This is a genomic window from Rickettsiales endosymbiont of Trichoplax sp. H2 (assembly GCF_009690945.1).
In the GTDB taxonomy this organism is placed as follows: domain Bacteria; phylum Pseudomonadota; class Alphaproteobacteria; order Rickettsiales; family Midichloriaceae; genus Aquirickettsia; species Aquirickettsia rohweri.
This window is the reverse complement of the sequence record NZ_NPHZ01000002.1, coordinates 133,713-186,957: the sequence shown is the minus strand read 5'-3', so window position 1 is coordinate 186,957 and position 53,245 is coordinate 133,713. Positions and strand designations below refer to the sequence as shown.

Sequence of the window (53,245 nt, the reverse complement as noted above, 5' to 3'; positions counted from 1 at the left end):
AAAAAAGAAAGTTTAAGATTACTTTATGTTGCAATGACACGTGCTGAGAGTGAGTTATATATTTTTGGGGAAGGTAAAAATAAAAAAGATAGTTGGTTTAACATTGCAAAAAATGCTCTAGGAGAGAATTTTATAAAATATTCAGATCTAAAAATTAAAGAACCAAAGTATATTTTTGATAAACTAGAATGCGAGGATAATAATACCCCTAATTATTTTAATGAAAATTACGTTTCAAATGCTGTTGAGCAAAATGACATTGCATCCACTAAAGAGCAAATTTTCTCTGATATAGCTGTGATTAGAGGAAATTTTATACACAAAATTTTATGTGATATTGCCAAAATATGTAAAACAGATATAGAAGAGTATATCACATCATTGGCATATGATGATAATTTTGATCTATTGCCTAAAAATGATGTAAGTGAGATTACACAAATTACGGCAGATATTTTAAAGAAATTTCCCAATATTTTTTCTAAAAATGTATTTTCTGAGGTAAGTGTTGCAAATTTGGTAGAAAATAGTAAATCAATTTTAAAGATAGATAAGCTTATAATTCAAGATAACCAAATTGAGATTATTGAAATTAAAACTGATAAGTCTAAAGCTATTTCGAAAAATAATATTTCTTCAGAATATTCAAAGCAGCTTAATATTTATAAAAGATGTGTGTCTAATATTTATTCAAATAAAAAAGTGATTTGTAAGATACTTAGTTTTTATCAAAAAGAGATTATTATTTTATAATTAAGATTGTATTTCTTTATATAATTAATTATCATATTTTTAGTTTGTTCCCGTAGCTCAGCAGGATAGAGCGTTGGATTCCTAATCCAAAGGTCACAGGTTCGAATCCTGTCGGGAACACCATTTGTGAATTTTAATTATCTGTTACGTAATTCTACATAGACTATTTTAACACTTATTAAGTTACAAAAAATATATAAATAAAATATATTATGTTATGCTCTGGTGTAATGTAATCAGTGTGGAGGCTTCTTTATGGCTAGTTTTAGCCATTTCAATAAGTGTGTAATCAATAATACTAACGATACAATTAATGAAAAAATTCTATTATTGCGACCTATATTTGAACAGTCTGGTGTTCTAGGATATCATTTAGCAAATCAATCAATATATGAAATTAAGAATATACTTGGTACTGAGTTAGATTATTTTCATAGGCTTATTGTAATATGCTCATCTGTAAAGTCTAAGACGCAATATAATCAATTAGAACGTTTCGGAATAGTAGATAAAAAAAATTCAAGTATATTGGCTTTAGCAGAAAGTACTGTAATTAAATACGGAGACTTGATTATAAAGAGTGTACATGAAACAAACCAGACTGCCCAGAAAATATATGAAAAATCAAAAGCATGTAACGAGATTTTAGGAGATAAGCATTGCTTAGAGGTTCAAGATATGAATGGCATAGGATTGCAACACTTGTTAATCTCTAGTTTTAAAACAGATTTCAAAACTATGGAGGAATATTATATTAAAAGTAGTAAAAATATTAATACTTTATTATATGAACATTGTAGGGATAAATATTTTGATTTTTTATTCAAAAATGTTCTGGCAAATGAAGAGGATTTGAACTTTAGTAATTATGGAGTTTTAGGAAATATTCATGAATGTCATTTTTATAAAACTGATCATGATGGATTCAACTATAATAAAAACATAAATAATTATGCAGAGGCTTTTTCATGTTTTCTACTTAATGGTTTTTCTCAAGAAGAAATATTAAATAAAACGGCAAATCTATTAACTAATTATAAGGGAAAAGAAAGTTTAGCAGTAGATATATTTCAATCTAATATAAAAAAACTAATAAGTTTAATTTCTAATTTAACTTTTAATCCTTCAAAGCTTTTTTGTCCACATGCATTTAGTGATCTTGATGGAAGTGAACATATAAAGGAGTTTTATAATTGTATAAGCTATCAATTTAATGAAAGTGATAGAGTTGACAGTGTATTTTCTTGTAATGACTTACTATTATCTATGTGATGACTATTGCTATATCTAGTTTTTATTTTTTATAAGTTAGCAGGATAGAGCGTTGGATTCCTAATCCAAAGGTCACAGGTTCGAATCCTGTCGGGAACACCATTTGTGAATTTTATTATCCTCCTCTTCCGTTATCTAAAGAGTGAGAAGTGCTGCGTTCTTTTAATATTTGGTCTGTATGAGGTCCAAGAGATTGTTTTTGATTTTGGGATAAGCTTTTATCAGGTGATTCAATTAATGGTTGTTTTAGAGTAGATACATCTTTCATTTTATCTAAATCATCTTGGTTAGGGCTGTATTTACTCATATTTTTTACTCCAAAGTATGCTGAATAGCTTGCTGTAGCTGCTATAATTAAAGGTGAAGCTATAATTGCAGCTACCACAATAGCTGCAATTTTAAAGAAATTTTTTACTTTATCTCCTATACTTTTTTTAGTTTTAATTTTATTAAAGCCTGCAGGTTCCTCAACTAAAGTACCAAGAGGGTTTTTTTCAGATAAAGCGGTTTTTGAATCTGATTTTACTCCATGACATCCAGGAGTCCCGCCATTTAATGATGCTAATTCTTGAGTATGCCCTCCTTTAATTTGTGTTTTTAAATTTTCTCTTGCTTGTTCTTCGCTAAGCCCAAGTTTTTCACTAACAGCTTTGTTTGTTGCATCTGTAAGGCTAATTCCAGTCCTATCTTTACCACTAGCGCAGTGTATGTTGACTTTACCAATATTAACTTCAGGGAATATTTTTTTAACAGCACCATTTGCATTGTTACAGGCAAAATCAACTAGAATCATTGCAGTTACAAGATCTAAATTTTGATTTTCACTCTCAAACATACTATGTGGATTGATAATCATATCCTTTGCTTTTATTGCATTTTTTAAAGCATTTTGTAAATCAAGGTTACCATTCAAGCCGTCTAATTGCTCAAGTGCTTGATCTTTATTTGTTCCATTGATTAAGTAGTTAGCAATATTTTCAAGTCCTTGTTGATTTTTAAGAGTAGTACCAAGCTTTAATAAATTTATATCAAAGCCGTGATTATCATTACTTGCTAATCTCCTCATTCCATTAAAAGGTGTGATAGCGCATGTTCCACTTCCTCTTTGTTTTTGCGCTTTCATGATTAAATCTGGTGCGTATCTATCTATTTCATTACTATAATTTGGTATACCATCAGCAAGATTAGGAGAATTTAAAGCATTATCTGTAATCTCTACTCCGTCAGGAGTGAAAGAATCAAGTTGTTCTAAATTTTGCGCTGTTTGTTGCAGGTTTATTTTATCATCTTCACCATGAAACGATGGTGTGCCGGTATGTAGTACTTCGAGCACTTGTTCCATACCTCCTCCATTCATGTCACAAACAAAGACAGATTTTTCGTAGGCATTTCTTAATCCAGCTAATTGCTCTCTAGTCTGGGTTGGCAACATTACATTGCCTTGTGCAATTTGAGCAGCGTAACTTTTAACAAAAGCTTTATCAAAATCACTTAGTTGATCAAACCAACCAATATTTAGTCTTTGTCCTTGTTGCCAATCTTTGATTCTATTATATTCTGTTTTCTGAGTATCAGTAAGTCCAAGTAGCATCATATCTGACTCGACAACTAGCCCTTCTTTGCCTTGTGCATCTTTTTGTTTAGTTAAAGTGGATACATGAAATTGCCTGTTGTCCATAAAAACAAAATTTCTTGCAGTAGTTAGCTTTGCTTTTGCTTCTGATACTCCTTGATCCTTTAATAAATTTATGACTTTTGCATTAAATGCTTTAATATCTATTTTCTCTTTACTATCAAGTTTACTTAGTTGTTCTTGTAATAATTCATTAATTTTATCAGTATTTTTACCTTCTAATTCTAAAGCTTTTTTAGCACCTAATAGTAAGTTAGTTGATTGAATTATATAAGATATTTGCTCAGCTTTTTCTGGATTTGTAGGAGTCGTTTCTTGATTTATACAATCTCTAATTAAATCATAGCTTCCATCTGCTTTTGGACCAAATTGTGCCCAGCTTATTCCTAATTCTAAATCACGTAACTCTTCTAGTTGTAGAATTAGATCTGGAGCTAATTGTGCGTCATTAAGGTCAGATTGAAGCTCTTGCTTTCGTTGATCATGATCAACCTCTTGTTGACTTTCTAAGTATGATTTTATATTAACTTGAGTATCTTGTTTATTTACTAATAAACGATCATAGTTTTCTGTGGGCATAATAACTTTCAAAAGTATTTAAAGTAATTATTTTTATAAAATCATATGAAACATTTATTGACAATAAGAAAAATATAATTTAGATTCTAATCAAGAATGATTATCAATTGCAAATATGAAGGACAAATCAATAAACAAGATAAGTAAAGGGGCAATTTTTAAAATAGAAAAATTTTTATTAAATAAAATTCAAAAAATTAAATTAATGGAATTGGGTATATTACCTGAGATGAAAATGAAGTTAATTCAGAAAAATTTTTTTGGTTCAGTTATAATAAAATGTGAAGGTAATAAATTTGCATTAGATAAGTCAATAGCTGAGAAATTAGTGATTAATAAAATTACAAATTAGTTTTAAAAATGAGTTATTAAATGGAAGAAATTTCAATAGGTATTATTGGTAACCCTAATTCAGGAAAATCAACAATATTTAATGAATTAACAGGTCTTAAACAAAAAGCAGCTAATTGGTCAGGTGTAACGGTAGAAAAAAAAGTTGGGAGATTTTATAATAAAAATCATAAAGTGCAATTAGTAGATTTGCCTGGCTTATATTCTTTAGGTGTTGGAGGAAAAACATCCTTGGACCAAAAGATAGCGATTAATTACATTAAAGAGGGTAATTTTGATTGTATTATAAATGTGATTGATAGTGTAAATTTTAAAAAAAGTTTATACCTAACACTGCAATTGCTTGAAAGGGAGATACCGGTAATTTTAGTTTTTAATATGGAAGATATATCTAAAAATAAAGGTATATTTATAGATCATGAAAAAATATCTGAATTGCTAAAATGTCCAGTTATATCGATATCTGCTAAAAATAGAGGTGATATTATTAGGTTAAAAGATTTTTTAATAGAAAGTAAAAAAATAAAAAACTCTTTAGATATATTTGATTTTTATTCTAAAAAAATTTCCAAATATTATTTTGATGTAGAAAATTTTTTGAGGAAAAAATTTCCAAATATTTCTAATGAAGAAAAAATTGAATTACTTGAGGGAAATTATCAAAATTTTGATAATGAATTAAAAAAATTTATAAAAAAAATATATAAAGATTTGGAAAAAGAATTTGGCCAAACATCTGATTTAGTATTAGTAAATAGTAGATATAATTTTATAGAAAATATTTCAAAGCAGATTTGTAAAAGTGGAATTTCTAATTCTCAGTCATTTTCGGATAAGATAGATAATATAGTATTGAATAAATTTTTAAGTGTTCCAATATTTTTATTATCATTATATTTAATGTTTGTATTTAGTATAAATATAGGTGGAGTTTTTCAGGAATTTTTTAGTCTTATAGCAGAAGCAACATTTATTGATATTCCACTATACATTATATCAAAAATTTATATGTCTGGGTGGATTAATATACTGATACATGGATTAGGTGGGGCAGTTCAAACTATTGCATCATTTATCCCGATTATAATGGCTATGTATATATTTTTATCTTTTTTAGAGGATAGTGGTTATATTGCAAGGTCAGCTGTTATTGCAAATAAAATGATGAAAATAGTTGGGTTATCAGGGCAATCATTTTTACCATTAATGGTTGGTTTTGGGTGCAATGTACCAGCTATAACTGGAGCTAGAATGTTAAGTAATCATAGTGAGAGAATTTCAACAATCATGATGATGCCATTTATTTCTTGTACAGCAAGATTAGCTGTTTATACGTTATTTTGTTACATTTTTTTTCCGAATAATACGCAAAATATTATTTTTGTTTTGTATATTTTAGGAATTTGTATGGCGTTAATTACAGGGTTATTATTAAAAGGTAAATCCCAAAACTTAGCTAATTCCAATATGTTAATAGAATTACCTGAGTATAAGTTACCAAAATTTAAAACTATTATTAACACAAGCCTTATAAAGACAAAGTCTTTTATTTTTGGTGCTGGTAAAACAATAATAGTTGTATTCTTTATTATTCATTTAATTAATTCTATCGAAATACCAATTAAAAATGGTGAGAGAAAATATCATAAAGAAAATATTATTAATATTTTTGGAAAAAATATTGTTCATATTTTTAAACCAATGGGGCTGAAAAATGAAAATTGGCCTGCAGCTGTAGGAATTATTACTGGGATATTTGCTAAAGAAATTGTTGTAGGCACTCTAGTCTCATTATATTCAGATAAAATTGATAAACCAGATAATCAAAAACAAATAAGTATTGTGTCTAAATACAAAAGAGCATTTTTCAGTATATTTGAGAAAATTAAAGGCGTTTTAACTGATAATTTTGACAAATTGTATAATTTAACTAATACAGGGGCAATAAATAATTATTATGAAGATAATCAAATCAATAATTCTATTATAAGAAACATTTCAAAAAATTTTGAAGATAAAATTGCTGTTTTATCATATTTAATATTTATTTTAATATACTTTCCTTGTGTCTCAGTATTTGGTGTGATTTCTAATGAGATAGGCAAAAGATGGGCGGCAATATCTGCTGTTTGGTCAACTATTTCTGCATATTCAATTTCAGTGATATTTTATCAAGTTAGTAATCTAATAATTAACAGTAATATTAATTATGTCTATTTGTTACTTGGAAGTTTTATATTGATAACTAGTTCATTTTTATTGAGATATATTTGTATAACCAATAGATCAATAATTGTATAAATAAAAATATATATATTAATGAATTATTGTAATGAAATATTCTATCCTATAACTTTAATATATGACCCTTTTCTTAACGTATTTAAGAAATTTTTTAAATTTATACTGAGTTTTTGATTGTAAATTATATTCTTTACCTCTTGTTCATTAAGTGCTGTATCTTTATTGATTTTCTTTATAGAGGCAATTTTTAGTATTATTATACTATCATCTTTTTCAATAGGTGTACTTATTGAGCCAATTTTTATTTTAGATCCAAATGCTTCAATAATATCATGGGATAGATCTTTGACTTTTAGCCAACCTAGGAAACCATGATTTTTTGAAGTTTTACTTTGTGAAAATTGTTTTACTAAGTTTTGAAAAGATTCTCCTTTTTGTAATAAAGAATAAATTCTCAATATAGATTTTTCTATTTCTTTAGGTGTATCACTATCTTTATAAATCAATATTTCATATAGTTTTAATTCACTGTTTTCAGATAAATTATTGTATTTTTTTGAAATAATTTTTAAATTATCAATAACTTCTTGTTTAGAAACATCAGTTTCTGGTTCTATTTTGTATTCAATTAGTTTTTTTAATAATAATTTTGCATTTATATAATTTTTAAATTCATCTATGTTCACATTAAATTTTTTTAAGAATTGTTGTAAATTTTTAAAGCCGTTTTCTTTTAATAAGTCATTAATGTGAGAATTTTCTTGATTTTCAGAAATGGAAATGCCATTTCTTTTTGCTATTTGAGATAATAATTTTTCATCAATTAACAATTCAATAATTTCATTTTTTTGGTTATTGTGAATTTTTACTCTATTTAAAGATTCTAGTAAATTAATTCTGGAGTTTAACTCAAATGACGTAATAATTTCATTATTAACATATGCTACAATTTTATCCTGATATGCATAACAAAATTCATTATAGAGAAGTATAAATAAGATCAGAGAGAATTTTGAGATTAAATTTATAGTATTTTTTTTTGTTAGCATAACTAATTAAAAATAGGCTCAATTGTTAAATAAGTTGTAACTGAAGAATTGTAATTGACATTCTTAAGTTTTGAATAATCTCTTAATACACCAAAATTAACTTTTAAACAATCTCCTTTATAAAATAAGCCTATCTGATTGCTTATCCAGTTATTATTATTACCTAGGTTCGATTTTTGCATTTTTGAACCAATCTTTCTTTTTGCTTGTGTTTCTATGCCCCAATTATTATTAAAATTATATTTGAGTTTAACTGCAATCTCTTGATTATGATTATTATGGTCTTGGTTTATATATTTTTTGTTAATAAATATATGATTTAAATCTATCTCGGCTTTTTGATGTTGAAAATTAAAATTTAACTCATTTTTAATTAATTCTAAGTGATTGGGAGTCAGGCTTATATTATCAACTATTGAAATTTCATCACCTAATTGTGCATAGAATTTACTAACAATTTCGGTTTTTAAGGCATCAAATTTTTTATTCCAGGTATAGGAAGTGGTTTTACAATCTTTTGGTTGAGTTAATTTACAATCTTTTGGTTGAGTTAATTTATAACTTTGTCCCAAAATTATTCCATAAGTATTTTTTCCTGTATAATAATTAGATCTAAGTCCAAAATTTAGTCTTGAACCAACGTCAACATTATTCTTTCCAGTAACAAAATTAGATGAAAATATGTTTGATGTACTCATAATTTGTGAGGATGAACCCTCGTCTGTAATAGTTGGAGTTGTTTTGGAGTTATAAGTAAAATTTACAATTGGTTCTAATATTATGTTTTTTTTGCCAAGATATTTAATAAATGGCCATTTCCAATCAAAAAATAGTTTACCTATTAATCTGTTTTTTGTTCCTATATCACTTTTTATATCATAATAATCATATCTAATGGATGGATAAATGTTCAAAATTTGACCATATGGTAAGTTAATATTATTAAATGAATCAAACTGAAAAGTGCTTCTAATATAACTTTCTCCTTTAGTTCTACGTAGATTAAGTATATCAGTTGAAAATGCTAAATTAGAAATAAAAGGGAGATTTGGAGATAATTTATTATATGTTCTAATCCATGGTATAACATAGGGGGTACTATTTTTGCTATCTTGGGTGGCAATATTTTTGCTACCTTGATGCCTTAGATTTTGGAATGAAATCCCTTCAAAAGTTAAAAATCTTTCCTTAGTTTCATTTCTTAATAAAAATTTACTTGTGAGCACGTCATCATCTGTTATTTTATATTTTTTTGTAATAGTTTTATCTTCATCGAATAATCTCTGGAGTTGATATTCTAGAAAATAATTGTTTTTAAAATTAAAATTACCTATAGAGTTTAAAAATCCTTTTAATTTATTTTGTTTATTAGCGTCAACTTGGCCAATTTTATTATCGTTTATTAAATTTCCATTAATTTCATATGGGCCATATTGTGTCAGATATCTAATGTTGAAACTATTTAAGGTATTGCTTTTATTGCTTACTGTAGGTGTATATGTTATGTCCATTTGTGGTGAAATGTTAAAATAATATGGAATTGATAGTTGAAGTCCCAATATATTAGAATTTTTTAATTTTGGTGTTAAAAATCCACTTTTTCTTGGGGAATTTGGTGTAGGGATAGAGAGATAAGGCAAGTAAAAAATAGGTGTTCCAAATAATTCTATTTTACTATTTTTAAATTTAACATTTTTTTCCTTGGTATTTACAATAGCTTTTTTAGCAGATATTTGCCATAAAGGTTTGTTTGGAATTAAATTATTATTACATATTTTACATGTTGAAAAAATTATATCTTGAACTATGAAAGTATTATTGTTAATCATCTGAGCAAAGTTAGATGACAACAAGCCTTTTTTATCAATTCTAGCTTTAAAATTAATTATTAAGCCTTCATTTTTATTTCTGTTAAAAAATGCCTTGCTGCCAAAGAAGTAATTTTTATTATCATTTTTAAATGCTAAATTGCCAAGTACATATAAGTAATTATTTTTTTTATCATATACAATTTTATCTACAACAAGGTGAAGCTGATTTTGCCTTATATCAACGTTACCTTGAGCGCTAATTAAGTCTTGATTTTTATTATAAATTAATTCATCTGCTTCAATAATAATCTCATTATTATTTGTATAGGATTCTATGCTATAAGCAGTATAATTTACAAAGTAGAAAATAATTAATAATTTAGGGAAGATTTTTAAAAGGTTAGTCATTAAATTCTTTAAGTAACAAAAAATAACTTATATAAAAGTTAAAATAGTATATTTAACCAAAAACAATGCCTTTGTAAATCAATAGTATACATAATGATAATGAATGAGATAAGTGAATTAAAGAGAAATTTAAAAGAGTTTAATATTACTCCAACTAAAAAATTTGGTCAGAATTTTTTAATTAATCAAAATATTATTCATCAGATTGTTCGGTCAATTGGTAATACATGTGATAAAGAGATACTTGAAATTGGTCCTGGTATAGGTGTGCTTACTAATCAATTGTTAAAAACTAATATTAAATCGTTAACTGTAGTTGAGATTGATAAAAAGATGCAGCTAATTCTTGATAAAATAAAAGCTCCCAGTAATGTGAATTTTAATATTATTTATGATGATGCATTGCAAATTAATGAAAGAAATTTTGTTGGCAATTTCTATTCAATTGTAGCTAATTTACCATATAATATCAGTACAGTGCTTTTAGTTAAATGGTTTAAAAATTTGCATTTTGTTGATAGCATTATAGTTATGGTGCAGAAAGAAGTGGCAAATAGGTTGATTGCAAAAGTAGGAACACATGATTATGGTAGATTAAGTGTTTTAGCGCAGTTTACTTGTGATTGTGAGTTACTTTTTGATGTTGGGCCAGAAAATTTTTTTCCAATACCAAAAGTTACTTCTTCTGTTATTAAATTAACCCCAAAGAAGTTGCTTCCTACTTTAGAAGAAATTAATAAAATAGAAAAAGCTTGTAAAGTAACTTTTAACTATCGAAGAAAACAAATTAGGAAAACTTTAAAGCAAGTAATTGCAAATCCTGAATATGAGCTAAAAAAACTTAAAATAGATTCTAGTAAAAGACCTGAGCAATTATCTATTGATGAATTTTTAAAAATATCTAATATACTTAAGTAACGTAATTAAAAATTTTAGTAATATGCAGTATTATTTAAATAATCAAGTTGAGCTTTGGTATATATTAGGTGCAGTATTAATGATTATAGAGATGTATTTAGGTGGTACTATTGCATTTTTCTTTGCGGGATTAGCTGCATTTTGCTTGGCACTATGTATGAATTTTAATTTATTAACATTAAATACTTTAATTGATCAAGTTGGTTTCTTTTTTGGTTTTTTTTGTCTGTGGTCAATTATATTATGGAAGCCGACAAAGTATTTGTTAAACTTGGGAAGTAATGATAGATATGAAAACATTAAAGGCAGTGTTGCTGTTGTTTACAGCAATACTATTAGTGATAAAAATTTAGGTGAAATAAAGTGGTCTGGTGCTGTATGTAAAGCTAAGCTTGCTAATTCTAATAAGAAAAATATATTAAAGAAGGGAGACAATGTTAAAATTTGTTCTGTAAAGAATAATGTATTTATTGTAGAAAAATATTCCTAAATGTATTAAGTTTGTTTAAGTGATTTAAATAGACTATTTTTATGGATTTATTTGATTTAAATTCTGGCATAGGGATCTTTCTTATAGCCTTAGGTGTTTTTTGTTGGTTGGCAATAAAAATAGTGCCACAGCAACAGGCATGGATTGTTGAGAGATTGGGTAAATATAATAAGACATTACAGCCTGGATTAAGTTTTATTTTGCCTTTTATTGATAAGGTAGCATATAAGCATACTCTTAAGGAAAAGGCCATTGATGTAACACAACAATCGGCAATTACAAAAGACAATGTAACACTTGCGCTTGATGGTATTATTTATGTTAGAATTATAAATCCTATGGATGCATCTTATGGTGTTGAAAATCCATATTATGCTGTTACTCAATTAGCACAAACCTCAATGCGATCTGCTATAGGTAAGCTGGTTATGGACAAAACTTTTGAAGAAAGAGAGCAGCTAAATAATCAGATTGTTGCTGCAATTAATGAAGCAGCTAGCACGTGGGGAATTCAATGTATGAGGTATGAGATTAGAGATATAAATCCACCATCTTCAATTTTAAAAGCGATGGAAGCTCAAGTTTCTTCTGAAAGACAGAAAAGGGCTGAAATACTTGAATCAGAAGGCAAAATGCAATCAATGATAAATATTGCAGAAGGTAAAAAGAAGGGAGTGGTTCTTAATTCTGAAGCAGAAATGATGGATAAGATAAATAAAGCAAAAGGTGAGGCAGAAGCTATTCAATCTGTGGCTAAGGCAACGGCAATAAGCATTGAGAAAATTGCAGAAGCAATATTGAAAAATGGGGGCTCTGATGCAGTTTCAATGAGTATTGCTCAAAAATATATCGAAGCTTTTCAAAAAATTGCAAAAGATAGTAATACTGTTATTATACCAAGTGAAATAGGTAATATTGGTTCTATGACAGCTCAAGCTATATCAATATTTGACCAAATCAAATCAAATAATAAAGTTTCAAAATAAAAGGTGTTTATATGATTAACTTAGAAAAAATAAGAAATTTTTTTAAATCATTAAAGCTTTGGAAAATAAGTGATTTTAAAAAGTTCATCTCTGAGTTAAAAAGTAAAATTAATGAATTTAAAATTAAGTCAAAAAATTTAAAAAAAACAAACTATGAATTAGGGATATATCATTTTAATTTAGGTAACATTAATGATGCTATATTTAGATTTAAGATATTAAAAAAATTTGGTTATCAAAGTGAGGATTTAGAATATTTATTAGGTAGATGTTATTTTGAAAAAAACAAATTTGAAAAAGCTAGGGAGTGCTTTGAAAAGTGTTATAATAAAAAATCTAAATTTTTTGAAGAAATAGACTATTGTTTAAAAATAATTAATGATGAGGTTGATAAGATTAAGTATGTGCCGTTAAGAATAATTGAACATAAAAAAACTCAGCAATTTAAATATTATCTATCTGAATTTAATAAGTATATTAATACAGATGAAAATGTCATTTTAGAAGAATTAAAAAAAATTTTAGGAGATATTACAAAAGTATTTAATTTTAATTTATTAGATTTAGGTTGTAGTAATGGATTATTAGCATATTTATTAAGAAAAAATCAAATGTTAAATTTTGTATTAGGTATTGATTCTTATAGTGAAGCTATTAAACATTGTAAAAATTTATCTATTGGTAAGCAAAAAGTTTACAATACACTAATTAATCAAGATCCAGGAAATTTTGTGGTGTCGAAATCTAAAATTGATGCTAAATTTGATATAATCATAGGTTTAAATTTAATTTCTTATACGACTGAAATTGAAGCAATACTATCTTCTGTACATTCATATATAGAGAATAGAGGGATTTTTTTATTAAGTTTTTATTTCGATGCTAATCAAAGAAAGAATTATTATTTCAATAATCGTGATGAAGAGTTTATTTTTAATAAAACATATGTACAAAAGGTAGTGAGAAAGTGTGGTTGGCATATAGAAAAAGAAGATAGAGTTGATATTAATAAACAAAATTATTCTCAAATGACATTAATATTAAAACCTAATCATGAGCTTATTAAAGAATAAGTGGGTTATTAGATTTTTTATAAGTATCAGTATACTTTGCATTTTTACCTTAGTTGAAGCTAAGAAAGAAGATGAATTAGTTAATGATAATGATCTGGATATAGAAGATGATTATTATAAACAGTACTATAATTTTAAGATATACGATCCTTATGAAAAATTTAATCGCAAAATATATAAATTTAACAAGGTTGTTGATAAATATATAATTAAACCTCCTGCTGAGATATATGGTGTTATATTGCCTAAACCTGCTAAAAGAGGAGTTAACTCGTTTATTAATAATTTAAAGGAGCCGCTGAATTTATTATACGGAATAATAGAGTTCAAGCCGGATAAAGCCTTTAATTCATTTTTTAGATTTTTTATTAATAGTACTTTTGGTATATTGGGGATATTTGATGTTGCCGAACTGGCAGGGTTAAAGAAAGAAAATGCTTCTTTTGGAGGTGTATTGAAACATTATGGAGCTAAAAAAGGTCCTTATATGATTTTACCAATTCTTGGACCATCTAATATTAGAGATGGATTTGGTAGTATAGTAGATATTGGAGTAAATCCACTAAACTTTGTAAAATTTAGAAATGATAAAAAGTTTCTAAAAATATATTATGGTACAAGTTTTATAGTAGAGAGAGAGAAATTTATAGGCCTTGATAAAACATTATATGAGGTTTCAATTGATGAATATGCTGCGTTAAGAAGTTTTTATTATCAAAAAAATAAATAGGTAAATAAATGGGTAATATTATTAAAAAATTAAAGCTAGTTATTTTGTTATTTGTTGTAAATATTACAGTCTTGTTATCTGTATTTGCTAATCAAAACCAAAAAGTTCAAAATTTTGTTAATAATACGGCGCAACAAGTGATTTTGGTTATTGATTCAAGTGATGCAGAGATGCAAAAAAAACAGAAGCTTCGTGATATTTTTTGTAATACTGTAGATATAAGTTGGATGGGTAAGTTTGCTTTAGGTAAATATTATAGAAATATTGAAAAAGAACAGTTGAAAGAGTATTTAATAGTTTACAAAGCTTTTTTAATTAATGCTTATGTCTCAAAATTCTCTGAATATAACGGAGTAAATTTTGATATTGATTCTATAAAGCTTATATCAAATTCTCAATATATTGTTAATACTAAGGTTCTTAACAAAAAATATAATTCAAAATATATTAATGTAGCTTATAGAATAAAAGTTGTTAAGGAACGATTTATAATTAGAGATATAATTGCTGAGGATGTAAGTTTAATTTTAGGGCAGAGATCTGATTTTAGTTCTATTATATCTAAAGAGGGTGTAATAGGGTTAATTAAAAAATTAAAGAATAAAGTAACGTAATAAAATTTTAGTTAATAGCTTTGAATTATTAAATAAATATATACATAATTATAGGTGTTATTAAATATTTTATAATGATTAGATGCTGATTTTTTTATAACGCTAGGGGTCTTTTTAAATTTATTGGAAACTGTTATTATAAAATAATTTTTGTTGTAGACTTTTTAATGATATCAATATATAGTGCTTTTCACAAATATATTGTAACCACACTACTATATATAGTAAGGTTGTTATATGGTATAAATTAATTTCTTGTGATTATGTTAAATAGCGTATTAGAAAAAAATAGTCAAAATTCAACATTTAAGTATGAAGTGAACGTTGATTATTCTAGAGATCAAAATTTAAGTGAATCTGGAAAAGCAATGTTGTTAGATAGGTATTTATTGGAGAATGAATCTTATCAAGATTTATTTGTCAGAGTTGCAACTCATTATGCCGATAATAAAAATCATGCACAAAGACTTTATGATTATATGAGCAAATTCTGGTTCATGCCTGCTACTCCAGTTTTAAGTAATGGAGGTGCTAAGAGAGGATTGCCTATCTCTTGTTTTCTTAATGAAGTTGGTGATGGTTTAAAGGAAATAGTTGAGATTTGGAATGAAAATGTTTGGTTAGCTTCAAGAGGAGGTGGAATTGGTACATTTTGGGGTAATGTACGTTCTATTGGTGAAAAAGTTGCAAATAGTGGTAGAACATCAGGTATAGTACCTTTTTTAAGTGTACAGGATAGGCTTACTTTAGCTATATCACAAGGTAGCTTAAGAAGAGGAAGTGCTGCTGTATATTTGCCTGTTTCTCATCCTGAAATTGAAGAATTTATAGAATTAAGAAGGCCTACAGGGGGTGATCCAAATCGTAGAACGTTAAATTTACATCATGGTGTAGTTATAACAGATAAATTTATGTATGCTGTAGAAAATGATTTGCCATGGGAATTGGTAAGTCCTAAGGATAACTCAATAATATCTATTGTAAAAGCTAGAGATATATGGATAAGGATTCTACTTGCACGTATTGAGACAGGTGAACCTTATTTATTATTTATTGATAATGTTAATAAGAATGCTCCTGATGCTTATAAAAAGCATAATATGGAGGTTAAAACTTCTAATCTATGTAGTGAAATTACTCTTGCGACAGGCAAAGATTATAAAGGCAAAGATAGAACTGCAGTATGTTGCTTATCTTCGCTAAATTTAGAAAAATATGATGATTGGCATGATAATAAGATGTTTATTACAGATGTTATGAGATTTTTAGATAATGTATTGCAAGATTTTATTGATAATGCTCCAGATAGTATGAGTAAAGCTAGATATTCAGCATATAGAGAAAGAAGTGTAGGACTAGGAGTAATGGGCTTTCATTCTTTTTTGCAATCAAAGATGGTACCTATGGAATCAGCCCTGGCAAAATCATGGAATTTTAGAATTTTTAAACATATTGATAATGAAGTTAATAAAGCATCAAAATTAATTGCAGAAGAAAAAGGAGCATGCCCTGATGCTGAAGAACTTGGCCTTAAAGAAAGATTTACTAATAAAACTGCGATTGCACCAACAGCGTCAATTTCAGTTATAGCAGGTTCTACATCTCCAGGGATTGAGCCATTTAATTCAAATGCATATACACAGAAAAGTTTGACGGGTTCATTCAATATAAGAAATAAGTATTTGAAAAAATTATTACAAATGAAAGATAAAGATACAGAGGAAATTTGGTCATCTATAATGAACCATGAGGGTTCTGTGAGTCATTTAGATTTTTTAAGCAAAGATGAAAAAGATGTATTTAAAACTGCTTTTGAAATAAATCAACAGTGGCTAATTGAGCATGCTGCAGATAGAACTCCTTATATAAGTCAGGCTCAATCTCTAAATATTTTTATTCCAGCTGATATTGATAAATCTGAATTAAATAAATTACATTATTTAGCTTGGAAGAAAGGTGTAAAGAGCTTATATTATTGTAGATCAAAATCATTACAAAGAGCAGATAAAGTTTCAATTTCAGAGAATGTAGATAAGCATCAGCTTAAAATGAAGTTATCTCCCGTTATTACAAAAGGTGAAGATAAATATGATGAATGCTTAGCTTGTCAATAATAAAGTTGATTTCAAATTAATGTGATGAAATTTAAAACTTTATAGGTGCATCAAGTTAGATTTGCTAGAGATGACCTATCTTTAGTTGAATCCTTTAAATTGCTATACTTTAACGGTAGTATATTGACTAAATGAATTTCATTAATTATAGATATACTTTCAATTTTATTATCATCAATCATTTTTATCACAATATTAAAGTTTCTTCTATTTTTCAACATATGCAATAGAACCCATTATATAACTAATTTTTACTTTACGTGATATTAAACTTACTATAAGCTTAACAGCTAAGTAAATATGTAATTTAATATGGGCATTGTTCTAAGTGTATCTAAAGAAAAGATAAATGAAATTTGGGATATGATGAATAGTGATGAAAGAGATATAAATGAAAAAGTGCCTATAAATAAGCAGTTAGCTGAGGAGAATTTACCCAAAGTAAAATCAGAAATTGTAAATAAAAACCCTATATCTGATAAAAGTGCTGATATATTAAACTGTTCTCAGAACAACTTGGCAGGATTTGATGATGGGGAATTATAGAGAGAAAAGTTTTGAGTTTGAAATGGAAGGAACACTGTAATTTTTTTGTATAAATGCGTAGTTATATTTTAGTTAGACCTGGTATTTGCAGAGTTAACAATTACATGATTTATTTGAAGGATTAGTTAGCATGAGCCATAAAAGCACTGCTAGAATGCAAGTATTTGTTTTAATTATAACTCACGTGGTAATTATTGTAAATGTTATAAAAAAGATGGCTTAATTTAAACATAGTTCTGGAACAAAATCTTCTGCTAGATATTCATTGCTCTTCAATTCTTCAGATGGGTTAAGCATAAAATCTTTAATAGCATAATCAGTATTATTAAAATTAAACATGCTTAGTTCTTCTTTCAATATATATAAAGCTAGTTCTGGGTGAGGACCAGCTACAACATTTGATATAGTAGTTAATATGGATATATTAAATTCTTCTTTTAAGGAAAATAATTCGGATATAGGCACTACATCTTTTGAATGGATAAAGTCCTTTATAGATTGCTCAAATTTTATAGGTTCACGCAATTTAACAGAAAAATACATATAACTACATAATAAATCTACTTTTTCTGGAACATTATAGAATTTTGGAGCTATAAAATTAGAAATAATTTGATCTAAAATTTCATCATAGAAATATATTGTATACCCATTTGAGTCAATGAATTTACATTGATATTGAGGGTTAAAGTTTAAATTTTTACAAGTATTTGATAAACTATAAGCATCAGGTAAATTAGAAGACAATAAAAATTCAGATTTGTTTGAAAGTAAAATTTTTAATTTAAATGTTAAATATAAAAATTTAATTGCTACTGGATTAAATAACCAAAATTCATCATTATCAATCGTATTAAAATTAATTTTATTTTGAATTAATTTTATATATTCTTGTTCAGCTTTTTCATTGTCATTAAGTGTGAAGTCATACATTATAACTAATTCAGTATTGGTATATTCTGGCTGATACGAACGTATTTTCTCTATAATTTGTAATGCCTCTTCTAAAGGTCTTTTTACAAGAGATGGATGATGGTGTATCATTCGCCATTTATTATCTAAGGCTTGAATTAATATATCTAAATAGTTATAGGTGGAGCTACAATTTATTACTAAGTCATATAATTTCAATCCAGTATCTACATTTTTGGCCCTATGTATTAATAAATTTGCTGCAATAATAGAGGCGTAAATATTATTTTCTTCCTTAATTATTCTTCTTGAGTTTTCAATCGCTAAATAATCATTACCTTCGAACGATGTTTCATAAATTACATCATTTCTTGAAATATTAAAATGAGACATAATTTGTTATTGTTTGACTACACAAGCGGCAACTATAACTATAATTTTAATTTAGTCAACAAAGATCTCTAAAATTTGCTTCTCCGTTACTAAAGTGCAAATTATTAGTGAAAAATCCACCATCTATACATTCTTTCTCATTATGATATATCATTAAAATTGTAGATTCAGGGCAAAAACTCTTAATCTTATCTGTAACTATTGATTTGGAATCAGGGTCCAAAGGTCCTAAGATTTCATCTAATAATAGTATATCAGGGCATTTATCTTTTAAGAATATTTGTCTAATCAGCTCAACCTTGACTTTTTCACCCCCTGAAAGTTTTTCATACCAATTATCTTGCTTAGTGTCTAATATGTTTTCCAGATTGTTTTTTTTATCTTCATCCTCATATAATAATTTAAGCTTTTTAGCATATGTTAAAATTTTATGTTTAAGTTCACTGATTTTTGTTTCTGTTAGTTGAGAAAATTCAAATGTAGTAACTTTAGTAAGCCACTGAAAAGGGGTAATAAATAGTGGGCAATAAGGTTTTTGATTAACTAGGGCTAAGTTTTGAGAAGAAGTTTGTATTTCACCATTAACTTCACTGAAACCAGAAAGATGATGATTACTACCATCTGAAGTAAGTAATTCAAAAAAAGATGATTTGCCACTACCATTTCCACCTGTTACAGCATGCACATATCCTTTTTCAAACTTTAAATCTTTCATTGTAATAGCCATTTTATTATTTTCATCACCTCTAGTAAAAGAAAGGGACTTAACATGTAAGGGCATTCCTTCACTGTCTACAGTTTTGCTAATATTTAGAGGAATAATTGAACTTTGCTCAATTTTAGAAGTTAAATTAAAAAGAATTTGAGTATCACTTGATAATTTATCTAATTTAGATTTTTCAGAATATCTAAATGATCCAACTTCAAGCAATTGATTCATTCCATCCGTATAAAGAAGTGTTTTTTCAGGTTTAATCACACCTTTTGCAACTAAATATACCACCGCAATCTGAGCACATGATCTACTTAGTGAGTATACATAATTTTTATTAAAATATTGTAAGTTACTATTAATATCCTCAAATATATGCAACTGTGTTTGGATATCTCTTTGTTCTTCAAAGATATTAACCCATGTTTCATTCCTCATTTCGCTTATAGAAGAATCTTGTTTAATTTTTATTCCATTTGCAACATCATGTTGAGTAACTTTGTCTTTTTTTGCTTTAACTAAATCTAATTCTTTTGTAAGTCTTATAATATTATTACTTAGATAATCATTCACTGCTGCACTAGAATAATCCAAAATATATAATGCACCGAGAGCAGGAAAAAATATTTTAGGGTAATTTGCAACTGCAGTAAATCCTATGAATAAGTCTGGCAAGCTATTTGATATATCAAATAAAAAAGAATTAATAGTCTTAAAAGTTTCAACTATTTTTTCATCAAATTGAACAATGTTAAGTTCCGAATCACGAAGAGTTAATAAACCATGATTTGCAGTATAATTTAAAAATTTTAAGGAATAATCTTTTGCTACCTCATCAACTTCTTTGGATTTTAAAACTAGCAATGAAATAAATAAAATAGCCGTGGGAATTAATGAAAATGCTATATACTTTCCAGATAACTTAACAAACTCTTGGTAAGTAATGCCATTAACTTTTAAAATATTATGAGCTAGTCTTGCACCATCTACTGAATTCAAGTTATGTAATAAGCCTATAGCAAATCCTGATTGTATAGTATTATGTGCTAATTTACTAATATCTTTATGAATATCTGTTTCATTACTGAATTTTTTAAACATTTGGTATTCAGCAGCAGTTTCATTGATAGGAAAAACACTGTTTAAAACATAATAACTTTTATTTTCTAAATTTGCTACTTGATAAGCTATTGTAGCAGCTATAGGAACTGATATAGAAAATTTAGTTAAATGATTAGTAACACCAACTTGACATAACAACCTATATGTTATCAATCCTGAACCAGAGGTTACACCAACATCTAATGCATGATCTGCCAATTGAAAGTAATTAACTTCATTTTTGTGTAGGTATTCAAAACCTGTATATGATAATGCAAAAGTTGCAGTGCTTGCTATAAGTACGTGAGAATTAGCATAATGAGCAGGAGAGTAATAATAACTGAGTAAAGCAATATCTGAGGAATAAACTAAATTATCATTATCAATAACATCTTGATCTTTTAAAAAATAATTAAACCATTGCAGAGATGTAATAGATATCGCTCTTGCGAATTTTGCTAAATGATGTTCCCCCTCTCTTTTTACTGATAAAGTTGATAAAAAGGTTATTGCTGAAGATCTTAGAAGTTTATTATTAAAACAATAGTTAATTGTTGAAGCAACTGGTGTGTAAATATTATTAAAAACTTCCATAATATTTTGTAGCATATTATCCCCCATATATATATTAAAAATAAACTATGACATGTCTTGATCTTTTATCAAGTTTCAAATTATTCTTGATTATATAAATCTTCAGCCTCTTTTAAACTTTCATTGTCTTCATTTTGTAAAAGATCGAATATAGAATTATTGTTATTTGTTTCATCATCAGGATCTATATCATCGAACTTTTTAATATTTAGATGGCTAGAATCAACTGCTGACTCTGTATATGCATTTTTGAAATTTTCTAAAATATATTTTTTATCTTGGGTAAAGTCTTTTTCATCAACTACATCTCCAGTTTCTTGGTCAATAAAATTTTGTGCAATTGACTCAGGAATTTCAAAGTTTCTATTAGGAATAAATTTTAATTTTTGAAAAAAGTCAACAAAAATTGGTAATGGAATATTTGATCCAGCTGCATATTTACCCATATCTTTAGGTATGTCATAGCCAACAAAGACACCAACTGTTATATCTGGTGTCATACCTATAAACCATGTATCTAAACTGTTATTAGTAGTGCCAGTTTTGCCTGCAACAGTCCTATTGAGTGCATTTGCTCTTCTTGCAGATCCTCGCTTAACTACTCCTTCTAACAATGATAAAATTTGATAATTAGTGGCGTCATCAGTTACTTTTTTACCTAAAAATCCAAGAGTAGGTGATGATTTTTCATCTTTAAAATACAAATCTTGGTTAATTTTATAATATAAATCCTTAGGTGAGTATAATAACTTACCATGCCTATCATACACACTATCAATAAGTTTTGGTTGCTTCATATTACCATTATTAGCTATGCTTGCGTAAGCATTAGTGATTTTTAGAAGAGTAGTTTCATATGAACCAAGAGCCATTGAATAATTTGGTTTTATATTGGAATTATAAATTAAGTATCTTTTTGCTACTTCTGCTAATCGATCTAAACCAATTCCAAGTAATAATCTTAATGTAGATAGGTTGCGTGATTTTTCAAATGATGTTCTAAGTGTAATTAATCCGTAATATTTATTACCGTAATTTTTTGGTTTCCAAATTGGTAAGCCATGCCCTAAATCTATTTCAAGAGGTTCATCTAAAACTAATGTATTTGGTGATATACCTTGCTCGAATGCGGCTAAATAAACAAATGTTTTAAATGCAGATCCTGGTTGTCTTTTAGCTTGTATAACTCTATTAAATTTACTTTGTTTATAATCATACCCACCAACTAAAGCTAGTATTTTTCCTGAAATATTTTCAATTACTACAATTGCTCCGTTAATTTCAGGTATTTGTTCTAGTTTATATATATTATTATGTTTATTCAGTAATATAACATCTCCTAGTTTAAAATTTTGTTTAAGCTGCTTTGGTAAACTGTATCGGCTATTTAAAATCCAATCAAAAGAAGATTTTGTTAATGTTATTTCATTTTTATCTTGTAAAACAACGTTTATATTTTCATTATTTACTTTAACTACAACTCCTAAGATATAACTATCATGATAACTATTTTCATATATACTTTTTAAGTCATTAATATAATTGTTATTTAGATCAGTTGTAGCAAAAGCACCTCTATAGCCTTGCTTTTTATCAAATTTCTTTAATCCTGCTCTTAGAGCTTGTTGTGCAGCATTTTGTAAATTTAAATTTATATTTGTATTAACTATAAATGCATTTGAGTATAGCTCATTTTCTCCAAATAATTCTATTAGTTCTGATCTAACAGCGCTTGTATAAAAATTTTCAAATTGGTTGTTTCTTATTGGTGAATAACTTAATTTAATATCTGAATTGATTGCTGCAACTCTTTCATTGAAACTTATAAATCCCTCTTCTTCCATTCTCTGTATAGCCCAATTCCTTCTTTCTAGAGCTCTGTTATAATTTTTATACGGATTAAGGGTAGATGGTGCTTTTGGTAATGAAGCAAGTAGTGCTGCTTCTTGAATATTAATTTCAGTTAATTTTTTTCCAAAATAATTTTGAGCTGCCACATAAATTCCATAAGAGTGGTGTCCTAGGTATATTTGATTTAAATATATTTCTAATATTTTTTCTTTTGAAAAAGCCTTACTAACTCTATATGCTAAGACTGCTTCTTTTAATTTTCTTGTTAAACTTCTTTCGCTAGTTAAGAAAAATCCTTTTACAACTTGTTGAGTTATAGTTGATCCTCCTACTAATCTTTTATTTGTACCTATATTCAAAATATTTTGAAGTGAGGCGCGTATTATGCTTGTGATATCAATACCCTGATGTTCAAAAAAATTTTTATCTTCTACAGCAATAAAAGCATCCAATATTACTTTAGGAATATCTTTATATTTTACGTAAATTCTTTTTTCTAAAGAATATTCGTCTAAAATTTTACCATTTGGGGAGTATAATCTAGTAATTCCTGATGGTAAATAATTAGAAAGTTCTTCATAATTTGGTATGTCATAAAAAAAACTAGACAAAAATATTAAACATAAAAACACTAAGCCTATTGTAAATGCTGATATGATAGATAATAAAATAAAAAATTTTTTAGCTAGTTTTTTCATCTAGAATAATTAGTAATTAGATTTTGTTTTTAACATTTATAATTTTTTTATAAAGAAAAATTTTATACAAATCATAAAAAACAAGGATTGACTTTTTATTTTTATACTTTTAGCGCATCCTAATGAGTAGTGGGAAGGTTTGCTTGATGATAAGGATGCGCTAAATGTATAGTCACCCAATCAACTACTTTATAGTTTAACTGATATCATAACAAAATATAATATGCAACCATTAGTTTTTTTATTTCTACTTTAAGACGAGCCAGCATGATTTAATAAAAATATTTATATTTACTTCATTTTACCAAATCAGTATAATTTAGCAAAATTTAATTAAAGTTTATCTTATATGTTTTCTTCACTGGGAGAGAGTTTTACTAAAGTTCTTAACAATATTAAACGCAAAGGTTCTATATCAGCAAATGATTTAGAATCAGCTTTGCGTGAAATTAGAATATCTATGTTAGAGGCTGATGTTGCACTTAGCGTTACTAAGGAATTTATACAGAATGTGAAAGAAAAAGCTTTGGGAGAAGAAGTTGTAAATAGCATAACTCCTGGGCAGTTGATAGTTAAAATAGTTCATGACGAGCTAAAGAATATTCTTGGTGATAATGAACAAGAATTGAATTTAAATGCAACTCCTCCTGTAGTTATTATGCTTGTTGGTCTTCAAGGTGTAGGTAAAACTACTACGGCAGCTAAACTTGCTGTATTTTTAAGAAAAAAATATAAGAAAAAAACACTTTTAGCTTCATTAGACACTTATAGACCTGCTGCTCAAGAGCAATTAGAAACTTTAGGTAAACAAGTTTCAATTGAAACATTACCAATAATAACTGGACAAATGCCAATTGATATAGCAAAGAGGTCAATAGAGGTTGGTAAATCAAATTTATTTGAAGTAATTATCTTAGATACTGCGGGAAGATTGCATTCAGATGAAAAATTGATTGAAGAAATTAAATCTATAAAAAAACTTATTAAGCCAGTTGAAGTTTTATTGGTAGCTGATTCTATGTCAGGTCAAGATGCAGTTAATAGTGCCAAACATTTTCATGATGCAATAAATTTATCAGGGATAATTCTTACTAGAATTGATGGAGATTCAAGAGGTGGTGCTGCTTTAAGCATTAAGTATGTTACTGGTTGTCCGATAAAGTTTATAGGCCATGGTGAAAAAATATCAGATTTAGAAAGATTTTATCCTGATAGAATAGCTTCTAGAATATTGGATATGGGTGATGTTGTTACCTTAGTTGAAAAAGCTATTGATACTGTTAGTGAAGAGGAGGCTGAAAATTTAGCTAAAAAAATGCAGAAAGGCAATTTTGATATGGAAGATTTAAGAAAACAGCTGAAAAATTTAAAGAAGATGGGAGGATTTTCTTCAGTATTGGGTATGTTACCTGGTTTAAAGGGAATAAAACAAGCACTCAATTCTGAAAAATTTGATAAAAGTGCTATCACTAAACAAGAAGCGATTATTGATTCAATGACTAAAAAAGAAAAAAGTTTTCCAAAGATTATGAATGCTTCAAGAAAAAATCGAGTAGCTAAGGGTGCAGGTGTTACGGTTCAGGATATTAATAAGTTATTGAAACAATTTCTAGAGATGCAAAAAATGATGAAAAAGGTAGGTAATTTTGATGAAAAGAATTTAAGAAGGTTTGGAAATATGTTAGATAATAAGTATAAAAATAAATTTTTATGAAAAATATTAAAAATAATCTTAAATTAAAAGAATTGGCTGAAGCGTTAAGAAAAAACCTAAAAAGAAGAAAAATGAATAATAAGAAAACTATTAGTGAAAAAAATTTGGTTCCTAAATTTAAAAAATTTATTTTAATAATAATTTTATCAACTGGATTAATATCATGCGGTAAAAAAGTTGAAAGAGTTGGTTACTTTTTAAGTGATAATAAGCTTAATACAATAAAAGTAAATGAAACTTCAGAAGATAATCTTTTAACAGTTCTTGGAGAGCCAACTACAAAATCTAGCTTTGGGCCAAAAATTTATTACTATATGGAGCGACAATATGAGCAAATTGGGTTTTTTACTCCTAGGTTAACACAACAAAAAATAGTAGCGATAGAGTTTAATCAAGGAAATTATGTTAAAAAAATAACAACATATAATAAAGATGATGCAAATTTATTAAAATACGATTCAAATCAGGTTATGATACAAGGTAATAAAATAGGTGTTTTAGAGCAATTTGTTGGTAATATTGGTAAATTTAATTCTAAAGCAGAGATGGCAAAGAAGTAAATTTTCACTAGTAATGATTATAATTTTAAGTAAGAGTAAATATTTGGAAGATGCTCTAAAGAATTTGAAAATATATAGAGATATAAAAATTAATACAGTAAATGATTTTGAGAATTTAGATTGCTATAATGCAGTTTATATAATTGATGAAAGAAATCATTTAAAAGAAAAATATAAGATATGCATTACATTATCTAAAAAGCTAAATACAGATCTAAAAAAGCCATTCCATATTTCTAGCTTAAATGCTCTTTTAGTTAAAAAGCTAAGAGAACTTGATAATTTTTTATTTCATAATAAATTTGCATTTTTTTATAATAAAAGATTATTAATTAATTTTAATGATAAAAAAATTAATTTAACAGAAAAAGAAGCTAATTTATTAAGATTTATATTTAAAAGACCTGGCCATACTATTAATAAAAGTAATTTGTTACAAGAGTTATGGCAGTATAGCAGTGATTTAGAGACTTTAACTATTGAAACTCATATTTATCTTTTAAAGTCAAAATTTAAAAAGTTAGGATTTGAAAATGTCCTATCAATCAAAAATGATATTATAAAATTTACAATATAATGTCTGCATTTTAAAATTTGGTATGCAATTTGCTAACATATATATTGAATTTAAAAAAGGTTTTAATGAGTGAACTATCATCACAAATTAGTCAAGTAGATTTCAAAGTAAATAACGACCTTGTAGATTCTTGTAATACTAAGAAACAAGATGAGAGCAGTAATTTTGATGAAATTTTAAAAAGTATTTCTCAAGAAACAGATGATAAAGTTGATATAGTTGAATCAAAAAAATCATCAGATAATACTAAAGTTTGCCAAGATAAAGTTAGTGAATTGACAACAAATCAAGTTGATGAATGTATTGAATTAAGGCCTAAAGATATATCTTTAGATGTGAGATGTGAATTAGATGAAGGGCTTTTTTGTATAGCTGGTCAAAGTATTGATTCTACTAATGAAGAAACAAAAATTGTGAATGAATCTTGTAAATTAAAATTTTCTTTTGTTCCAGTTGAAATGCACTATGAGGTTAATGAACAAGATAAAACATGTAGTAAACATATAGGTATAGCTGATTTTGATTGTGAAGAATTTATAGAAGATATAGATCTCTTAAAAACTGATCAAAAAAATGCACCAAGTTTAACAAAAGTTAGTTTAACTTTTACGGAATCAGGTCTGTATAGTCAAAGTAAACAAATGACAGCAAGTCAGTTACCTTTTGTTTCTACAAAAGTTGATACTAAGGGCATTGTAAATAGTGATTTTGCAAATATTACGTTAAAATTTAATGAAAGTATTACAGATGCTGATTATCAATATGGTTATGAAAATTACTATAATAATACAAAATCAGTTACTGAGAGTAGGATGAATTTTTCATTAGATAGTATAGAAACAAAATTAGTGAATCAAGTGACGTTTTCTATTTCTAAGGCGGTATCTAGCAAAGAAAATAATACAATTGTGCAACTAGAGCCTGCAGAGCTTGGTAAGATAGAAATAATAGTCACAAATCAAGGTAAGGAGAGAAATATTGTTATTAATTCTGATAAAATATCAACATTTGAACTTTTAAGAAAGCATAATGATGAATTTTTAAATAATGTTAAATTTGGTGACACAGAGAATGATGTAACTACTAATCTTACTTTTAACTATAAGGACTTAAGTGGCGATAGTCAGAATCAAAGGGGGCATAAAGCCTTAGGCAAAGAAAGTAGTATGTTAAATAGTAAAAATGATACTAATGCTACTGGATGGGGAGAATCAAGAATGTCAGTTATATTTCTTCCGTATAGTGTTGACAAAAATGTAGATATGTGGGTATAGTTTTATTAAGTAATTTCATTAATTTAAACCAATATATATGGCGGGAACAACAAGTATATCAGGGGATTTATCCAAAACTAATTTACCTAATAAAGTTCAAAAAGAAAGAGAAGATTTAGAAAAAGAGAAGAAGAATTTCTTAACATTTTTTATTGAATCACTTAAAGGTCAGGATCCAACTTCTCCAATGGATCATTCTCAGTTAACAAATACTATATTGTCATTTCAAAATACTTCAAATTTAATGGATATTAAAGGTATTTTACATGCTAATTTAGATAAATCGGATGATACAGAGCTTTCAGAAGCGTCTAGTCATTTAGGTCAAGATGTAATAATTAAGGGTAATGATTTGGAACTTGCATCATTTAGTGAAAATGGTCAAGAAGGTGTAAGAGCTAAAATTATGTATAAATTAGAAGAAAAAGCAGATAGTGTTATGGTATTGATTAAAGATGAACATGGTAATATTATTTCTGAATTACAAAGTTCAAAAATGGATAAGGGAAAGAATATATTTGAATGGAATGGAGAAATAATTAAAAATGGGTTAGGACAAGGTAAGATAGCTAAGCCAGGGAAATATACTTATGAAGTACAAGCTGTAGACTCTAACAATGAGCCAATAAAGGTAACAACATTTAGTAGTACAGTTAACACAATAGATCAAATTTCTTTTGATGATTCGAATAATGTTTTATTCGGAATTGGCAATAAGTCTGTAACGCAAGGGCAGATTTATGGGTATAAGTCTAAAAAACAAGATCAGTTTTCTGGTTATGGTATAAATAAGGAAATATTTAAAGCAAAATTATTTGAAACAACTTTATAGTTTACTAATTTACAATATATTAAAAATATTGTTGCTTTTATGCAATGCATAAGGATAATTCATTTCAAGCAAATTAAAATTTTTTCTAAATGAGTAAGAAAAAAATTATAAGTTCAGCTATTATTGGTAATATAGTTGAGTATTATGATTTTGGTATCTATGCAGTTTTTGCAGAAATAATAGGGAGATTATATTTTCCAAATTTTGATGGATATATTCAATTAATATTTTCATTTGCAATTTTTGCTATTGGTTTTTTAATGAGGCCTCTTGGTGGTGTGTTCTTTGGACATATTGGAGATATTTTTGGTAGAAAAATTGCACTAACTATTTCAATAGTGGGGATGGGTATATCAACTATATGTATTGGGATTATGCCAGTATATTCTCAGATAGGAATTCTAGCTCCAATTTTATTAATTTTAATTAGAATGTTTCAAGGTTTGTGTATTGGAGGAGAGGGAGCTGGCTCTGCAATATTTATTATTGAGCATTTTGAAGAAAAAAAGGTTGGGTTTATTGGTAGCATTATCATGGCTTCTAATATAGCCGGGACACTTTTAGCTTTAATAGCTGGAATTATTATAGATAGTTTATTTACGATAGATGATTTTACATGGAGATATGGATTTTTGCTTGGAGGAGTTATGGGGTTGATAGGCCTCTATTTGCGAAAAAAAACCAAAGAAACTCCAGTATTTGAAGAGATGAAAAATAAAGGAAAATTTATAAAATTACCGATTTTAGTTGTTTTGCGTGAAAAATGGCAAAATATTTTAATTATTGGAGCTTTTGCAAGTGTTGCAACTTCTAACACTTACATGCTAAGAGGATTTTTTAATGTTTATTTTGCAGAAATAATAGGCTTTTCAAAAGAAGATGCTTTATATTTAGTTGCATTTGCTTTAATGGTAGTAATTTTTGCTTTACCATTGTTTGGTTGCTTAGCAGATAAAATTGGCTATAAAAAATATATATATACTGTTATAATAATTTTTATAGTTCTTATAATTCCAATTTTTAAATTTATTAATAGTCATTATAATAATATTGAAAATATATATATTAGCTTATTGTTTTTTGGAATACTAGTTGCATCATTGGTTGCTCCTTATTATCCATTTGCAATTAAATTTTTTAATCCTGAATTAAGATATTCTGGTATAGCATTGAGTTGGAATATTGGTAACGCATTATTTGGTGGAACTACGTCAATAATATCAACTTTTTTAGTAATGAGTGTTAGTAATTTAGCTCCTTCATATTATTTATTGTTTACTGCATGTTTATTTTTATTAACTAGTTTTTTAAATAGGAAGTTTTTAGCAGATCATTAAATTACTGTACCTTTAAATAAAAAATTGTTAGAACATAAATTATATGTTATTGCCTCTGTGGCGAAATGGTAGACGCGACAGACTCAAAATCTGTTATCCTTATGGATGTGCTGGTTCAAATCCTGCCAGAGGCACCACTAATAATAGAACTTTGTTTGTATGGTAATTTAATTTTACTACTAAAGTGTTGACTAAGCTGAAAATCTATTTATTATGCTATATATTCAATAACAAATAATAAATAACTTATTCAGGCTAGCACCTGACAGGTTTAATGTTCTTATTATAAAACTTTATCAATATTTATAAAAAATTAAAAATGCAAGACACAAACATAGATACTGTATCTAATGATACAGCTGATTTAAAAAAAACAAATGAAGAGAAGGTTAATGATAAGCAAAAAGCAATTGATCTAAATAATAAAGCTAAAAAATCAAGTATTAGGTTAAGAATTAATAATGAGAAAAATAATAATATAATAGATGACAATAAAAATACTACTAAAGAATCAAACAAAATTGCAGATGAACGAATTGCAAATGAAGTATTAAATTTAAAAGATTTTAAGAAAAAAAATCCTAAAGAGTTAATTTTACTTGCAGAGTCACTAACTCTTAAAAATCCTAGTAATTTTAATAGACATGATTTAGTTTTTGCAATATTAAAAAATTATGCAGAGAAAGGGCATAAAATTATAGGAGAAGGAGTTTTAGAAATATTATCTGATGGATATGGTTTTTTAAGGGCTGATGAGTCAAATTATGTGCCATGCTCAGATGATGTTTATATTTCTCCTAATCAAATTAGAAGGTTTGGTTTAAGGACAGGTGATACTATTTCAGGTTATATAAGAGCACCTAAAAAAGAAGAACGTTATTTTGCTATAATAAATGTTCTTACTATCAATTCTCAATCAACTGAAGGAAGCAAGCATAGAGTTCAGTTTGAAGATCTAACTCCATTATATCCTGAAGAAAAAATAAGTTTGGAATTTTTGGATGGTAGTAAAAGCACTTTAAGTGGGCGTGTTATTGATATGGTGTCGCCTTTAGGAAAAGGGCAGAGAGCTTTAGTTGTAGCGCCTCCAAGAACAGGTAAGACAGTTTTAATGCAAAATATAGCACATGCAATTGCAAAAAATTATCCAGATATTAATCTTATTGTTCTTTCTATTGGTGAGAGGCCAGAAGAAGTAACTGATATGTTAAGATCAGTGAAGGGTGAAGTTGTAAGTTCTACATTTGATGAGCCATCTCATAGGCATGTACAGTTAGCCGAAATTGTGATTGAAAAGGCTAGAAGATTAGTAGAATCAAAAAAAGATGTAGTTGTTTTATTGGATTCAATTACTCGTTTAGCAAGAGCATATAATGATATCGCACCTTCTTCAGGTAAAGTTTTAAGTGGGGGTGTTGACTCAAATGCATTACAAAGGCCAAAAAAGTTTTTTGGTGCTGCAAGAAATATTGAAGAAGGCGGTTCATTAACAATAATAGCAACTGCACTTGTAGAAACTGGTTCTAGGATGGATGAAGTAATTTTTGAAGAATTTAAAGGTACAGGGAATGCTGAAATTGTGTTAGATAGAAAAATTGCAGATAAAAGAGTTTTTCCTGCAATTGATATTGCAAAGTCTGGAACAAGAAAAGAAGAGTTATTAATTGATAAAGGTACTTTGGCAAAAGCATGGGTAATGAGAAAAATTCTTAACCCAATGGGTACAACAGAAGCTATTGAATTCTTAATAAATAAATTAAAATACTCAAAGAGTAATGAGGATTTCTTCAAACAAATGAATACTTATAGTCCAAGTAACAAAAAAGAATAAATTATTGTGATGTATAATTCTGCATCACATGCAAAAGTAAATTTGTTTCTTAATATAGTAGGTAGAGAACAAGATAATTATCATGGCTTGCAAAGTTTTTTCTGCTTATTAAATTTAACTGATCATATAACAATTAAACACGCGACTAATACAAGTTGTATAATTGATAGAGATGGAATAGTAGATAATGTTGTTTATAAAGCAGTTAATTATCTTAATAAATTAAATAATGTAAATAAAACTGTAAATATAAGGATAAAGAAAAATATACCAATATCTTCAGGACTTGGAGGTGGTTCTTCTAATGCTGCTACAGTATTAAAATTATTGGAAAAGCTATATAGTTTCCCTAAATTAGATGCTGAGAAATTGAAGGAAATAGCAAATAATATTGGTGCCGATGTTCCATTTTTTTATATTAATAAAAATGCATTTGTAGAAGGTATAGGCGAAAAAATAATGCCAATAAAGCTAGATAAGAATATTTTTATTTTGCTTATTAACCCAGTCATAAGAGTTATTACTAAAGATATTTTTTCTTGTGTAGGTAATAATTTTTCTTCAAGAATTATATGTAATAAAAAATCTGTTATTAATGAGATTTTTAATGGTAAAAATGATTTAGAAAAATATGTAAGGCGAAAATATACCATAGTGGATGATTTACTAAATTTTATAAAGATGCAGCAGAACTGCTTAGTAAGTAGAATGAGTGGATCTGGTTCTACATGTTATGGAATTTTCGAAAAAAAAGAAGATGCATTAAATGCTAGAAAAGAGGCTGAAAAAATATATGGTAATCAATTGATACATTGTGAAAAATTAGAAATTTAACTAATTTAAAATCAGTTTAATACTTAGGTTCATATCCATTTACAATATAAATCTAATAAAATTTTATAGTTTAGTACCAATTTTTAAATCTATTTACTTAAAGTTGTATTCGATGTACAATTAATTTATGTGATCAATTTAAACATTTATTTAGGGGGATTTATGATTAATATGATGATTGATAAAGGAGTTATTAATTCTCATTATATATACAATGTATTAAAGTATCCTATTATTGGATTAGGAATGGTAGGATTAAGTTGCTATGCTAGTGGAACTTTGAATAGCAACTCTTTGTTGGTTGATTTAGTTTCAAAATTCGATAGAAGTAGCGGATATGAAATTGCAACATTAAAGCACTATATATTAGCGAGAGAGTATTTAAAGCTATCATATGAATCTATAAGTTTAGATTATTTTGGTAAATTTTTGTCAAATGGAGGCTTAACTTTAGGCTATAGCATGGTATCTATTTATAGTGAATCTTTAGACTTTATTAGTGGATTAATGCCGGAAGATACGCCAGTGATTAATGATTATCTATAGCTTTGATATTAGGAATATAATATGTGCATAGAAAAATAGTGAAATATAGATTTGCCTAAAGAACAATTTTGCTTTTATGGGGATAAAAAAAGAGTTTATCCCCCACATTTACTCGTAATGATTTGTATGACAAACACCCGTAGTATTAATTAATAATTCATCTGCAAAATCAGCTAAAGGCTGAGCAATTTTTTGCAGAAGATCTTGATCTATTTCACTTTGATTATAGTAAAATAATCTTCTTATCTTTTTATAAAAAATCCTTTACATATTTTTAGGTTTATTACTAAGATTAAAAATAAATTTAATTTTAGGAAGGTTTATATGTCAGACTATTTTTTAGAAGAAGCGTAACAATTTTCTGAAAAAACAGATAATCAATTATCTATTGAAAATTTAGCAAATTACAATGCTATAGAAGAAAATATGTCTAGTGAAAATAGGAAAATAATTGAGGAAACAACAAACTTCTCTATTACCGACAGTTTAAAGAATGGAGTAGATTATGCGAGCTCTATTCTTAATTCAGGAAATAAATGGCTAAAAGAAAATGATCCTTTTAAGTTTCCTGCTGCAGAAGCTTATAGTGTTTTTGATGAGCCTAGCCCATGGGATAAGCATAGTTATACTGTTTCTCCCTCTCCAGATCCAGATAGGTGGAGATGGAGTGCGCCAAGTACAAGCTCCACATATTCGTCTTCAATAGGCCAAAATCCTTATTCATCTAGCACGTTATCTTCTTTATCTAGTGATAGCGTGGTAAATAGACCTTTTGCTGGTAATCCTAATCCATCTGGACAGGTTTTTACAAATCCAGGAACTGAGTATAAATATTGTAGATTAGAATCATATTGGGAAGATGAATGGGTTTGTACTAACAATATGTATGGTAATATTAAACCATCTACCCAATGTGTTAAGAAGCCTGTACCAAAAACTAGACATGTTTGTACATGAGTATAATAAAATAATGAAATATTTAAGTTATATATGTGCAGTTAGTATAATTTTTTATAATCTAATCTGTTACTCAGATGATAACAAGGTGCATGAAGCCAGTATCTTAATAGATAAATGCTACATGCACTCAGATGAAAAAAATTATAAAAAAGCATTTGAGTATTGCAAGAAGGCTGCTGATATGGATGATGCTAATGGATTATATGCACTAGGTATGATATATGCGCAAGGACTTTTAGGTGAGAAAGATTATGCAAGAGCAGAAAAATATTTTGATAAGGCTGCTAGTCTAGATAATGCAAATGTTATAAGAAGTGTAGGCTCTCTTTATTTTCAAGGTTATAAAAAAAAGATTATAAAAAGGCGTTTGAATGCTTTAAAAAGGCTGCTGATATGGGTGATGCTAATGCTCTTAATTCTTTGAATATCATAGGCGATAAAGAAGAATAAATATATAGGTTGTAGCGGCTTGATTTTATAAATCTTTAGATAAACTTTGCATAAGCATATTTATAGAGTTTCCTAGGGATTTAACACCTTTCTTTTGAGATTTATAAAGTTTTAAGTCAAGCTGATTGCTATTTTAGAATTTTTCTTTTATCGCTTCATGCTTTTGTAGTGCAAAATCAAAAATCTTAATTGATTTTTTAAGTATTATTTTTAAAAATTCATCAGGAGTTACTTCACTCAGATCTGGATTGAATATGATTAAGAGGATTGTATACTCTCAGACAACTACTTTTTCTAAAAAATTAATATAACCTATATGGTAAATCACACATTTATAATGATGTAATTAATGCCAATATGACTTAACATCAATAACATAGCTAATTCTAAGTAATTGACTTTATATATTCTATAAGCTCAACTTTATTAAGATTATTTTTATTTTTATGCCAATGTGACTTACCTTTTTCGATATACTTTCCTATGGCTTTATCTTTTATATTTAATTTCTGCAGGTCTCTTCCATTTATAGGAAAAATAAAGTCATTATCTCTTAATGCTTCATTGAAAAATCTATCATACTCAATAACCTTTCTAAAATTATTAACAACAAATAGAAATCTCAAGTACATATTCTTACCAAATTCATATAAGTATTTGTAATGATAATAATCATTAAACTCTTTTTGGCTATCAAATGAAGTAAGAGAATTAACTTCTTGAAATTCTTTATTTGAAAGTAATAATTCTTCTTTTAAAATCTTTACCTTATCTTTAGTTTGAATTTCACTTACATTAACTAATATTGCTAAATTTACTAACGGATCACCTATTTTAAAGTTTATATTTTTTAATATTTCTTGTTTTACAATGACTTGGGATAGTCCAATAAACTTTAAAACATTTTCTTTGTTTAACTGTATAAGGGTATCCTTAACAAATTTCGAACCTAACAATTTAATTAATTCTTTCTTAATTCTCTCTTTAGATACGTGTTTTAAATTTTTAATATTTTCTATAGACACTTTATAACTATCATGGTCAATATTTTTTAAACCAAAGTATCCTAAAAATCTTATATATCTTAATGTTCTTAAATAATCTTCTTTGATTCTTTGAATGGGATTACCAATAAATTTTACCTTTCTATGTGCTAAATCTTCTTGGCCGTTGAAATAATCATATAATTTACCATCTTGTGAAATAGACATAGCATTTATAGTAAAATCTCTCCTTGCAGCATCTATTTTCCAATCATTAGTAAATTCAACCTTTGCATGGCGACCATAGCATTTGACATCTTTTCTCAAAGTAGTAATTTCAAAATTCGAATTATTAATTACAACTAAAACAGTTCCATGCTCTATACCAATTGGAAAAACCTTAATGTTATTTTTATTAAATATCTTGGTAATATCTTCTGGAGTTAAAGTTGTTGCAATATCAAAATCTATAGGAGTCTTGCCAATTAGATAATCTCTGACGCATCCACCTATAATTCTGCATTCTCCATTATTGCTTAAAATAATATCAAATACTTTTTTTAACTCTTCTGTAAAATTTAAATGTATTTTATGAACATTCATATATAAGTAATACTTGTGTTAATACTGGCTAAAAAATAACAATAAAAAACCAAGCAATCAAGTAAGTTTCAATATGAAAAAATATATTTAATATATATAGCTATCTAGTTGTACTAATTTAAGGAAGTTTTCAGGTAGAAGTCCTTGATTATTTGTATTACAAAATTCTTCCAACATCATACTTGACTGAATATCCAATGTTTTATTGGGTTCTACACTTAAGCTCTCCTTGGCATTAAATTCATTCAAATGCTTTATATGCTCATAGCAGATTTTTTTACTATATAATATGCTTTTTTCTAGATCACTTGTCATAACTATACACCCTGAATAGTTGATTGTAGATTATAGAGGTATTTTTTGATAGATTCAATTAATTTAAATGTATTTCACTCTATCATCAAACACAAAACACTCTCCTTGCCATGCTGAATTTGGGTTCTCTTTATTGTCTTCTAGGTATTTAAGTATACCATCTTTTAGATGATATACTTTTTTAAATCCCAGTTGTTTTAAATATACTGTAGATTTTTCACATCTAATGCCACCAGTGCAAAACATAGCTATATTCTTTTTTTTATCTCCCTCTTTTAAACTGCCTTTTAACCAATCAGCTAATTCAGTAAAGTGATGAATGTGTGGATTTATTGCTCCTTTAAATGTTCCCATTGCATATTCATAATAATTTCTTGTATCTATTACTATAGTATCTTCTTTTGCAATCAATTGATCCCATTCTTTAGAGCTTAAATAAGTTCCTTTTTGAGACATATCTAATTCATTAGTATTAAATGTCACGATCTCTCTTTTTATTTTAACTTTCATCTTTTTAAATGGCCTAATGTCAGAAAAGCTGATTTTAAATTTAGTATCTTTAAAAAAGGTGTGTTTTTGCAAAAAAGTACAAAAATTATTTATTGAAATTTCATCCCCTGCAATAGTTGAGTTGATGCCTTCATTTGCAATGATAATTGTTCCCTTTATATTATGTTTATTGCAAAAATTTAATAACTCTGCCTTTAAAGATTGTAGATTTTCAATTTTTACAAATTTATAAAAAGATGTAATTTTATATTTTAGCATAACCTCAATTACTTAGTGGCATTAAACCTATCAATTGCTGCTTGAATTATTTTTTTAGCATAACTATCGTCTTTCCAACCATTTACTTTTACCCATTTACCATTCTCCAGATCTTTATATCTTTCAAAAAAATGCTCTATCTTTTTGATTAATATTTCTGGTAAATCTGTATGGTTATTAATATTTTGAAAATATGGATCAATTTTATTAGTAGGTACAGCCAACACCTTTTCATCTAAACCTTTTTCATCTTCGGTAAGCAAAACACCTATTGGCTTAGCCGCAATAACAGATTTAATCGCAAGTGGATAGTTTGTATAAACTAATACATCAATAGGGTCACCATCTCCTGATAAAGTATGAGGGACAAATCCATAATTGCATGGATAATGCATACTTGTTTGCATAAATCTATCAACTACCATTGCTTCAAGATCTTTATCGAATTCATACTTGATTGGGCCTGCATTCATAGATATCTCTATAATAACATTCACCTCTTCAGGAGGATTTTTACCAATTTGTATTTTTGAATATTGCATGCCTATAACTTTATTTTTTATTAAATAGCTAGCAATTAACATGCAAAAAGTAAAGAAAATACTTGTAATAATCGACAAAATAATTATCATCCATCAGTTAGGTAATAATATATAAATAAATTATGTCTTCTTTACTCGCTGCGTGGTCCACATGGTTGGTGCTTGCTTTTTTTTATGCGTATCAATTTGTTCAAAGGGTTTTCCCAAATATAGTAATGGATGATATTATGAGTAGGTATCAAGTGAATGCTAATGAGATTGGCCATTTTGCAGGAATTTATTACGTAGGCTATATTGCAATGCATATACCACTTGGAATAATGTTAGATCATTTTAATGCAAAAAAAGTTATACCATTATGTATACTATTAGCGGTAGCAGGATTTGCTCCCTTGGCATATATAGATAATTTTACTGTAGCAAGTTATGGCAGGTTACTGATTGGTATAGGTTCATCAGGAGCTGCTGTTGGTGCTTTTAAACTTTTACGCTTAGGTTTTGGTGAGGAGAAATTTCCAAGAATGCTAGGATGGATGGTGACAATAGGTTTGTTAGGAGCTGTATTTGGTAGTGGCCCACTTGCAAGATTTATTTTATATTTGGGGTGGGAGGAAACACTTAAGTACATTTTATTATCAGGAATTATACTTGCTGCTTTAAGTTATTTTATAATACCAAATACTAAATCTGATGAAAAATTTAATTTAGACGTAATTTTAAAAGACTTTAAATATTTATTTTCTAACAAAATGGTATTTTTAGTATGTATACTAGGTGGTTTTATGATAGGTCCACTAGAGGGGTTTGCTGATGCATGGAGTAACCCATATTTAAAAACAGTTTATAAATTGACTAATGCTGAAGCAGGAGATATAACGCAATTAGTATATATAGGAATGGCTGTGGGACTAGTTATTATGGGATTTATCTTTGAAAAAATTAAATCATATTATGGATTGCTTATAATTAGCGGTGCAGCTATGCTTGCATGCTTTATAGTGTTGCTTATGAATTTAGTACAAAATCCAATTACTTTAAAGCTTATGTTCTTTGTGATAGGGTTCTTTTGCTCTTACCAAATACTCATTATAGCAAAGTCAGTGGCACTTGTTCATGTTGAACATGCTACATTTATTTCAGCTGTTGCAAATATGATAATGATGGGATTTGGATATTTTTCACATAGAGCAATAGGTATGATATTACATCATTTTTGGGATGGTATGAAAAATAATTTAGGTGTCCCTATATATAGTGTAGAGAATTTTTATAATGCTCTAGTAATCTTAATTGTCAGCTTAGCAATTGCTATCGTTGGTTTTGTTTTGCTTGTATTAGTAGAAAAAAATAAGAAAAAAATATCTTAATAAGTCTTGTCTTAGAAAAATTTATTATTATATAAGTTACAAAAGTTAACAAATTATATTTTAGTAAAATGAGCAAGACAATCGGCATAGACTTAGGCACAACAAATTCTTGTGTAGCTATAATGGATGGTAAAAATCCGAAAGTTATTGAAAATGCTGAGGGTATAAGAACTACTCCATCAACAGTAGCATTTACTGAAAAAGGAGAAAAATTAGTAGGCCAACCTGCTAAAAGGCAAGCTGTTACTAATCCAAAAAACACTGTATCTGCTGTAAAAAGATTAATTGGCAGAACTTTTTCAGATCCTAAAACTAAAGAATTAGCAAAAAAAGTTTCTTATTCTATTATTAATGCAAAAAATAAAGATGCTTGGGTTAAAATTGGAGATAAAGATTATGCTCCAAGTCAAGTAAGTGCAATGATTCTTGAAAAAATGAAAGAAACAGCAGAGAATTATTTAGGGGAAAAAGTAACAAAAGCTGTAATTACAGTACCAGCTCACTTTAATGATTCTCAAAGACAAGCTACTAAAGATGCAGGAAAAATTGCTGGACTCGAAGTCCTTAGGATAATCAATGAGCCAACTGCTGCAGCTCTTGCATATGGATTAGATAAATCAGAAAGTAAAACAATTGCTGTATATGATCTAGGTGGCGGTACTTTTGATATTTCAATACTTGAAATTGGTGATGGTATATTTGAAGTTAAATCAACAAATGGTGATACTTTCTTAGGTGGTGAAGATTTTGATCTTAAAATATTGCAATATTTATGTGATGAATTTAAGAAGACAGATGGAATGGACCTAATGAAAGATCCACTAGCTCTTCAAAGATTAAAAGAAGCAGCTGAAAAAGCAAAGATTGAACTTTCAAATTCACTTGAAACAGAGGTAAATTTACCATATATTACTGCCGATGCGTCTGGTCCTAAACATTTAAATATCAAGATTACCAGAGCTAAATTTGAAAGCTTAGTAGATGATTTAATCAAAAGAAGCATCGAGCCATGTAAAGCAGCATTAAAAGATGCAGGAATTTCAGCATCTGAAATTAACGATGTTGTCTTAGTTGGTGGTATGACAAGAATGCCAAAAGTAATAGAAAAAGTTAAAGAGTTTTTTGGCAAGGAGCCTCATAAAGGAGTAAATCCTGATGAAGTAGTAGCAATAGGGGCTGCTGTTCAGGGAGCAGTGTTAAGTGGAGACATGAAAGATGTTGTTTTACTTGATGTTACTCCACTTACAATTGGCATCGAGACACTTGGTGGAGTTCTTACACCACTAATTGAAAGAAATAGCACTATACCAACTAAAAAAAGTCAAGTTTTTTCAACAGCAGAAGATAATCAGTCAGCTGTGACAATCAGAGTTTTTCAAGGAGAAAGAAAAATGGCAGCTGATAATAAACTACTTGGCCAATTTAATCTTGAAGGTATAGCACCTGCTCCAAGAGGGTTAGCTCAAATTGAAGTTACATTTGATGTTGATGCTAATGGAATATTACATGTATTTGCAAAAGATAAGGGAACTGGTAAGGAGCAAAAAATCACTATACAATCTTCTGGTGGTCTATCAGATGAAGAAATTCAACAAATGGTCAAAGATGCAGAAGAAAATGCAAGTAAAGATGAAGAGAAAAAAGCTTTAGTTGAAGCTAAAAATAAAGCTGATTCGTTAATTCATTCAACTGAAAAAAGTTTAAAAGAACATGGTGAAAAAATTTCATCTGCAGATAAAGAAGAAGTTGAAAATATTATTAAAGACTTAAAAGAATCTTTAGAATCAGAAAATGTTGATGAGATTAATAGTAAAGTTGAAAGCTTAACTCAAGCATCTATGAAGATTGGTCAGCAAGTTTATGGCAATGAACAACAACAAGCAGGAGATGAACAAGCAAGTTCTGAAAATAATAATTCTGCAGATCAATCTGATACAAATGCAGATGAAAAAGTTGTTGATGCAGAATATGAAGAAGTAGATGAAGAAAAAAATAAAGATTCAAAATAATATTTAGATAAGCTAGTTATATAGTATATTGTATTTAGATGACTGAATTTTTAAAATAAATATATTATAACTAGCGCTTATGTTCTCCACTCAAAGTTGGATTTTTTTAATAATAATTGTACTTATATCTGTTTTTATTGATCTTGGTATATCATTAAGAAATTCAAAAAATATGAGTCTTAAAAGTGCGGTATTCTTATCTGCAACCTGGATTGCACTTGCAATTTCATTTGGTATATTTATATATTTCTATGCTGGAATTGATATGGCAATAGAGTATATTACAGCTTATAGTATTGAGCTATCTCTTAGTATAGACAATGTATTTATATTCATAATTATTTTCAAATATTTTAAAATTGATTCTAAGTATCAACATAAAGTTCTATTTATTGGCGTACTAAGTGCTATAATATTTAGGTTAATTATGATTATTTTTGGCCTTTATATTATCCAGATGTTTGAATGGTTATTCTTACCATTTGGTCTAATATTAATTTATAGTGGTTATAAGTTACCAAAAATGGAAGAGAATCAATCAGATTCTTTACAAAATAATTTTATATTAAAATTTATTAAAAAACGTTTTAATTACTCTAATAGTCAGTCTAATGGAAATTTATATTTTTACAAAAACGGCAAACTTTTCATTACACCACTTGCCCTAGCATTATTAGTAATTGAAAAGGCAGATCTTGTATTTGCACTTGATTCAATACCAGCAGTTCTTGCAATTACAAAAAATTCATTTATAGCATTTAGCTCAAATATACTTGCAATTTTAGGTTTAAGATCTATGTATTTTATTATGGCAAATGCTGTTCAAAAATTTCAATATCTAAAGCATGGAATAGGATATATGCTTATCTATATTGGAATAAAAATGATTTTAGGATTTTTTGGTATACATTTTTCGAATTATATATCTATACTAATTATTGTTATTTTTGTATTGAGTTCTATCGTGATTTCAATTATAAAAAAACCATCTCTTAAAATTTAATACTATGAAATAATAGGTATTTCTAATAAAAACAACTATGGTACTAAAATGAAAATTAACGCAAATGATATTAAAATTGGAAATGTAATATCACACGACAACAAGTTTTTTGTTGTATCAAAAACAATGCACACACAACCTGGTAAAGGTGGAGCGTATATACAGGTTGAAATGAAAGAAATGAAAACGGGTACAAAAACAAACCATAGATTTAGAAGCTCTGAAGATGTAGAAAAGATCAGATTAGATCAAGAAAAATATCAATTTCTATATCAAGAAGATAATTTTCTTATTCTTATGGATCAAGAAACTTTTGAACAAAAAAGCATAGATAAATCACTTTTAGGAGATCAATTACCATTCATAAAAGAAGGTATGGACATAACATTAGAAATGCATGATAACGAAGCATTGTTAGCATACCTACCAGCATCAGCTGAAGTTACTATAAAAGAATGTGAACCAGTTGTAAAAGGCCAAACATCTACCTCTTCTTATAAACCTGCAATTTTAGAGAATGAAGCTAGAATTATGGTGCCTCCATTTATAAATCAAGGTGATAAGGTAGTTATTGATATTAAAGAATTAAAATATATAGAAAGAGTAAAATAATTATGCCTATAGAATATGATACTTTATATAAAGCTATCGCAAATGGTTTTCCTAATTCTAAAATAGAATTAGTTGATACAGTAGGAGATAATAATCATTATCAAGTTAAAATCACTTCAGAAAAATTTAATAAACTTTCTAGGGTTAATCAGCATAAATTAGTACATGAAATTTTAAAGGATTGCTTAGGTACTGATTTACATGCACTTTCAATCCAAACTTTTAAAACTTAAATAACGTTAAAGGTAATTTATGAATCAGAATATACAAAATAAAATCAAAAGTTTAATACAAGAAAACGATGTAGTTTTATTTATGAAAGGTACGCCTGAAATGGCGATGTGTGGATTTTCTGCAGCTGTTGTAAATATTCTGAATATTTTAAAGGTTAAATTTGTTGGAGTTGATATTTTAGAAGATGAGGAATTAAGGCAGGGTATAAAAGAATATTCAGACTGGCCTACAATTCCACAACTATATGTGAATCAGGAATTTATTGGTGGTTGTGATATTGTGCAAGAAATGTATAAGAGTGGTGAACTTCAAGAATTATTTTTATCAAAGTAGAATAAGCTTTCTTTATTATTGTTATTGCGAGAGCATCTTGATGCTCGTGGCAATCCAGATAAAAAATCTCTAGCTTAGCAATTCATACATTGTTTTGCCAATTTCAGCAGGAGACATAGAAACGGCAACTCCAGCACTCTTCATTGCTTCAATTTTTGCTTCTGCAGTGTCATCACCACCAGAAATGATTGCCCCAGCATGGCCCATTCTCTTTCCTGGAGGAGCAGTTCTACCAGCAATGAATCCCACAGTTGGCTTTTTGATTTTATGATTTTTAATATAATGTGCTGCCTCAATTTCTGCAGCTCCACCAATTTCACCGATCACAACAATCGATTTGGTTTCGTCATCATGTAAGAATAATTCAAGTGCATCTATAAAACTAGTCCCATTTATTGGGTCACCACCTATTCCAATACAGGTAGATTGTCCAAGTCCTAAAACTGAAGTTTGGTGCACAGCTTCGTAAGTTAATGTGCCAGATTTTGAAATTATACCAACACTTCCTTTTTTATGAATGTAACCTGGCATGATACCAATTTTGCACTCATCAGGTGTAATGATACCAGGACAATTTGGCCCAATTAATCTAGTTTTTGAATTTGCTAAAGCCTTCTTTACTTTTAGCATATCTAAAACTGGAATACCTTCAGTAATACATACTACTAACTCAAGCTTAGTATCAATTGCCTCAAGGATTGAATCTGCAGCAAATGGTGGTGGCACGTAAATTACTGATGCATTTGCTTCTGTTTTTTTCACAGCTTCTTCAACAGTATTAAAAACTGGCAATCCTAAATGAGTTAAACCTCCTTTGCCAGGGGTTACACCTCCTACCATTTTTGTTCCATATTGAATTGCTTGCTCAGAATGAAAAGTTCCTTGAGCACCTGTAAAACCTTGGCAGATAACCTTTGTTTGTGAATTTACTAAAACTGACATAACCTCTCCTTAACTTACTACATTTACAATTTTCTTAGCAGCATCTTCTAAATCATTTGCTGCCTCAAGCTTCAAACCTGATTCTTGTAAAATCTTTTTACCCATTTCGGCATTTGTTCCTTCAAGTCTTACAACAACTGGAACATTTATTTGAACTTCTTTAGCTGCAGTTACAATGCCATTTGCAATGATATCGCATTTCATAATGCCACCAAAAATATTTACCAAAATGCCTTTTACGCTGCTATCAGATAAAATAATTTTAAATGCCTCTGTAACTTTTTCTGTTGTTGCTCCTCCTCCTACATCAAGGAAGTTAGCTGGTTCTTTGCCATATAGCTTAATGATATCCATAGTTGCCATTGCAAGACCTGCTCCATTTACCATGCAGCCGATTGAACCATCCATTTTAACATAACTTAAGTCATATTTTTTGGCCTCCACTTCTTGTGGATCTTCTTCGTGAATATCTCTCATAGCTTCAATGTCAGGATGCCTGTAAAGAGCATTGTCATCAAAGTTGAATTTCGCATCAAGTGGAATAAATTTTGAATCCTCTGTTTCGATCAAAGGATTTATCTCGATCTGACTTGCATCTGTTTCAACAAATGATTTATACAAAGCTCTAACAACTTTAGCAAAGCTCTTAAGCTGAACTTTATCAAGTCCCATGCCAAAACCAAGCTTAGCTATGTGAAAATTTTGAATCCCGATTGTGAAATCTACCTGAGCAGTAATAATCTTCTCAGGGCTTTCCTTTGCAACTTCTTCAATTTCCATACCACCTTCTGTGGATGCTGCAATTGTGATGCAATTATTGTCCCTATCAAGCACGACAGAGATATAATATTCTTTTTTGATATTACTACCTGCTTCCACATACACTTTTCTAACAAGCTTGCCTTCCGTACCTGTTTGAGGTGTAAATAGCTTCATGCCGATCATATTTGAAGTGTAGTCCCTCACTTCATCAAGAGTTTTTGCAAGTTTAACACCACCTGCTTTACCTCTTCCTCCTGCGTGAACTTGAGCCTTTATCACCCATACGTTAGATTTGATTTTGGAAGCTGCATCAACTGCTTCATCAGCATTAGTTGCAAGCAGGCCTTCAGGCAACTCAAGACCATATTTTCTCAAAATCTCTTTCGCCTGGTATTCATGAATATTCATAGCTTAATCATTATGATAATTTAGTTTTTAATAGTAGTGAATTAGTTGCAAGTTGTAAACTAAATGTTTTTATTTTTTCTGGATTGCCACGGATGCTTGCGCATCCTCGCAATGACGATGGGATAGTGGGTTGCCACGCTTCACTGCATTCACTCGCAATGACAATGGAGGAGTACGGTGGATTGCCGCGGATGCTATCACATCCTCGCAATGACGAGGGAGAGAGCGTGTTCACTTCTAATCACAAGAGGTTGAGCATTTTAGTTCACAATGACAAAAATGTATTATTTATTGGAGACTATATAATAATATGCTAATGTGACTTAATTAAACACATACAATAATTTATGGCGATTGAAATTTTAATGCCAGCATTGTCACCAACAATGAAAGAAGGCAATTTAGCAAAATGGTTAAAAAAAGAAGGTGATTCTGTTGAATCAGGAGAAGTAATTGCAGAAATTGAAACAGATAAAGCGATAATGGAAGTGGAAGCTGTTGACGACGGGATACTTGCAAAAATTGTAGTTTCTGAGGGGACAAAAAATGTTAAAGTCAACGATTTGATTGCTATCATTGCAGAAGAAGGAGAAGATAAAGATGCTGCAATTGCTGAAATTGAAAGCAAAAAGCCTCAAACTCAAGAACCCACAAAGAAAGATGAGGTGGCAGAGCAACCTACTGAAGAAAAATCAGCGAATATTGCTGTAGAAGAAAATAGCGGTGATAAAAGAATATTTGCATCTCCACTCGCAAGGAGAATAGCTGCACAGGAAAAGATAGATATTTCAAAAGTTGAAGGATCAGGACCTAGAGGTAGAATTGTGAAGTATGATATTGAAAGCTTTTTATCTCAAGGTAATTCATCAAGTGTTTCTCAAACATATGTTCCTCAGGCTGATAAAGAAGTGCCTATCTCAGGTATGAGGCAAGTTATTGCTGATAGATTGGTGGAATCAAAGCAGCAAGTTCCTCATTTTTATTTAGATGTAGAATGTGTTGTGGATAAGCTCCTGGATTTTAGAAAGGATATAAACTCTTCTGCTCCATTGGATGAAAATGGAAAACCAGAATTTAAAATATCCATAAATGATATGCTAATCAAAGCTTCAGCATTGGCACTGAATAAAAATCCAAAGGTAAACTCTGCTTGGTATGGAGATAAAATAATTCAATTTGGTAGTGTAGATATTTCAGTTGCAGTCGCTATAGAAGATGGTCTTATGACCCCTATTGTAAAAAATGCTGATCGAAAAAATATGATTCAAATATCTAGAGAAGTAAAAGAGCTTGTAAAAAAAGCACAATCACAAAGACTTAAACCTGAGGAATATCAGGGCGGAAGCTTTAGCATTTCCAATTTGGGTATGTACTCTATAAAATCTTTTTACGCAATAATAAACCCACCTCAGTCTTGTATACTATCCATAGGTAACACTAGAGAAACACCTATGTTTGATAAAAATGGCAATATAGTTAAAAAGCAAGTGATGAATGTCTCATTGTCTTGTGATCATAGAGTGGTGGATGGTGCTACTGGTTCCATTTTCTTAAATACTCTAAAGGAGTTTATTGAAAATCCATCTTTAATGATATGTTATTAAATTTATATTAAGGAGCAAATAAATATGCAAAATTTTGAATATGATGTTGTCGTACTTGGCTCTGGTCCAGGTGGTTATGTTGCAGCTATAAAAGCTTCTCAATTAGGATTGAAAACTGCGATTATCGAGAAAGAAAATTTAGGAGGAGTATGTTTAAACTGGGGTTGTATTCCTACAAAAGCTCTTCTTCGCACAGCCGAAATATTACATTACATAAAAAATGCCAAAGAATTTGGAATCAACTGCGAAGGATTTAAAGTAGATTTTGATAAAGTAATTAAAAGATCAAGAGATGTTGCAAATAAGCTATCAAATGGAATCAGTCATCTACTTAATAAAAATAAAATTTCAATTATTGAAGGTTACGGAAGATTTTTAAATAAAAATTGTATTGAAGTTACAAAAGGAAACAATTCTACTAAAGTGACTGCCAAAAATATTATTATTGCAACTGGAGCAAAACCTAAATTTTTAAAAGGGCTTTCTCCTAGTGATAGCAAAATAATAATGGGCTATAGAGAAGCGTTATTGCCAAAAAAGTTACCTAAAAAAATATTAGTTATTGGAAGTGGTGCTATCGGAGTTGAATTTGCTAGTTTTTATAATGCTTTAGGTTCAAAAGTCACGATTCTTGAAATTGCAGATAGGATTATAATTAATGAGGATAGTGAAATTTCTGAATTTGCTCAAAAAGCATTTGAAAAAGAAGGTATTCAAATTTTAACTTCAGCAAAAATTAATAACTTCTCTATCAAAAAAGACGTTATTAATTTTGAAATATCCAGTAAAGATAAAAATTATAACGATTCATTTGATGCTGTTATTTCAGCAGTAGGAGTGAGTGCAAATATCGAAGATATAGGTTTAGAAAAAATTAATGTAAAAATCTCTGATAAAAAATATATATTGACCGATAAATCTTTGCGTATTAATGAAAATAATATTTATGCAATAGGTGATGTCGTTGCTCCGCCTTGGCTTGCTCATAAAGCCAGTCATGAAGGAGTTTTAGCTGCAGAATATATAGCTGGTAAAAATCCCAAACCTATAAATCATTTAAACATTCCAGGATGTACATACTGCCATCCTCAAATTGCAAGTGTAGGATTGACGCAAGAAAAAGCAGCAAGTGAATATGGTAAAGATAATATAAACGTTGGAAACTTTCCTTTGATTGCAAATGGTAAAGCTTTAGCCCTTGGAGATACTAATGGTTTTATCAAAACAATTTTTCATAAAAAAACAGGGGAGCTACTAGGAGCTCATATGATTGGCCCTGAGGTAACTGAAATGATTTATGGCTTAGTTCTTACGAAACAACTAGAAGGTACTGAACTAGATTTAATGAGCACTATATTTCCACATCCTACAATTTCTGAAGCCATTCATGAATCTGTTTTGAATGCAGTTGGAAAAAGTATTCATATTTGATAGTATAGTTTTAAAGACAAAAGAATTAAAAAAACAGTTGATATTATCTAAGTGATTATAATATAATTCTTACTTGATTATTTAATAAAATATAATGGATTTGATGCAAAATTTTATTAGCACTTTATTTCAGAAAATCAAACCGTTTCATTTGCTAAAACATCCTTTTTATAACAAATGGTCTAATGGTGAATTAAATAAGGAAGTTTTAAAGGAATATTCAAAGCAATATTTTCATCATGTAGAAGCTTTTCCTAGGTGTATTAGCGCTATACATTCTAATTGTAATGAATTAGAAAATAGGCAAGTTTTGTTAGGAAATTTAATTGAGGAAGAAGACAAAGAAAACAGTCATCCGGATTTGTGGTTAAAATTTTCTAATGGCTTAGGAGTGGATTCAAAAGATGTAAAAAGTGTAAAATTAAATCAAGAAACAAAAGATTTAATAGATGAATTTTTAAATATTGCTAGATCTTCTTATGCAAAAGGTTTGGGAAGTTTATATGCTTATGAATATCAAATTCCTGAAGTTGCAAAATCTAAAATTATGGGTTTGTCAAAATTTTATGGCATTAATGATGAAGAAACAATAAAGTTTTTTAACGTACATATTAATGCAGATGAATGGCATTCTGAAGAGTGCCTAGGCTTGTTAAAGAAATTAAATTCAAAAAAAGATCAAGAAGATGCGATTGAAGGTGCTCATGAGCTCTCAAAACTTATGTGGAATTTTTTAACTGGTGTAGATAAGTCAACAGCACATATTCAATAAAATTTACAAATTAATTTGCTATATTTTATATTGAAAATATATTAAGTTTCAAATAGCATCTAAAAAAATTTAAACATAATTGATATGCACTTAACTGATAAAATAAAGCAAATCTTAAAGAATTATGAAAGTGAGTCTCCTGCTGTAAAATCAAATATAGTAAAAATATTAATGAGTGGGAAATTAGCTGGCACTGGTAAGATGTTAATTTTGCCAGTTGATCAAGGCTTTGAACATGGTCCAGCTAAAAGCTTTGCTCCAAATTTATCAGCTTATGATCCAGAATATCATATAAAATTAGCCTTAGATGCAGGTTTAAATGCTTATGCTGCTCCTAAAGGAATGCTCGAAGCGATTTCAGACGAATTTCGTGGAACAATTCCATTAATTCTTAAAGCTAATAGTTCAAATTCCTTGATTAGCAGAAAAAGTGATCCCAATCAATCTATTACAGCAAATATTCAAGATGCTATTCATTTAGGATGTACAGCTATTGGTTTTACTATATATCCTGGTTCTGATGATTCTCTTGGAATGATAGAAGAAGTTTCAGAAATGATTTCAGAAGCAAAATCGTATGGTCTTGCAACTGTTGTTTGGTCATATGCAAGAGGTGGTGATTTGACTAAAAAAGGTGAGACAGCATTAGATATTGTTGCTTATGCAGCACATATTGCTGCATTAATAGGAGCTAATATTATAAAAGTAAAGCCGCCTTCTGAAGTAATAGAAACAGAATCTGTAGCAGAAATATATTCAAAAAATGCTAGTGATTATAAAAATTTAAGTAATCGCATTAAACATATTATGCAAGCAGCTTTTTCGTGCAAAAGATTAGTTATTTTTTCTGGTGGTACTGCAAAAACAGAAGACGAAATATACAAAGAAATACATGATATCAATGATGGTGGTGGAAATGGATCCATTATCGGAAGAAATAGTTTTCAAAGGCCATATGATAAAGCTATAAAATTATTATCAAATATTATTAAAATTTATTTAAATAAATAGTCACTCCTAATTAAGGAAATACTGATACTTATCAGATAAGTTACTTGTTATGAATAATAAATAATTGAAAATTTTTCAATTGGTTGTTACAAGACTGTCTAAAGGTTATAAATATAAATTTTAATCCATTTAAGTCATTACTATTTTAATAGATATAATGGAATTATTAAGATTATTTCCATAAAAGTGAATTCATTGCTTGTTTTTACGGATATAATATAATATGTTGTGAATATGTATTTAATAAATGCATAGTATTATTAGTTATTTTTATTTTAGTAAGCACTTAAATAGAGATTTTAATAATATTAAAATCAATAAATTAATATATTAAAGGTTACAAATGAGACAAATAGGAACTGTTAAATGGTACAATTCTACAAAGGGTTATGGTTTTATAACTCCTAACGATAGCAAAAAAGATGTTTTTGTTCATAGTTCAGCAATTTTAAATTCAGGAATAGATGAACTTCATGAAAATCAAAAAGTTGAATATACTTTAATAACTAAGAATGACAAAACTTCTGCTGATGAAATAGTAATTTTAAATAGTTAATTTTCACAATATATTATTTGGTATTAAATTAATACTTATCGTTTTTTAGATATATAATTTTTATCCCCCCAAAATTCATAAAATATTTATTGAAAAAAAATCTTGGGTAATATATAAAATATATCGTCTTTTATAAAAATATTAGGGTTATAAATTTATGGTAGAATTAGTATTAGCAGGTGAAGAAAAAAAAGGATCAGGTACTGGTAATTCTCGGGCTTTAAGAAGAGATCGCAAGTTGCCTGCAATCATTTATGGATTTGGCGAAAATCATATGATTAACTTGGTATATAAAGATTTTTTAAAAGAATATCATAAAGGAAATTTACTATCTAAGTTGGTAAGTATAAAACTTGGCAAAAAATCACTAAAGGTTATTCCTAGGGATGTTCAAATAGATCCTGTTTCTGATAATCCTATTCATGTGGATTTTCAACTAGTAAAGGATAATGTTTCAATTAAAGTTGATGTAAGAGTTAAAGTGATAAACCAAGATAAATCACCTGGAATTAAAAAAGGTGGTATATTAAATGTAGTTAAAAAATACATAAGTCTTAACTGTATACCAAAAAATATACCAGGATATTTAGAGATAGATATTGAAGGGTTTGAAATTGGAAAAAACATCCACATTAATGATATTCAATTACCAAATGGTGTAGTACCTGTGGATAAAAGTAATTTTACAATCTTAACAATTGCAGGAAGAGTAGAAGAGAAAGATGAGGAGCAAGAAGAAATTTCAGATGATAATTCAGCTGAAGATAAAGAGAAAAAAGACGAAGCTAAATAATTTTATAGCATGCAAGTTGAAATTGTTGGAGCTGGCCTAGCTGGGTGTGAGGCTGCGTGGCAACTTGCCAAAAGAGGAGTGAAAGTTCACCTTTATGAAATGAGGGGTATTGAAAGTACTTTTGCTCATAAAACATCTAATTTAGCAGAATTAGTGTGCTCTAATTCTTTACGTTCAGATGATCCTAAAGTGGCAATAGGGTTGCTTCATCAAGAAATGAGGAAGCTTGATTCCTTAATTATGAGTGCAGCTGATTTATCTAAAGTTCCTGCAGGTTCAGCTTTAGCAGTTGATAGGGAATTATTCTCGAAGATAATAGAAGAAAAAATTAATCAAACTTCAAACATAAATGTAATACGCAAAAGAGTAGATGATATACCTGATGGAAATACTATAATTGCTTCAGGTCCACTTACTTCAGAAATTTTCACTCATAGAATACAGCAAATTTGTCAGAACTACGACTTTTTAGCATTTTTCGATGCTATTTCTCCTATTGTAACTAAGGATAGCATAGATTTTGATGTAGCATGGTTTCAATCTAGATATGATAAAGGTGATGGTAAAGATTATATAAATTGCCCTTTAACTGAAGAAGAATATTACCAATTTATTGAAAATTTAATATGTGCTGAAAAAATTGAATTTAAAGAGTGGGAAAAAATACGCCTTATTTCAATGGTTGTTTACCCATAGAAGTTATGGCTCAAAGAGGTAAAGACACATTAAGGTTTGGTCCAATGAAACCAGTTGGGTTAACAAACCCCAAAACAAATTCTAGAGCTTATGCAGTAGTACAACTTAGACAAGATAATAGACAAGGTACACTCTATAATATAGTAGGTTTTCAAACAAAAATGAAATACAATGAACAAATTAGAGTTTTTAAGACTATTCCAGGGCTCAAAAATGCTGAATTTGTTAGGTTAGGTGGTATACACAGAAATACCTTTATAAACAGTCCGAAAGTTTTGGCTAATAACTTGAGCTTAAAAACTAATCCTAAAATAAAATTTGCAGGACAAATTACAGGAGTTGAAGGTTATGTTGAAAGTGCAGCCATAGGATTATTATCAGGAATATATTTTGCGTATGAATTAGCAAATAAGCCAACTCCATTAATAGATAGCAACTCTGCAATAGGCTCATTAATGAATTATATTACAGATGAGTCTCATAGTAAAAACTTTCAACCAATGAATATTAATTTTGGCCTATTTCCAGAGATAAAAATCAATAAAGGTCAAAATAAAAAAGATTTACAAATATCCAAAGCCATAACATACTTTGAGAAGTGGAAAGTAGAAAATAATATTTAATTAGTTTTTATGGGAGTATTATTATTTTTAATTCCTTTAGCTGTATTAATTGCTCTACTGGGAGTAATAGGAGTATTTTGGTCTATAAGAAATAATCAATTTGACGATTTAAAATCACAAAGTGAAAAAAT

General features: G+C 28.3%; 49 protein-coding genes, 2 tRNA genes and 1 pseudogene. 39 read left to right on the top strand and 13 right to left on the bottom strand.

Annotation, left to right across the window (positions count from 1 at the left end; all coding sequences use genetic code 11):
- From h2es_RS03020 to h2es_RS03010, 3 genes are all read left to right on the top strand, one after another.
- A partial coding sequence (locus tag h2es_RS03020) for a hypothetical protein (RefSeq protein WP_195909965.1) occupies nucleotides 1–753 on the top strand: 753 nt, incomplete at its 5' end.
- A 46-nt stretch (nucleotides 754–799) separates the two neighbouring features.
- Nucleotides 800–876 (top strand) — tRNA-Arg (locus h2es_RS03015).
- Between the two features lie 132 nt (nucleotides 877–1,008).
- Nucleotides 1,009–2,025: a hypothetical protein gene (locus h2es_RS03010; RefSeq protein ID WP_154511291.1), complete on the top strand. Its 1,017-nt coding sequence runs from the start codon at nucleotides 1,009–1,011 to the stop codon at nucleotides 2,023–2,025.
- A gap of 115 nt (nucleotides 2,026–2,140) precedes the next feature.
- On the opposite strand, the gene h2es_RS03005 is transcribed toward h2es_RS03010, so the two are convergent.
- A complete protein-coding gene (locus h2es_RS03005; protein ID WP_154511289.1) occupies nucleotides 2,141–4,237 on the bottom strand; it encodes a protein-tyrosine phosphatase family protein in 2,097 nt (698 codons plus the stop codon).
- Between the two features lie 115 nt (nucleotides 4,238–4,352).
- On the opposite strand from h2es_RS03005, the gene h2es_RS03000 reads away from it, so the two are divergent.
- Nucleotides 4,353–4,589, top strand: coding sequence for a FeoA family protein (locus h2es_RS03000; protein ID WP_126044214.1), 237 nt, complete (start codon nucleotides 4,353–4,355; stop codon nucleotides 4,587–4,589).
- 20 nt (nucleotides 4,590–4,609) lie between these two features.
- Nucleotides 4,610–6,889, top strand: a complete 2,280-nt coding sequence (gene feoB / locus h2es_RS02995; RefSeq protein WP_154511287.1) for a ferrous iron transport protein B — start codon at nucleotides 4,610–4,612, stop codon at nucleotides 6,887–6,889.
- A gap of 41 nt (nucleotides 6,890–6,930) precedes the next feature.
- Here feoB and h2es_RS02990 read toward each other — a convergent pair whose 3' ends face one another.
- Nucleotides 6,931–7,881, bottom strand: coding sequence for a peptidylprolyl isomerase (locus h2es_RS02990; protein ID WP_154511285.1), 951 nt, complete (start codon nucleotides 7,879–7,881; stop codon nucleotides 6,931–6,933).
- A gap of 2 nt (nucleotides 7,882–7,883) precedes the next feature.
- Entirely contained in the window at nucleotides 7,884–10,100 is a 2,217-nt protein-coding gene (locus h2es_RS02985) for an LPS-assembly protein LptD (protein ID WP_154511283.1), read from the bottom strand.
- A gap of 99 nt (nucleotides 10,101–10,199) precedes the next feature.
- Between h2es_RS02985 and rsmA the strand changes: the two genes are divergently transcribed.
- The 7 genes from rsmA (at nucleotide 10,200) to h2es_RS02950 (ending at nucleotide 17,025) form a co-directional block, all read left to right on the top strand.
- Nucleotides 10,200–11,018, top strand: a complete 819-nt coding sequence (gene rsmA / locus h2es_RS02980; RefSeq protein ID WP_195909964.1) for a 16S rRNA (adenine(1518)-N(6)/adenine(1519)-N(6))-dimethyltransferase RsmA — start codon at nucleotides 10,200–10,202, stop codon at nucleotides 11,016–11,018.
- Between the two features lie 22 nt (nucleotides 11,019–11,040).
- Nucleotides 11,041–11,508, top strand: a complete 468-nt coding sequence (locus tag h2es_RS02975; protein WP_154511279.1) for an NfeD family protein — start codon at nucleotides 11,041–11,043, stop codon at nucleotides 11,506–11,508.
- 41 nt (nucleotides 11,509–11,549) lie between these two features.
- Nucleotides 11,550–12,494: an SPFH domain-containing protein gene (locus h2es_RS02970; protein ID WP_154511277.1), complete on the top strand. Its 945-nt coding sequence runs from the start codon at nucleotides 11,550–11,552 to the stop codon at nucleotides 12,492–12,494.
- 11 nt (nucleotides 12,495–12,505) lie between these two features.
- Nucleotides 12,506–13,567, top strand: coding sequence for a methyltransferase domain-containing protein (locus h2es_RS02965; RefSeq protein ID WP_154511275.1), 1,062 nt, complete (start codon nucleotides 12,506–12,508; stop codon nucleotides 13,565–13,567).
- Nucleotides 13,548–14,297, top strand: a complete 750-nt coding sequence (locus h2es_RS02960; protein WP_154511273.1) for an MlaA family lipoprotein — start codon at nucleotides 13,548–13,550, stop codon at nucleotides 14,295–14,297. The genes h2es_RS02965 and h2es_RS02960 overlap by 20 nt, the downstream gene beginning before the upstream one ends.
- 8 nt (nucleotides 14,298–14,305) lie before the next feature.
- Complete coding sequence (locus h2es_RS02955; RefSeq protein ID WP_154511271.1) at nucleotides 14,306–14,911, top strand: MlaC/ttg2D family ABC transporter substrate-binding protein; 606 nt, start codon at nucleotides 14,306–14,308, stop codon at nucleotides 14,909–14,911.
- 263 nt (nucleotides 14,912–15,174) lie between these two features.
- The gene (locus tag h2es_RS02950; protein WP_154511269.1) at nucleotides 15,175–17,025 is read left to right on the top strand and encodes a ribonucleoside-diphosphate reductase subunit alpha; all 1,851 of its coding nucleotides are present in this window, start codon (nucleotides 15,175–15,177) and stop codon (nucleotides 17,023–17,025) included.
- Between the two features lie 50 nt (nucleotides 17,026–17,075).
- On the opposite strand, the gene h2es_RS02945 is transcribed toward h2es_RS02950, so the two are convergent.
- On the bottom strand, nucleotides 17,076–17,246 hold the full coding sequence (locus h2es_RS02945) for a hypothetical protein (RefSeq protein WP_154511267.1): 171 nt from the start codon (nucleotides 17,244–17,246) through the stop codon (nucleotides 17,076–17,078).
- A 91-nt stretch (nucleotides 17,247–17,337) separates the two neighbouring features.
- Between h2es_RS02945 and h2es_RS02940 the strand changes: the two genes are divergently transcribed.
- A complete protein-coding gene (locus h2es_RS02940; RefSeq protein WP_154511265.1) occupies nucleotides 17,338–17,571 on the top strand; it encodes a hypothetical protein in 234 nt (77 codons plus the stop codon).
- Between the two features lie 219 nt (nucleotides 17,572–17,790).
- Here the strand turns inward: h2es_RS02940 and h2es_RS02935 are convergent, their stop codons facing one another.
- The 3 genes from h2es_RS02935 to h2es_RS02925 form a co-directional block, all read right to left on the bottom strand.
- The gene (locus h2es_RS02935) at nucleotides 17,791–18,876 is read right to left on the bottom strand and encodes a hypothetical protein (protein WP_154511263.1); all 1,086 of its coding nucleotides are present in this window, start codon (nucleotides 18,874–18,876) and stop codon (nucleotides 17,791–17,793) included.
- 55 nt (nucleotides 18,877–18,931) lie between these two features.
- Nucleotides 18,932–21,298 (bottom strand): ATP-binding cassette domain-containing protein, encoded by a 2,367-nt coding sequence (locus h2es_RS02930; protein WP_195909963.1) that lies wholly within the window; start codon nucleotides 21,296–21,298, stop codon nucleotides 18,932–18,934.
- A gap of 65 nt (nucleotides 21,299–21,363) precedes the next feature.
- Nucleotides 21,364–23,832, bottom strand: a complete 2,469-nt coding sequence (locus tag h2es_RS02925; protein ID WP_154511259.1) for a penicillin-binding protein 1A — start codon at nucleotides 23,830–23,832, stop codon at nucleotides 21,364–21,366.
- Between the two features lie 349 nt (nucleotides 23,833–24,181).
- Here h2es_RS02925 and ffh point away from each other — a divergent pair, with 349 nt between their 5' ends.
- From ffh to h2es_RS02865, 12 genes are all read left to right on the top strand, one after another.
- Nucleotides 24,182–25,546: a signal recognition particle protein gene (gene ffh, locus h2es_RS02920; RefSeq protein WP_154511257.1), complete on the top strand. Its 1,365-nt coding sequence runs from the start codon at nucleotides 24,182–24,184 to the stop codon at nucleotides 25,544–25,546.
- Nucleotides 25,543–26,106 carry an outer membrane protein assembly factor BamE gene (locus h2es_RS02915; protein ID WP_154511255.1) on the top strand — a complete coding sequence of 188 codons (564 nt, stop codon included), beginning with the start codon at nucleotides 25,543–25,545 and terminating at the stop codon, nucleotides 26,104–26,106. Before ffh ends, h2es_RS02915 begins: the two co-directional genes overlap by 4 nt.
- 13 nt (nucleotides 26,107–26,119) lie before the next feature.
- A complete protein-coding gene (locus h2es_RS02910) occupies nucleotides 26,120–26,683 on the top strand; it encodes a winged helix-turn-helix domain-containing protein (protein WP_154511253.1) in 564 nt (187 codons plus the stop codon).
- Between the two features lie 65 nt (nucleotides 26,684–26,748).
- The gene (locus h2es_RS02905) at nucleotides 26,749–27,957 is read left to right on the top strand and encodes a hypothetical protein (RefSeq protein ID WP_154511251.1); all 1,209 of its coding nucleotides are present in this window, start codon (nucleotides 26,749–26,751) and stop codon (nucleotides 27,955–27,957) included.
- 37 nt (nucleotides 27,958–27,994) lie between these two features.
- On the top strand, nucleotides 27,995–28,789 hold the full coding sequence (locus h2es_RS02900; protein WP_154511249.1) for a flagellar hook assembly protein FlgD: 795 nt from the start codon (nucleotides 27,995–27,997) through the stop codon (nucleotides 28,787–28,789).
- An 89-nt stretch (nucleotides 28,790–28,878) separates the two neighbouring features.
- Nucleotides 28,879–30,126: an MFS transporter gene (locus h2es_RS02895; protein ID WP_154511247.1), complete on the top strand. Its 1,248-nt coding sequence runs from the start codon at nucleotides 28,879–28,881 to the stop codon at nucleotides 30,124–30,126.
- Between the two features lie 51 nt (nucleotides 30,127–30,177).
- Nucleotides 30,178–30,263: transfer RNA gene (locus h2es_RS02890), tRNA-Leu, on the top strand.
- A gap of 272 nt (nucleotides 30,264–30,535) precedes the next feature.
- Nucleotides 30,536–31,957, top strand: coding sequence for a transcription termination factor Rho (gene rho / locus h2es_RS02885; RefSeq protein WP_410519453.1), 1,422 nt, complete (start codon nucleotides 30,536–30,538; stop codon nucleotides 31,955–31,957).
- A gap of 9 nt (nucleotides 31,958–31,966) precedes the next feature.
- Nucleotides 31,967–32,791 carry a 4-(cytidine 5'-diphospho)-2-C-methyl-D-erythritol kinase gene (ispE, locus tag h2es_RS02880; protein WP_154511245.1) on the top strand — a complete coding sequence of 275 codons (825 nt, stop codon included), beginning with the start codon at nucleotides 31,967–31,969 and terminating at the stop codon, nucleotides 32,789–32,791.
- Between the two features lie 162 nt (nucleotides 32,792–32,953).
- Nucleotides 32,954–33,337, top strand: a complete 384-nt coding sequence (locus h2es_RS02875; protein ID WP_154511243.1) for a hypothetical protein — start codon at nucleotides 32,954–32,956, stop codon at nucleotides 33,335–33,337.
- Nucleotides 33,338–33,763: 426 nt separating this feature from the next.
- Nucleotides 33,764–34,294, top strand: a complete 531-nt coding sequence (locus h2es_RS02870) for a hypothetical protein (RefSeq protein WP_154511241.1) — start codon at nucleotides 33,764–33,766, stop codon at nucleotides 34,292–34,294.
- Nucleotides 34,295–34,307: 13 nt separating this feature from the next.
- Complete coding sequence (locus h2es_RS02865) at nucleotides 34,308–34,721, top strand: tetratricopeptide repeat protein (protein ID WP_195909962.1); 414 nt, start codon at nucleotides 34,308–34,310, stop codon at nucleotides 34,719–34,721.
- Nucleotides 34,722–35,133: 412 nt separating this feature from the next.
- Here h2es_RS02865 and h2es_RS02860 read toward each other — a convergent pair whose 3' ends face one another.
- From h2es_RS02860 to ppa, 4 genes are all read right to left on the bottom strand, one after another.
- Complete coding sequence (locus h2es_RS02860; protein WP_154511237.1) at nucleotides 35,134–36,333, bottom strand: CCA tRNA nucleotidyltransferase; 1,200 nt, start codon at nucleotides 36,331–36,333, stop codon at nucleotides 35,134–35,136.
- A gap of 87 nt (nucleotides 36,334–36,420) precedes the next feature.
- A complete protein-coding gene (locus h2es_RS02855; protein ID WP_154511235.1) occupies nucleotides 36,421–36,648 on the bottom strand; it encodes a hypothetical protein in 228 nt (75 codons plus the stop codon).
- A 63-nt stretch (nucleotides 36,649–36,711) separates the two neighbouring features.
- Complete coding sequence (gene trhO, locus h2es_RS02850; RefSeq protein WP_154511233.1) at nucleotides 36,712–37,416, bottom strand: oxygen-dependent tRNA uridine(34) hydroxylase TrhO; 705 nt, start codon at nucleotides 37,414–37,416, stop codon at nucleotides 36,712–36,714.
- 8 nt (nucleotides 37,417–37,424) lie between these two features.
- Nucleotides 37,425–37,958, bottom strand: coding sequence for an inorganic diphosphatase (gene ppa, locus h2es_RS02845; RefSeq protein ID WP_154511512.1), 534 nt, complete (start codon nucleotides 37,956–37,958; stop codon nucleotides 37,425–37,427).
- A gap of 122 nt (nucleotides 37,959–38,080) precedes the next feature.
- Here ppa and h2es_RS02840 point away from each other — a divergent pair, with 122 nt between their 5' ends.
- From h2es_RS02840 to grxD, 6 genes are all read left to right on the top strand, one after another.
- The gene (locus tag h2es_RS02840) at nucleotides 38,081–39,325 is read left to right on the top strand and encodes an MFS transporter (RefSeq protein WP_154511231.1); all 1,245 of its coding nucleotides are present in this window, start codon (nucleotides 38,081–38,083) and stop codon (nucleotides 39,323–39,325) included.
- A gap of 68 nt (nucleotides 39,326–39,393) precedes the next feature.
- Entirely contained in the window at nucleotides 39,394–41,334 is a 1,941-nt protein-coding gene (dnaK, locus tag h2es_RS02835) for a molecular chaperone DnaK (protein ID WP_154511229.1), read from the top strand.
- A gap of 79 nt (nucleotides 41,335–41,413) precedes the next feature.
- Nucleotides 41,414–42,337, top strand: coding sequence for a TerC/Alx family metal homeostasis membrane protein (locus tag h2es_RS02830; RefSeq protein ID WP_154511227.1), 924 nt, complete (start codon nucleotides 41,414–41,416; stop codon nucleotides 42,335–42,337).
- Nucleotides 42,338–42,385: 48 nt separating this feature from the next.
- Complete coding sequence (gene efp / locus h2es_RS02825; RefSeq protein WP_154511225.1) at nucleotides 42,386–42,949, top strand: elongation factor P; 564 nt, start codon at nucleotides 42,386–42,388, stop codon at nucleotides 42,947–42,949.
- A 2-nt stretch (nucleotides 42,950–42,951) separates the two neighbouring features.
- On the top strand, nucleotides 42,952–43,182 hold the full coding sequence (locus h2es_RS02820; RefSeq protein WP_126044347.1) for a BolA family protein: 231 nt from the start codon (nucleotides 42,952–42,954) through the stop codon (nucleotides 43,180–43,182).
- Between the two features lie 19 nt (nucleotides 43,183–43,201).
- Complete coding sequence (gene grxD, locus h2es_RS02815; RefSeq protein WP_154511223.1) at nucleotides 43,202–43,516, top strand: Grx4 family monothiol glutaredoxin; 315 nt, start codon at nucleotides 43,202–43,204, stop codon at nucleotides 43,514–43,516.
- Nucleotides 43,517–43,585: 69 nt separating this feature from the next.
- Here grxD and sucD read toward each other — a convergent pair whose 3' ends face one another.
- Nucleotides 43,586–44,458 (bottom strand): succinate--CoA ligase subunit alpha, encoded by an 873-nt coding sequence (gene sucD, locus h2es_RS02810; protein WP_154511221.1) that lies wholly within the window; start codon nucleotides 44,456–44,458, stop codon nucleotides 43,586–43,588.
- Nucleotides 44,459–44,467: 9 nt separating this feature from the next.
- Nucleotides 44,468–45,628, bottom strand: coding sequence for an ADP-forming succinate--CoA ligase subunit beta (gene sucC, locus h2es_RS02805; protein WP_154511219.1), 1,161 nt, complete (start codon nucleotides 45,626–45,628; stop codon nucleotides 44,468–44,470).
- 347 nt (nucleotides 45,629–45,975) lie between these two features.
- On the opposite strand from sucC, the gene h2es_RS02800 reads away from it, so the two are divergent.
- The 8 genes and pseudogenes from h2es_RS02800 to ccoS all read left to right on the top strand — a co-directional run.
- Entirely contained in the window at nucleotides 45,976–47,232 is a 1,257-nt protein-coding gene (locus tag h2es_RS02800) for a pyruvate dehydrogenase complex dihydrolipoamide acetyltransferase (RefSeq protein WP_154511217.1), read from the top strand.
- A 24-nt stretch (nucleotides 47,233–47,256) separates the two neighbouring features.
- Entirely contained in the window at nucleotides 47,257–48,663 is a 1,407-nt protein-coding gene (gene lpdA, locus h2es_RS02795; protein WP_154511215.1) for a dihydrolipoyl dehydrogenase, read from the top strand.
- A 103-nt stretch (nucleotides 48,664–48,766) separates the two neighbouring features.
- Nucleotides 48,767–49,435, top strand: a complete 669-nt coding sequence (locus h2es_RS02790; protein ID WP_154511213.1) for a CADD family putative folate metabolism protein — start codon at nucleotides 48,767–48,769, stop codon at nucleotides 49,433–49,435.
- An 84-nt stretch (nucleotides 49,436–49,519) separates the two neighbouring features.
- Nucleotides 49,520–50,446 carry a class I fructose-bisphosphate aldolase gene (locus tag h2es_RS02785; protein WP_154511211.1) on the top strand — a complete coding sequence of 309 codons (927 nt, stop codon included), beginning with the start codon at nucleotides 49,520–49,522 and terminating at the stop codon, nucleotides 50,444–50,446.
- A gap of 343 nt (nucleotides 50,447–50,789) precedes the next feature.
- On the top strand, nucleotides 50,790–51,002 hold the full coding sequence (locus h2es_RS02780; protein WP_154511209.1) for a cold-shock protein: 213 nt from the start codon (nucleotides 50,790–50,792) through the stop codon (nucleotides 51,000–51,002).
- Nucleotides 51,003–51,159: 157 nt separating this feature from the next.
- On the top strand, nucleotides 51,160–51,795 hold the full coding sequence (locus h2es_RS02775; protein WP_154511207.1) for a 50S ribosomal protein L25/general stress protein Ctc: 636 nt from the start codon (nucleotides 51,160–51,162) through the stop codon (nucleotides 51,793–51,795).
- A gap of 9 nt (nucleotides 51,796–51,804) precedes the next feature.
- Nucleotides 51,805–53,073, top strand: a pseudogene (gene trmFO / locus h2es_RS02770) (methylenetetrahydrofolate--tRNA-(uracil(54)-C(5))-methyltransferase (FADH(2)-oxidizing) TrmFO); the annotation flags it as partial.
- A gap of 50 nt (nucleotides 53,074–53,123) precedes the next feature.
- A partial coding sequence (ccoS, locus tag h2es_RS07920) for a cbb3-type cytochrome oxidase assembly protein CcoS (protein ID WP_154511510.1) occupies nucleotides 53,124–53,245 on the top strand: 122 nt, incomplete at its 3' end.

What these genes read in the sequence shown, in the direction of transcription:
- sucC (WP_154511219.1), bottom strand. Translation starts at nt 45,628, where the DNA reads ATGAATATTCATGAATACCAGGCGAAAGAGATTTTGAGAAAATATGGT.
- h2es_RS02830 (WP_154511227.1), top strand. Translation starts at nt 41,414, where the DNA reads ATGTTCTCCACTCAAAGTTGGATTTTTTTAATAATAATTGTACTTATA.
- h2es_RS02910 (WP_154511253.1), top strand. Translation starts at nt 26,120, where the DNA reads ATGATTATAATTTTAAGTAAGAGTAAATATTTGGAAGATGCTCTAAAG.
- h2es_RS02960 (WP_154511273.1), top strand. Translation starts at nt 13,548, where the DNA reads ATGAGCTTATTAAAGAATAAGTGGGTTATTAGATTTTTTATAAGTATC.
- h2es_RS02925 (WP_154511259.1), bottom strand. Translation starts at nt 23,832, where the DNA reads ATGAAAAAACTAGCTAAAAAATTTTTTATTTTATTATCTATCATATCA.
- h2es_RS02855 (WP_154511235.1), bottom strand. Translation starts at nt 36,648, where the DNA reads ATGACAAGTGATCTAGAAAAAAGCATATTATATAGTAAAAAAATCTGC.
- h2es_RS02790 (WP_154511213.1), top strand. Translation starts at nt 48,767, where the DNA reads ATGCAAAATTTTATTAGCACTTTATTTCAGAAAATCAAACCGTTTCAT.
- h2es_RS02870 (WP_154511241.1), top strand. Translation starts at nt 33,764, where the DNA reads ATGTCTAGTGAAAATAGGAAAATAATTGAGGAAACAACAAACTTCTCT.
- h2es_RS02780 (WP_154511209.1), top strand. Translation starts at nt 50,790, where the DNA reads ATGAGACAAATAGGAACTGTTAAATGGTACAATTCTACAAAGGGTTAT.
- trhO (WP_154511233.1), bottom strand. Translation starts at nt 37,416, where the DNA reads ATGCTAAAATATAAAATTACATCTTTTTATAAATTTGTAAAAATTGAA.
- h2es_RS03000 (WP_126044214.1), top strand. Translation starts at nt 4,353, where the DNA reads ATGAAGGACAAATCAATAAACAAGATAAGTAAAGGGGCAATTTTTAAA.
- h2es_RS02800 (WP_154511217.1), top strand. Translation starts at nt 45,976, where the DNA reads ATGGCGATTGAAATTTTAATGCCAGCATTGTCACCAACAATGAAAGAA.
- h2es_RS02975 (WP_154511279.1), top strand. Translation starts at nt 11,041, where the DNA reads ATGCAGTATTATTTAAATAATCAAGTTGAGCTTTGGTATATATTAGGT.
- feoB (WP_154511287.1), top strand. Translation starts at nt 4,610, where the DNA reads ATGGAAGAAATTTCAATAGGTATTATTGGTAACCCTAATTCAGGAAAA.
- efp (WP_154511225.1), top strand. Translation starts at nt 42,386, where the DNA reads ATGAAAATTAACGCAAATGATATTAAAATTGGAAATGTAATATCACAC.
- h2es_RS02875 (WP_154511243.1), top strand. Translation starts at nt 32,954, where the DNA reads ATGATTAATATGATGATTGATAAAGGAGTTATTAATTCTCATTATATA.
- h2es_RS02990 (WP_154511285.1), bottom strand. Translation starts at nt 7,881, where the DNA reads ATGCTAACAAAAAAAAATACTATAAATTTAATCTCAAAATTCTCTCTG.
- sucD (WP_154511221.1), bottom strand. Translation starts at nt 44,458, where the DNA reads ATGTCAGTTTTAGTAAATTCACAAACAAAGGTTATCTGCCAAGGTTTT.
- h2es_RS02895 (WP_154511247.1), top strand. Translation starts at nt 28,879, where the DNA reads ATGAGTAAGAAAAAAATTATAAGTTCAGCTATTATTGGTAATATAGTT.
- h2es_RS03005 (WP_154511289.1), bottom strand. Translation starts at nt 4,237, where the DNA reads ATGCCCACAGAAAACTATGATCGTTTATTAGTAAATAAACAAGATACT.
- h2es_RS02965 (WP_154511275.1), top strand. Translation starts at nt 12,506, where the DNA reads ATGATTAACTTAGAAAAAATAAGAAATTTTTTTAAATCATTAAAGCTT.
- h2es_RS02865 (WP_195909962.1), top strand. Translation starts at nt 34,308, where the DNA reads ATGAAATATTTAAGTTATATATGTGCAGTTAGTATAATTTTTTATAAT.
- h2es_RS02945 (WP_154511267.1), bottom strand. Translation starts at nt 17,246, where the DNA reads ATGTTGAAAAATAGAAGAAACTTTAATATTGTGATAAAAATGATTGAT.
- h2es_RS02985 (WP_154511283.1), bottom strand. Translation starts at nt 10,100, where the DNA reads ATGACTAACCTTTTAAAAATCTTCCCTAAATTATTAATTATTTTCTAC.
- lpdA (WP_154511215.1), top strand. Translation starts at nt 47,257, where the DNA reads ATGCAAAATTTTGAATATGATGTTGTCGTACTTGGCTCTGGTCCAGGT.
- h2es_RS02840 (WP_154511231.1), top strand. Translation starts at nt 38,081, where the DNA reads ATGTCTTCTTTACTCGCTGCGTGGTCCACATGGTTGGTGCTTGCTTTT.
- rsmA (WP_195909964.1), top strand. Translation starts at nt 10,200, where the DNA reads ATGAATGAGATAAGTGAATTAAAGAGAAATTTAAAAGAGTTTAATATT.
- dnaK (WP_154511229.1), top strand. Translation starts at nt 39,394, where the DNA reads ATGAGCAAGACAATCGGCATAGACTTAGGCACAACAAATTCTTGTGTA.
- h2es_RS02935 (WP_154511263.1), bottom strand. Translation starts at nt 18,876, where the DNA reads ATGTCTCATTTTAATATTTCAAGAAATGATGTAATTTATGAAACATCG.
- h2es_RS02950 (WP_154511269.1), top strand. Translation starts at nt 15,175, where the DNA reads ATGTTAAATAGCGTATTAGAAAAAAATAGTCAAAATTCAACATTTAAG.
- h2es_RS02955 (WP_154511271.1), top strand. Translation starts at nt 14,306, where the DNA reads ATGGGTAATATTATTAAAAAATTAAAGCTAGTTATTTTGTTATTTGTT.
- h2es_RS02775 (WP_154511207.1), top strand. Translation starts at nt 51,160, where the DNA reads ATGGTAGAATTAGTATTAGCAGGTGAAGAAAAAAAAGGATCAGGTACT.
- h2es_RS02785 (WP_154511211.1), top strand. Translation starts at nt 49,520, where the DNA reads ATGCACTTAACTGATAAAATAAAGCAAATCTTAAAGAATTATGAAAGT.
- ispE (WP_154511245.1), top strand. Translation starts at nt 31,967, where the DNA reads ATGTATAATTCTGCATCACATGCAAAAGTAAATTTGTTTCTTAATATA.
- h2es_RS02900 (WP_154511249.1), top strand. Translation starts at nt 27,995, where the DNA reads ATGGCGGGAACAACAAGTATATCAGGGGATTTATCCAAAACTAATTTA.
- h2es_RS02930 (WP_195909963.1), bottom strand. Translation starts at nt 21,298, where the DNA reads ATGCTACAAAATATTATGGAAGTTTTTAATAATATTTACACACCAGTT.
- ffh (WP_154511257.1), top strand. Translation starts at nt 24,182, where the DNA reads ATGTTTTCTTCACTGGGAGAGAGTTTTACTAAAGTTCTTAACAATATT.
- h2es_RS02940 (WP_154511265.1), top strand. Translation starts at nt 17,338, where the DNA reads ATGGGCATTGTTCTAAGTGTATCTAAAGAAAAGATAAATGAAATTTGG.
- h2es_RS02915 (WP_154511255.1), top strand. Translation starts at nt 25,543, where the DNA reads ATGAAAAATATTAAAAATAATCTTAAATTAAAAGAATTGGCTGAAGCG.
- ppa (WP_154511512.1), bottom strand. Translation starts at nt 37,958, where the DNA reads ATGCAATATTCAAAAATACAAATTGGTAAAAATCCTCCTGAAGAGGTG.
- h2es_RS02820 (WP_126044347.1), top strand. Translation starts at nt 42,952, where the DNA reads ATGCCTATAGAATATGATACTTTATATAAAGCTATCGCAAATGGTTTT.
- h2es_RS03010 (WP_154511291.1), top strand. Translation starts at nt 1,009, where the DNA reads ATGGCTAGTTTTAGCCATTTCAATAAGTGTGTAATCAATAATACTAAC.
- h2es_RS02970 (WP_154511277.1), top strand. Translation starts at nt 11,550, where the DNA reads ATGGATTTATTTGATTTAAATTCTGGCATAGGGATCTTTCTTATAGCC.
- h2es_RS02905 (WP_154511251.1), top strand. Translation starts at nt 26,749, where the DNA reads ATGAGTGAACTATCATCACAAATTAGTCAAGTAGATTTCAAAGTAAAT.
- h2es_RS02860 (WP_154511237.1), bottom strand. Translation starts at nt 36,333, where the DNA reads ATGAATGTTCATAAAATACATTTAAATTTTACAGAAGAGTTAAAAAAA.
- grxD (WP_154511223.1), top strand. Translation starts at nt 43,202, where the DNA reads ATGAATCAGAATATACAAAATAAAATCAAAAGTTTAATACAAGAAAAC.